This window comes from Pinisolibacter sp. DMC100, from assembly GCF_056313705.1.
The window spans coordinates 1-55943 of record NZ_JBQUZT010000008.1 but is presented as its reverse complement, the minus strand read 5'-3'; the positions used below and the strand labels follow the sequence as shown (position 1 = coordinate 55943).

52 protein-coding genes and 1 pseudogene (1 of these 53 running past the window's edge) are annotated in these 55943 nt (G+C 65.3%); 20 read left to right on the top strand and 33 right to left on the bottom strand.

Annotation, left to right across the window (positions count from 1 at the left end; all coding sequences use genetic code 11):
* Positions 1–717, top strand: the final stretch of a protein-coding gene (locus ACT541_RS18890; protein WP_476138649.1) for a sensor histidine kinase. It extends 1143 nt beyond the left edge of the window; the window shows 717 of its 1860 coding nt (coding positions 1144–1860); its start codon lies off the left edge, out of view; it ends in the stop codon at positions 715–717.
* Positions 718–807: 90 nt separating this feature from the next.
* Here ACT541_RS18890 and ACT541_RS18885 read toward each other — a convergent pair whose 3' ends face one another.
* The gene (locus ACT541_RS18885) at positions 808–1230 is read right to left on the bottom strand and encodes a hypothetical protein (RefSeq protein WP_476138695.1); all 423 of its coding nucleotides are present in this window, start codon (positions 1228–1230) and stop codon (positions 808–810) included.
* Here ACT541_RS18885 and ACT541_RS18880 point away from each other — a divergent pair.
* Positions 1150–1362: a helix-turn-helix domain-containing protein gene (locus tag ACT541_RS18880; RefSeq protein ID WP_333824573.1), complete on the top strand. Its 213-nt coding sequence runs from the start codon at positions 1150–1152 to the stop codon at positions 1360–1362. The two genes, ACT541_RS18885 and ACT541_RS18880, sit on opposite strands and share 81 nt — an antisense overlap.
* 313 nt (positions 1363–1675) lie before the next feature.
* Positions 1676–2017, top strand: coding sequence for a transcriptional repressor TraM (locus ACT541_RS18875; RefSeq protein WP_476138648.1), 342 nt, complete (start codon positions 1676–1678; stop codon positions 2015–2017).
* A gap of 10 nt (positions 2018–2027) precedes the next feature.
* Here the strand turns inward: ACT541_RS18875 and ACT541_RS18870 are convergent, their stop codons facing one another.
* The 13 genes from ACT541_RS18870 to traI form a co-directional block, all read right to left on the bottom strand.
* Positions 2028–2732: an autoinducer binding domain-containing protein gene (locus ACT541_RS18870; RefSeq protein WP_476138647.1), complete on the bottom strand. Its 705-nt coding sequence runs from the start codon at positions 2730–2732 to the stop codon at positions 2028–2030.
* Between the two features lie 308 nt (positions 2733–3040).
* Positions 3041–4330, bottom strand: coding sequence for an IncP-type conjugal transfer protein TrbI (trbI, locus tag ACT541_RS18865; RefSeq protein WP_476138646.1), 1290 nt, complete (start codon positions 4328–4330; stop codon positions 3041–3043).
* A gap of 11 nt (positions 4331–4341) precedes the next feature.
* On the bottom strand, positions 4342–4794 hold the full coding sequence (locus ACT541_RS18860) for a conjugal transfer protein TrbH (protein ID WP_476138645.1): 453 nt from the start codon (positions 4792–4794) through the stop codon (positions 4342–4344).
* Positions 4795–4796: 2 nt separating this feature from the next.
* Positions 4797–5615 carry a P-type conjugative transfer protein TrbG gene (trbG, locus tag ACT541_RS18855; RefSeq protein WP_476138644.1) on the bottom strand — a complete coding sequence of 273 codons (819 nt, stop codon included), beginning with the start codon at positions 5613–5615 and terminating at the stop codon, positions 4797–4799.
* A 23-nt stretch (positions 5616–5638) separates the two neighbouring features.
* A complete protein-coding gene (locus tag ACT541_RS18850) occupies positions 5639–6301 on the bottom strand; it encodes a conjugal transfer protein TrbF (protein WP_476138643.1) in 663 nt (220 codons plus the stop codon).
* A gap of 20 nt (positions 6302–6321) precedes the next feature.
* Positions 6322–7482, bottom strand: a complete 1161-nt coding sequence (trbL, locus tag ACT541_RS18845; protein ID WP_476138642.1) for a P-type conjugative transfer protein TrbL — start codon at positions 7480–7482, stop codon at positions 6322–6324.
* A gap of 14 nt (positions 7483–7496) precedes the next feature.
* Positions 7497–7658: a DUF2749 domain-containing protein gene (locus tag ACT541_RS18840; RefSeq protein WP_476138690.1), complete on the bottom strand. Its 162-nt coding sequence runs from the start codon at positions 7656–7658 to the stop codon at positions 7497–7499.
* 5 nt (positions 7659–7663) lie between these two features.
* Entirely contained in the window at positions 7664–8470 is an 807-nt protein-coding gene (trbJ, locus tag ACT541_RS18835; RefSeq protein WP_476138641.1) for a P-type conjugative transfer protein TrbJ, read from the bottom strand.
* Positions 8442–10892: a conjugal transfer protein TrbE gene (locus ACT541_RS18830; protein ID WP_476138640.1), complete on the bottom strand. Its 2451-nt coding sequence runs from the start codon at positions 10890–10892 to the stop codon at positions 8442–8444. The genes trbJ and ACT541_RS18830 overlap by 29 nt, the downstream gene beginning before the upstream one ends.
* 8 nt (positions 10893–10900) lie before the next feature.
* Positions 10901–11200 (bottom strand): conjugal transfer protein TrbD, encoded by a 300-nt coding sequence (locus ACT541_RS18825; protein ID WP_476138639.1) that lies wholly within the window; start codon positions 11198–11200, stop codon positions 10901–10903.
* Entirely contained in the window at positions 11200–11550 is a 351-nt protein-coding gene (locus ACT541_RS18820) for a TrbC/VirB2 family protein (RefSeq protein WP_476138638.1), read from the bottom strand. Before ACT541_RS18820 ends, ACT541_RS18825 begins: the two co-directional genes overlap by 1 nt.
* On the bottom strand, positions 11540–12508 hold the full coding sequence (gene trbB / locus ACT541_RS18815; protein WP_476138637.1) for a P-type conjugative transfer ATPase TrbB: 969 nt from the start codon (positions 12506–12508) through the stop codon (positions 11540–11542). The genes ACT541_RS18820 and trbB overlap by 11 nt, the downstream gene beginning before the upstream one ends.
* 15 nt (positions 12509–12523) lie before the next feature.
* Positions 12524–13147, bottom strand: coding sequence for an acyl-homoserine-lactone synthase (gene traI / locus ACT541_RS18810; RefSeq protein WP_476138636.1), 624 nt, complete (start codon positions 13145–13147; stop codon positions 12524–12526).
* Between the two features lie 390 nt (positions 13148–13537).
* Between traI and repA the strand changes: the two genes are divergently transcribed.
* The 3 genes from repA (at position 13538) to repC (ending at position 17333) form a co-directional block, all read left to right on the top strand.
* Positions 13538–14746, top strand: a complete 1209-nt coding sequence (repA, locus tag ACT541_RS18805; RefSeq protein WP_476138689.1) for a plasmid partitioning protein RepA — start codon at positions 13538–13540, stop codon at positions 14744–14746.
* Between the two features lie 139 nt (positions 14747–14885).
* The gene (gene repB, locus ACT541_RS18800) at positions 14886–15887 is read left to right on the top strand and encodes a plasmid partitioning protein RepB (protein ID WP_476138635.1); all 1002 of its coding nucleotides are present in this window, start codon (positions 14886–14888) and stop codon (positions 15885–15887) included.
* A gap of 216 nt (positions 15888–16103) precedes the next feature.
* Positions 16104–17333, top strand: coding sequence for a plasmid replication protein RepC (repC, locus tag ACT541_RS18795; protein WP_476138634.1), 1230 nt, complete (start codon positions 16104–16106; stop codon positions 17331–17333).
* A gap of 234 nt (positions 17334–17567) precedes the next feature.
* On the opposite strand, the pseudogene ACT541_RS18790 reads toward repC, so the two are convergent.
* From ACT541_RS18790 to ACT541_RS18780, 3 genes and pseudogenes are all read right to left on the bottom strand, one after another.
* Positions 17568–17960, bottom strand: a pseudogene (locus tag ACT541_RS18790) (plasmid pRiA4b ORF-3 family protein); the annotation flags it as partial.
* Between the two features lie 99 nt (positions 17961–18059).
* Positions 18060–19079, bottom strand: a complete 1020-nt coding sequence (locus ACT541_RS18785; RefSeq protein ID WP_476138688.1) for a Fic family protein — start codon at positions 19077–19079, stop codon at positions 18060–18062.
* 338 nt (positions 19080–19417) lie between these two features.
* Positions 19418–19906, bottom strand: coding sequence for an Lrp/AsnC family transcriptional regulator (locus ACT541_RS18780; protein WP_476138633.1), 489 nt, complete (start codon positions 19904–19906; stop codon positions 19418–19420).
* A gap of 217 nt (positions 19907–20123) precedes the next feature.
* Here ACT541_RS18780 and ACT541_RS18775 point away from each other — a divergent pair, with 217 nt between their 5' ends.
* Together ACT541_RS18775 and ACT541_RS18770 are read left to right on the top strand one after the other, a co-directional pair.
* Complete coding sequence (locus ACT541_RS18775) at positions 20124–20975, top strand: DMT family transporter (RefSeq protein WP_476138632.1); 852 nt, start codon at positions 20124–20126, stop codon at positions 20973–20975.
* Positions 20976–21079: 104 nt separating this feature from the next.
* Positions 21080–22270 (top strand): MFS transporter, encoded by a 1191-nt coding sequence (locus ACT541_RS18770; RefSeq protein ID WP_476138631.1) that lies wholly within the window; start codon positions 21080–21082, stop codon positions 22268–22270.
* A gap of 262 nt (positions 22271–22532) precedes the next feature.
* Here the strand turns inward: ACT541_RS18770 and ACT541_RS18765 are convergent, their stop codons facing one another.
* Genes ACT541_RS18765 through ACT541_RS18755 form a run of 3 tightly spaced genes read right to left on the bottom strand, consistent with a single transcriptional unit; the run spans position 22533 to position 29124 of the window.
* Positions 22533–24767 carry a DEAD/DEAH box helicase gene (locus ACT541_RS18765; protein WP_476138630.1) on the bottom strand — a complete coding sequence of 745 codons (2235 nt, stop codon included), beginning with the start codon at positions 24765–24767 and terminating at the stop codon, positions 22533–22535.
* A 5-nt stretch (positions 24768–24772) separates the two neighbouring features.
* On the bottom strand, positions 24773–26092 hold the full coding sequence (locus ACT541_RS18760) for an ATP-binding protein (RefSeq protein ID WP_476138629.1): 1320 nt from the start codon (positions 26090–26092) through the stop codon (positions 24773–24775).
* Positions 26089–29124, bottom strand: a complete 3036-nt coding sequence (locus tag ACT541_RS18755; protein ID WP_476138687.1) for a TerB N-terminal domain-containing protein — start codon at positions 29122–29124, stop codon at positions 26089–26091. The genes ACT541_RS18760 and ACT541_RS18755 overlap by 4 nt, the downstream gene beginning before the upstream one ends.
* A 738-nt stretch (positions 29125–29862) precedes the next feature.
* Between ACT541_RS18755 and ACT541_RS18750 the strand changes: the two genes are divergently transcribed.
* The 6 genes from ACT541_RS18750 to ACT541_RS18725 all read left to right on the top strand — a co-directional run bounded on the left by ACT541_RS18750 (position 29863) and on the right by ACT541_RS18725 (position 41149).
* Positions 29863–30066, top strand: coding sequence for a MerR family transcriptional regulator (locus ACT541_RS18750; RefSeq protein ID WP_476138628.1), 204 nt, complete (start codon positions 29863–29865; stop codon positions 30064–30066).
* On the top strand, positions 30063–31343 hold the full coding sequence (locus ACT541_RS18745) for a DNA cytosine methyltransferase (RefSeq protein ID WP_476138627.1): 1281 nt from the start codon (positions 30063–30065) through the stop codon (positions 31341–31343). The genes ACT541_RS18750 and ACT541_RS18745 overlap by 4 nt, the downstream gene beginning before the upstream one ends.
* Positions 31336–34299, top strand: coding sequence for an ATP-binding protein (locus tag ACT541_RS18740; RefSeq protein WP_476138626.1), 2964 nt, complete (start codon positions 31336–31338; stop codon positions 34297–34299). Before ACT541_RS18745 ends, ACT541_RS18740 begins: the two co-directional genes overlap by 8 nt.
* The gene (locus ACT541_RS18735) at positions 34280–36163 is read left to right on the top strand and encodes a response regulator receiver domain (RefSeq protein WP_476138625.1); all 1884 of its coding nucleotides are present in this window, start codon (positions 34280–34282) and stop codon (positions 36161–36163) included. The genes ACT541_RS18740 and ACT541_RS18735 overlap by 20 nt, the downstream gene beginning before the upstream one ends.
* Positions 36164–36363: 200 nt before the next feature.
* Positions 36364–37509, top strand: coding sequence for a hypothetical protein (locus tag ACT541_RS18730; RefSeq protein ID WP_476138624.1), 1146 nt, complete (start codon positions 36364–36366; stop codon positions 37507–37509).
* Positions 37502–41149, top strand: a complete 3648-nt coding sequence (locus tag ACT541_RS18725) for an ORC-CDC6 family AAA ATPase (RefSeq protein WP_476138623.1) — start codon at positions 37502–37504, stop codon at positions 41147–41149. Before ACT541_RS18730 ends, ACT541_RS18725 begins: the two co-directional genes overlap by 8 nt.
* Positions 41150–41314: 165 nt before the next feature.
* On the opposite strand, the gene ACT541_RS18720 is transcribed toward ACT541_RS18725, so the two are convergent.
* From ACT541_RS18720 to ACT541_RS18710, 3 genes are read right to left on the bottom strand one after another with little or no spacing between them, the layout of a single operon-like run.
* Positions 41315–41596: a helix-turn-helix domain-containing protein gene (locus ACT541_RS18720; RefSeq protein ID WP_476138622.1), complete on the bottom strand. Its 282-nt coding sequence runs from the start codon at positions 41594–41596 to the stop codon at positions 41315–41317.
* Entirely contained in the window at positions 41593–41934 is a 342-nt protein-coding gene (locus ACT541_RS18715) for a type II toxin-antitoxin system RelE/ParE family toxin (protein WP_333822941.1), read from the bottom strand. Before ACT541_RS18715 ends, ACT541_RS18720 begins: the two co-directional genes overlap by 4 nt.
* A 42-nt stretch (positions 41935–41976) precedes the next feature.
* Positions 41977–43086: an RHE_PE00001 family protein gene (locus ACT541_RS18710; protein WP_476138621.1), complete on the bottom strand. Its 1110-nt coding sequence runs from the start codon at positions 43084–43086 to the stop codon at positions 41977–41979.
* 177 nt (positions 43087–43263) lie between these two features.
* Between ACT541_RS18710 and ACT541_RS18705 the strand changes: the two genes are divergently transcribed.
* From ACT541_RS18705 to ACT541_RS18690, 4 genes are read left to right on the top strand one after another with little or no spacing between them, the layout of a single operon-like run.
* Positions 43264–43557 carry a type II toxin-antitoxin system Phd/YefM family antitoxin gene (locus ACT541_RS18705; protein WP_476138620.1) on the top strand — a complete coding sequence of 98 codons (294 nt, stop codon included), beginning with the start codon at positions 43264–43266 and terminating at the stop codon, positions 43555–43557.
* Complete coding sequence (locus ACT541_RS18700) at positions 43554–43931, top strand: type II toxin-antitoxin system VapC family toxin (RefSeq protein ID WP_476138619.1); 378 nt, start codon at positions 43554–43556, stop codon at positions 43929–43931. Before ACT541_RS18705 ends, ACT541_RS18700 begins: the two co-directional genes overlap by 4 nt.
* 8 nt (positions 43932–43939) lie before the next feature.
* The gene (locus tag ACT541_RS18695; RefSeq protein WP_476138618.1) at positions 43940–44215 is read left to right on the top strand and encodes a prevent-host-death family protein; all 276 of its coding nucleotides are present in this window, start codon (positions 43940–43942) and stop codon (positions 44213–44215) included.
* A 38-nt stretch (positions 44216–44253) separates the two neighbouring features.
* Positions 44254–45417 carry a site-specific integrase gene (locus ACT541_RS18690; protein ID WP_476138617.1) on the top strand — a complete coding sequence of 388 codons (1164 nt, stop codon included), beginning with the start codon at positions 44254–44256 and terminating at the stop codon, positions 45415–45417.
* A gap of 24 nt (positions 45418–45441) precedes the next feature.
* Here the strand turns inward: ACT541_RS18690 and ACT541_RS18685 are convergent, their stop codons facing one another.
* From ACT541_RS18685 to ACT541_RS18675, 3 genes are read right to left on the bottom strand one after another with little or no spacing between them, the layout of a single operon-like run.
* Positions 45442–45996, bottom strand: a complete 555-nt coding sequence (locus ACT541_RS18685) for a class I SAM-dependent methyltransferase (RefSeq protein WP_476138616.1) — start codon at positions 45994–45996, stop codon at positions 45442–45444.
* 31 nt (positions 45997–46027) lie between these two features.
* Positions 46028–46381 (bottom strand): DsrE/DsrF/TusD sulfur relay family protein, encoded by a 354-nt coding sequence (locus tag ACT541_RS18680; protein WP_476138615.1) that lies wholly within the window; start codon positions 46379–46381, stop codon positions 46028–46030.
* Between the two features lie 59 nt (positions 46382–46440).
* A complete protein-coding gene (locus ACT541_RS18675) occupies positions 46441–46638 on the bottom strand; it encodes a hypothetical protein (RefSeq protein WP_476138693.1) in 198 nt (65 codons plus the stop codon).
* Here ACT541_RS18675 and ACT541_RS18670 point away from each other — a divergent pair.
* Positions 46546–47172, top strand: a complete 627-nt coding sequence (locus ACT541_RS18670) for an ArsR/SmtB family transcription factor (protein ID WP_476138686.1) — start codon at positions 46546–46548, stop codon at positions 47170–47172. The two genes, ACT541_RS18675 and ACT541_RS18670, sit on opposite strands and share 93 nt — an antisense overlap.
* Positions 47173–47270: 98 nt before the next feature.
* On the opposite strand, the gene ACT541_RS18665 is transcribed toward ACT541_RS18670, so the two are convergent.
* Positions 47271–48053 carry a TSUP family transporter gene (locus ACT541_RS18665; protein WP_476138614.1) on the bottom strand — a complete coding sequence of 261 codons (783 nt, stop codon included), beginning with the start codon at positions 48051–48053 and terminating at the stop codon, positions 47271–47273.
* Between the two features lie 97 nt (positions 48054–48150).
* Between ACT541_RS18665 and ACT541_RS18660 the strand changes: the two genes are divergently transcribed.
* A complete protein-coding gene (locus ACT541_RS18660) occupies positions 48151–48456 on the top strand; it encodes a PadR family transcriptional regulator (RefSeq protein ID WP_476138613.1) in 306 nt (101 codons plus the stop codon).
* 148 nt (positions 48457–48604) lie between these two features.
* Here ACT541_RS18660 and ACT541_RS18655 read toward each other — a convergent pair whose 3' ends face one another.
* The 6 genes from ACT541_RS18655 to ACT541_RS18630 all read right to left on the bottom strand — a co-directional run.
* Positions 48605–49669 (bottom strand): ethylbenzene dehydrogenase-related protein, encoded by a 1065-nt coding sequence (locus ACT541_RS18655; protein ID WP_476138612.1) that lies wholly within the window; start codon positions 49667–49669, stop codon positions 48605–48607.
* 35 nt (positions 49670–49704) lie between these two features.
* Positions 49705–50319 carry a cytochrome b/b6 domain-containing protein gene (locus ACT541_RS18650; RefSeq protein ID WP_476138611.1) on the bottom strand — a complete coding sequence of 205 codons (615 nt, stop codon included), beginning with the start codon at positions 50317–50319 and terminating at the stop codon, positions 49705–49707.
* The gene (locus tag ACT541_RS18645; RefSeq protein WP_476138610.1) at positions 50316–51311 is read right to left on the bottom strand and encodes a cytochrome c3 family protein; all 996 of its coding nucleotides are present in this window, start codon (positions 51309–51311) and stop codon (positions 50316–50318) included. The genes ACT541_RS18650 and ACT541_RS18645 overlap by 4 nt, the downstream gene beginning before the upstream one ends.
* Before the next feature lie 149 nt (positions 51312–51460).
* Positions 51461–52840: a sigma-54-dependent transcriptional regulator gene (locus ACT541_RS18640; protein WP_476138609.1), complete on the bottom strand. Its 1380-nt coding sequence runs from the start codon at positions 52838–52840 to the stop codon at positions 51461–51463.
* Positions 52841–52854: 14 nt separating this feature from the next.
* Positions 52855–54636 (bottom strand): ATP-binding protein, encoded by a 1782-nt coding sequence (locus ACT541_RS18635; RefSeq protein ID WP_476138608.1) that lies wholly within the window; start codon positions 54634–54636, stop codon positions 52855–52857.
* 108 nt (positions 54637–54744) lie between these two features.
* The coding region (locus ACT541_RS18630) for a multicopper oxidase family protein (protein ID WP_476138607.1) at positions 54745–55943 on the bottom strand (1199 nt) is incomplete at its 5' end.

Here is a 55943-nt window from a genome sequence, read left to right as displayed (position 1 = left end):
CAGATGCTCGCGGCGCTGCGCGAGGCGGCGCGGGGCGAGGAGATGGCGAGCATGGGGCGGATGGCGAGCCAGGTCGCCCACGATCTGCGCAACGCCCTCTCACCAGTCAAGATGAACATCCAGATCCTCGCCCGCCGCCACGCGGCGCCCGACGATCCGGAAGCCCGTCACCTCGCCATCGCCGCCGAGCAGATCCAGTACATCGAGAGCATCCTCTCCGACATGCTGGCCTTCGCCCGCGGCGAGGCGCTGCGCGTCGAACCGATCGACCTCGCCGGCGTGATCTCCAGCGCCGTGCTCTCCGAGATCGAGGCGCTGGAGACCAGGAACATCCTGCTCACCACCCGCGGCGCCGAGGACGTCCGGCCGCTCGAGGGCGACCGAGTCAAGCTCACTCAGGTCTTCCAGAACCTGATCGAGAACGCCGTCCAGGCCTCGCCGGAAGGTGGCCGTATCGACGTCGTCGCCCGCGACGAGGACGCCGCGACGCTGATCATCGAGGTGATCGACCACGGCGAGGGCATACCCGACGACGTCCGCGCCCGCGTCTTCGAACCCTATTTCACCACCCGCACCCGCGGCACCGGCCTCGGCCTCGCCATCGTCTCGCGCATCGTCAAGCAGCACGGAGGCGACGTCGCGATCGTCAAGACGCCGGGTGGTGGGACGACAGTGCGGGTCGAGTTGCCGTTGGCGCGGGAGGGGTGGGGGATGTGAGAAAGCTCTCACATAGGTCGGGATAGAGTCCACCACCTAACGACTAACGAATCGCGTAAGTATTATTACGGAACCTTTTAAGATTATCCGTCATCGTGGTTGGCCTCTGGAGAGAACCCCCGGCCGACAGAGCTCCTCGCAGATCGCTTCCCACGCACCTCGATCTTCGGGATCGTCGCCGATTCCCATGGCTGCGGCGAGGAAATCGAGGGGTTCCCAGTCACGCGAGCGTCGGGCGGCGGTGATCGCGGCTTCCGCCGCCGATGCGCCTCGCCGCCACTTGTCGAGCTCTTCGTTGTCCATCGACGGCTGGCCCATTCGCTCGATCTTCTGGGGGAAGCGAATCTCACTTTCGCGACAAAGTAGCATCTCCGGATTCGAATAGGAACGATCATTCCTGGAATGATCGTTCCTATCTGATTTCTTGGAGACATGAATCTCAACGAGATCGTGGCCGCAAATCTGCGTCGTATTCGCCACGAACGGCAACTGACGCAAGAAGAACTGGCGCATCGCGCCGGTCTCAGCTCGCGATATGTGGGATCGATCGAGCGCTCGGACGTGTCCGTGAGCATCACAATTCTGGGTCGATTGGCCGGGGCGCTCGAAATCGACCCGAAGGATCTCCTGAACCCATTGTCTTGAGTGCTCTCGACTTCTTCTCGCGCGAGCGGTTGCTCGCTCGCCTGCCGTCTGGCGGATTCCCTCTCTCCCCTCTATGATGACGAGCAAGGCAGTACGCGCTGCCCCGGGGCGTGGAAACCCCTGCAAACCGGTTGGTGCCGGCCGTTTCGGCACCGAGATCCTCTGGCTTGAAGCCGGGGGCCTGTGACGTATGTCCAGGTGCCTCGGTACTAAAGGTCATAGGGCCGCGTTTGCACGGTTTCCAACCCCCGGCTAGGGGTCGAAGGATGACGTCTGCGGGGGCGCACCGCGGACCAAACCGTGGTCGAACCTCATGGTTTCATGTTACGACGGCGCCGAAGAGGGACGATCCAACGATCCCCGGGTGGATGGCGTGACGGACCAATCGAAGGACGATCTCAAGCGTCGGACGATCGAGGCGGTGCGCCTGCACCGCGAGCTTCTTCGCACCGCCGAGCATCACCATCGTCTTTGGCGAAAGGCTGCCGAGGCGAATCCCGACATGGACGAACTGGGGGATCTGCGCGAGGCCTATCGCAAGGCGCTCTTCGAGGCACAGGCCCAGCAGATGGCGCTCTCGATGCTCATCGATGAGTTGGGGTGGATCCCGACACTTCCAAAGGACGACGCCCCAGGCGAAGAGGTCGTCCGCTGACCGGCTCTTCTCAGATCAGGCCGTTCTCGAGCGCGATCCGGACCGCGTGTTTGATGTCGCGGGCGCCGAGCTTGTCCCGCGCCTGTTCGAGGTAACCGCGGACGGTGCGCTCGCCGATGCCGATCAGTGCGGCCGTGTCCTTCATGGTCTTGCCGAAGGAGGCCCACGTCAGACAGAGAGTTTCGCGAGGGCTCAGGTCGAAGGTGAAGGCCATGAGGTCGGCCCCACCGAACTGATCGAGTTTGAGGTGGAGATAGGCGACGGCGGTGTGGGCGCGACCGAGCTCGACGAGGCGGACCTTCTCCGGACGGAGCCGATCGGATGCGAAGGCGAGGATCGATGTTCCGCCGAAGCCGACCTTGATCGGAATGGAGAGCCCGAACCGCAGTCCGAACGCGGCCGCCTCGTGGAAGAACGACCAATCTCGCGATCCGCGGCGAATCGCGGGGTCGTCATAAGCCCAGCGCGTGATCTGCATCGAGCGTCGCGCCGTGGTGACGACGGGATCGCGCGCCGAATAGCCGTTGGTGAGATAATGAGACTGCCAAGCCTCGGGATAGTCGGAGAAAGCGGTCGCGCTCCGGCCGCGCAGTTCCAAGAAGGCGAAGTAGTCGAAACCGACCCGATCGGTGAACGTCCGGAGGGCGGCTCGAAGCGACCTCTCATTGTGGGCGGCTTCGAGCTTGTCGAGGAGGTCGTCGAGATGAACCTCCATTGTTTCGTCCTCCGAGCTTCAACCAGAAATACTCTATGGTCTCCACTCCGTCATGTGAATGCGGCGAGACGACGACACCGTGTCTCGATCGGGAATAGGGCGGACGACTCCTGAATGACGATGCAAACTATTTAGGCAAGTTGTCTGGAGGGGTGGCGAATGCTCGCCGTTGCTTCGAATGGGCACGCTTCAGCGCGTGTAGGCTCGACGATCCGTGGCGAGTGGATTCGCCGGCATCGGCTCAGGCCGTTACACTGCCGTCACGGATCGCTTCGAACCGTCACGGAGGCGCGACGTTCGCGTCACGCTCACCCCCGATAGCTCCCCGGAAACACCACGTCCTGATCGACCAGGACGTTGAACTTGTAACCCGGCCGGATCTCGATGGTCGGCTGGACGTCGAGGTTCTTGGAGATGGTGCGCTCGGCGACACGGCCGAAGGTCTCGGCGAAGTTGCGTCGGGCGGCGTCCGATGCGGTCTCTTGGGTTGAGAGAGTCGAGCTCTGCGGGATGGCCATGTCCATGCCGGTGCCGATGACGGCGAGGAGGATGGCCGAGCCGAAGGTGCGGAGATAGTGATTGTCGACCTGATCGGAGAACCCTCCATAGCCCTCGGCATCGGTGCCGGCCATGCCGCCGATCTGGAGCGTCGAGCCGTTGGGGAAGACGATGTCGGTCCACACCACGAGGACGCGGTTCTGACCGAAGGAGACCTTGGAATCGTAGCGACCGAGGAGCTTCGCGCCTTGCGGGATGAGCAGGCGTGAGCCGGTGGCGCTGTCGAAGACGTTCTGGCCGACCTGGGCGATGATGCGGCCGGGAAGATCGGAGTTGATTCCGGAGACGAGCGTCGCGGGGATCACCGAGCCGCGCTTCAGTTCGAACGGCGAGGTCTGGCCGACGACGCGGGAGGCGAGATAGCCGAGGGATTTGAGGTCCTGGTTGAAGAACTCTTCCTTGGCTTTCTGTCCATTGGGATCGGCCGTCTGCCCGGTGATGCCGGCCTTCAGCGCGGCGGCGTAGAGATCGGCGGCGGGGCCGGCCTTGGCCAGTGATGCCTCCGCCTGTCTTCCCCCCTGCCCGCTCGCCGCGCCTTGCAGCTTCTTCAGATCGAGGGTGAGCGGCGAATCGTGGGCGGTGCTCGCCGCCTGAACCCGCGCCATGCGCTCGCGCTGGGCTTCGCGGAAGAGCTGCTCCTGTCCTTCGCGTTCCAACCGCGTGCGCCAAGCACTGTCGGGCTCGACCGGCGTGTGCTCTGAGGTGTCCCCTAGCGGTTTCACCACGAAGGGATTGGTCGGCTTGTCCGGCGCCGCTTTGACGATGGGCGTCGGCTGGAAGGGTTGGGCGTCGGCAGGTTCGCCGATGATGCCGTCGGCGACGCCGCGCTTCATCTGGTCGGCGAAGCTCGAGGCCGAACCGCCACGCCCGCCGATTTCCGGGCCGGTGGGACCACGCCCATAGAAGCCGCGGCTCGACAGGCCCCAGAAGACGACCCCGAGAAACACGACGACGAGGATCAGACCGACGATGATCGGCAGCCGGTTGAGCCGGCGGATCTTCGGCGGTTGGTGACCTGAAAGATCGAGAGACTGCACCATGGCCCCCTCCCCTACCCGCGCTGCATGATCGATACGGGGCTCGACGGCACGGCCCCGGCCGGGGTCTCGCGATAGGTCCGTGTCAGATCGAGGGTCTTGGTCGAGAGCCGCACCATGATCTCGCCACCGCCGGAGGTGACCACGTAGGCGAGAGGGATCGAAGCCCCCTCCCCTGCCGAGCCTTCTCGCGTGACCGCATAGCCCTTGGCCCGCAGGGCAGCCTCCAAGGCGGATGCGAAGGGCGCGTCGGCGGACGAGAGCAGGATGGTCCCGGTGCCGGGGCCGATGTGGTCGACGAGTTTGCCCGCGAGATCACGGGCGATCGTGTCGGCGGTCACGTTCGAGAGCTCCGTCGGCGCCGAACTGGCGATCAGACCCTCGGTACCGAAGGTCTGGCAGGCCGCGGTCGGCAGGACGAAGCAGGCCACGACGATGAGGCGAGCAAGGGTTTTGCGGTCTCGCATGATCACCCTCCCCTCGCGATGGTGATCTTCTCTTGGCTCCATCCGACCCCTGAGACGAGGATGGCCCGGTCGATCGCATAGTCGACGACCATCAGGTCGCCCTTCATTCGGTAGTTCACGATGCGGTTGTCGCCGCCGGAGACGACGAAGAGGACCGGAGCGTCTGTCCCCGAGAGGGTCGAGGGGAACTGGATGTAGGTCTTCGTCCCGTCGGAATAGACCCGCGTCGGCCGCCACGAGGCGCTGCCGCTCATCGAGAAGCCGAAGTTCAACTGCTCGGCCGGGACGCCGGCGCCGGGAAGCGTCGAGGCTTCCATGCGGGCGTTGACCGCCGCCATGCGCGCGCCGACGTCCTCCGGATAGTCGAAGCCGACCCGCGCCATGTACTGGGTCGCGTGCGACTTCAGCTGGAGGTGATAGGTCCGCCGCGAGGTGGTCACCACCATCGAGGTGACGAGGTCGGGTTCGGCCGGCTTCACCACGAGGTGGACGGATTGCGCGGACGCGTCACCGGAGGTCGCCGGTTCGACCTTCCACCGCACGGTGTCGCCGACGAGGGCGTCGCGAACCACCTCGCCGGCCTGGAGTTCGATGTCGCAGACCTGGAGTGGCGAACAGACGATCGAGGGCTGCACCTCGCCGTAGAGGAAGATCACCTTGCCGTCGGGCCCGCGGGTGACGAGGCCGGGCCTCTCACGCCACTTGGCGGAAAGACCCGCGCCACGGGTCTCGTTGGCGCTCATCGACTGCGCCGAGGCCGTATTGTTGCCGGCGATGAGGATCAGGAGGGCGGCGAGGGCGCGCGTTCGGGGGTCGGTCATGACGAAGTCTCCAAGCCGGCCAGTCACAGCTGCGCCGTCCATTCGAAATCCTTGAGGTAGAGGCCGATCGGATTGAGGCGGATGACGCCCTCGTCCTGCGGCGGCGTCAGGGTGACGGTGGCGATGCCGCGGAAGCGCCGGCTCGCCGTCTCCTTGCCCTTGCGGTCGCGCTCATATTCGGTCCAGTCGATCTGATAGGTCTGACTGGAGAGCGCGACGATGTTGGAGACTTCGATGGCGACGGTGGCGGTCTTGGCCTTGTCGAAGGGGGAATTGCCCCGATACCAGGCGTTGACCTTCTCGGTCGCCGGATCGGCGGTGCGCAGCAGCGCATAGGTGCGGTCGATGTATTGCTTCTGAACCACGGCGTCGGGGGTGACCGAGCGCAGATTGCTGACGAAGGCACCGAGCGTGGCGCGGACGACGCGCGGGTCGGCATATTCGATCTGCTGCGGCGTGCCGGCGGTGACCGCCGTGCCGAGCTTGTCGACCTCGACAATGTAGGGGACGAGCTTGACCTGCGTGCTCTGGTAGAGCGCATAACCGAAGCCGATCGCGGCAATCGCGAGCGCCGTGATCCCGACGAGGCGCCAGCTCCGGGCGGCCTGGATGTAGTCACCGTAGCGTTCGTTCCATTCCTGGCGTGCGGCGAGATAGGGATTCTCGGGTGGGATGGCGGCGGTCATCGGCTTCGCGTCTCCTCGTCTCAGGATTTTGTCGGTCGGGGTGAGGCACCGCTCTGGCGAGCCTGATCGAGCTTGGCATTGGCGAGACCGAGGGTGGATGTGCCGTAGGATCCGGGTGCCCCGATCGCCTGATCGCGGGCGGCGGAGGCGAGCGCCCCACCGGTCGACCCGAACCCCTGCCGCATGCCGGCGAGCACGGAGGCGCCGACCGAGGCGCCGCCGGCGCGGGCCGCGGAATAGCCGGAGGCCGCGGCCCGCCCTCCCCCATGGACGAGCGCGGCGCTGCCGGCGGCGAAGGACGCGGCTTGGCCGCCGTGGCGGATCGCCTCGATGCCGCCGGTGACCGAGGTGCCCTGAACCACGCCTTGGATGATGTTCGGCACGTAGATCGAGACGACGAAGACGACGACCGAGATCCCGGCGATCGCCAGCGTCGAGACGAATTGATCGGATCCGGTCGAGGCGTTGGCGAGCCCCAAGAGAACGTCGGAGCCGATGCGGGCGATCATCACCAGCGCCATCAGCTTCATGCCGACGGAGAAGGCATAGGTCAGATAGCGGATCGCGAAATCCTTGGTGTAGGAGGAACCACCGAGGCCGAGCATGATCATGCCGGCGAGGAGCCCGACATACATCTCGACCATCACCGCGACGAAGATGGCGGCGACCAGCGAGAAGCAGACGACGACCACGACCATGGCGAAGACGGCGGCGATCGCCAACGAGTTGTCCTCGAACAGGCCGAACTTGGCCTTGTCGGACATGGTCGCCGCGACCTTCAGGCCGGCGTTGAAGACGTTCGCAGGAGACGCCGATCCACTACCGGCGCCGATCTGGTAGAGACTGTCGACGACCGCCTTGGCGAAGCTCGGCCCCTGTTCGAGCACGAAGGCGAAGAGACCGATGAACAGGATCCGCCGGACGAGGGCGGCGAACCAACCGTCGAGCGAGGCGGCCTCGATCGCCAGGAAGATCGCGGCGACCCCGACCTCGATCCCGGCGAGGATCCAGAAGAGGGAGCGCGCCGCCTGCATCACGGTCGTCTCCCAACCGCGCGCCGCCGTCACCACCTGGTTTTCCAGGGTGGTGAGAACACTGCCCTCCTGCGCGAGAGCCGGAACGGTCGCCAGGAGGCAGGCGCCCACGGCGATGACAGCGATCGGTGTCGTCGAGTTTCGCATCCCCTGTCCTCCCCTCACCAGCGCGGTTTCATCTGTTGGCCGCCGGTGGTGTCGTAGGTCTTGGGCGCGCCGAGGAAGTCCTCGGCCGTCACCCGTTTTCCTCGCGCGTTGAGCGCGAGGCCGGCGGCGGTGCCGAGAATGGCGACGACGATGAGAGCGAAGAGGAGGAAGCGCATCGGGGTCACCAGCGGGGCTCCATGGTCTGGCCGCCGCTCGTCGAGGGGGCGGTGGAATCGAAGAAGCTCTCGCGGCGGGCCTGAGCGAGATCGCGGCTCGCCTGTTCCGACTGGTACCAAGTGCCCATCATCGTCATTTGCTGGGAGACGAGACCGCGCAGCTTCTGCATCTGGGCGACCTGCTGGGCGGCGATGTCGTGGCCGACCTGCAGCGCCCGCATCTGCCCGTCGGCGCTCTCCGACATCGAGCGCAGCTGCGACATGGTCGCCTCTTCGGTCGAGAACTGCTCGGCGGTGAGACCTGCCGCTTTCAAGGTGCCGCCGATCGTGTCGCGATTGGTCGCCGACCAGCTCTGCCAGGTCGCGGAGAAGTTCTGTCCCGTCGGCCGGCTCGCCTTGAAGTCGGAATAGGATTTGAAGCGGGCAGAGAGGACGTCGTCGATGTTGCCCATGGAGAAGGAGATCCCCTGGGCCTTGGTCACGACACTCTGCAAGCGGTTGAGGTCGCTCTGAACCTGCCCCCAGACATGGGCTGGCAGCTGCGCCGTGTTCTGCAGCATGTTCTGGTAGATGCGCAGCTGGTTCTGGATCTGCTCGGCGAGTTGGGTGATCTGCGTCACCTGATTGTCGATCTGGGTCGCCGAATGGCCGACCAGACTGACCAACTCGCCGTTGTTGAGAAGCTGCGTCCATTCGGTCGCGCCACCGGTCAGGCCGCCGCCGCCGGCGGCGGCCGGGTATGGCGAGAGCAGGATCACGGCCACGGTGAAGAACGCGGCGGTGTCACGCCGATGGGAGCAAGGTTTCGGCATGAGCCACCCCTCTCTGTTGGAGCCAATGGCGGGGCCAATCGGTCCCGAACTCGGCGTGAAGGGATCGGATCGTCGCGAGGTCCGCCTTGCCCGACGCTCCGACGAAGGCGCGGGTCAGGGGCCCCAGCGCCATGTCGAACAGACGTCGACCGATTGGTGAGACGGCGTAGTACTCACGTTTCGGCACGGCATTCGCGACGATCTCGATCTGGCGCTCGTTGAACCCGATGCGCTCGTAGAACTCTCGTGTGCCCGGCTCGCGCGCTGCCCCGTTGGGCAGGCAGATCTTGGTCGGGCAGCTCTCTTTCAGGACGTCGATGATCCCGGAACGCTCGGCATCCGAGATCGATTGGGTGGCGAGGATCACCGCGCAATTGGCCTTGCGCAGCACCTTCAACCATTCCCGGATCTTGTCGCGGAAGGCGGGATGGCCGAGCATCAGCCAGGCCTCGTCGAGGATGATCAGGCTCGGCGCACCGGTGAGCCGCTTCTCGATGCGGCGGAAGAGATTGAGGAGGACGGGCACCAGGTTGCGCTCGCCCATGGTCATCAGCTCTTCGATCTCGAAGGTCTGGAAGGCGCCGAGCGCCAGACCGTCGGTCTCGGCGTCGAGAAGCTGACCCATCGAACCATCGACGGTGTAGGCGTGGAGCGCATCCTTGATCTCGCGCATCTGCACGCCCGAGACGAAGTCGGAGAGCGAGCGGCCGCGCGCCGCCGCCATCAGCTCGATCTGCCGCGAGACGGCGTTGCGATGGTCCGGGGTGACGGTCACGCCCTGGAGAACGATCAGGGTCTCGATCCATTCGGACGCCCAGGCGCGATCGGCCTCGCTCGAGAGTTCCGACAGGGGACAGAAGGCGAGAGCCCCCTCCCCTGCCCCAGCGCCGATGTCGTAGTGGTCACCGCCGACGGCGAGCGTCAGCGGCAACATCGACCCGCCCTTGTCGAAGGCGAAGACCTGCGCGCTGTCGTAACGACGGAACTGCGCGGCGATGAGCGCCAGCAGCGTCGATTTGCCCGATCCGGTCGGTCCGAACACCAGGGTGTGGCCGACGTCGTCGACATGGAGGTTGAGGCGGAACGGCGTCGAGCCCGACGCCACCTGCATCAAGGGTGGCGACCCTTCGGGATAGAAGGGGCAGGGCGCGATCTCGGCTCCCGACCAGACCGAGTTCAGCGGGATCAGATCGGCGAGATTGCGGGTGCTGATCAGCGGTTCGCGGACATTCGAATACCAATTGCCGGGCAGACTGCCGAGGAAGGCCTCGGTCGCATTGAGCGTCTCGATCCGGGCGCCGAAGCCTTCCGACTGGACCAATCGGCGCACGGCCTCGGCCTTGTCGCGCAGCCGCGCCTCGTCTTCGTCGAAGAGCACGATCACCGCGGTGTAGTAGCCGAAGGCCACGAGACCCGAGGCGGCCTCGGCGATGGCGTCCTCGGTCTCGGCGACCATCGAAGCCGCGTCCTGATCGAGGGATCGGCTCGCCGTCTGGAAGAGCTGGTCGAGGAAGGGCCGGACCTTCTGCTGCCACTTCTTTCGCGTCCGCTCCAGGCGCTCGCGCGCCTCGTGCTCATCGAGGAACATGAAGCGGCTCGACCAGCGATAGGTGAGCGGCATCAGGTCGAGGGCGTTGAGAATGCCGGGGGCGCTCTCCGCCGGTAGACCGTCGATCGCGACGATCGCCAGACGGCGATGATCGACGAGGGGCCCGAGCCCGTGGTGGAACTCGGCGACCGCCAGCCAGTCGAGATACATCGGGACCGCGGGTAGGCGGACGGGGTGGTTCTCGCCGGTAATGGCGAAGCGCACGAACTGGAAGAGCTCGTCCCAGCGCGCGACGCGAAAGCCGCCCGCCTCGCTCACCTCACGGGTGACCATCCGGCGGATCGACAGGACGCCGGCGAGATACTGCTCGATCTCGCGGATGCTGGTGCGGAAGAAGTCGAGTGTGGTGTCGACGAAGCTCGCGGTGCGGCTCTCGTCGTCGGCATAGACGAAGCGCGCCAGCCCCGCCTTGCGCGGCGAAGCCGATCGCCAGGTCAGGATCATGGCGTGACGGCTCTCGAAATGACCGCTCTCGCGTTCGAAACGTGTCCGTCGTTCGTCGTCGATCGCCCGGCTGACGGGATCGGGAAACCGGCAGGCCTCCCGAGCCGGGTAGGCCGTTGTCGGCACCCGCACCGCCTCGACCTGAATCATCCAGCCGGAACCGAGCCGCGCCAGGATGGCATTGATCCGGCGGGAGACCTCGTTGCGCTCGAAGTCGGTCGAGCTCTCGCTGTCGGGGCCGGCGAAGTACCAGCCAGCCATCAACGAGCCGTCCTTGAGCAGGATGATGCCGTTCTCGACCAGGGCCGCATAGGGCACCAGGTCGGAGAAGGACGGGCCGGAATGGCGGAAGGAGCGGAGCGCGACCATGGCCGACCTCACGCGCGACGCCAGGGGGTGGAGGTCGGTCGGTAGATCGGCCGATAGCGGATGTAACGGGCATAGACCGAGCGCATCTGCGGATCGGCCTTGGCCATCATCCGCAGGATCCCGAGGACGATCGTCCAGAGGCAGAAGCCGACGAGCGCCGAGGTCCAGGTCAGCACCACGAAGATCAGGATCGCCGCGGCGAGCCCAGTGACCAGCACCAGTTCGCGATCGGCGCCGAGCAGCAGGTTGGGACGCGACAGCGCGCGATGGATGCGCGTGCGCTCGAGCGAGGATGTCGGCTCGGCCATCACGCCCCCTCCCCTGCCCGCTCTTCGCCGACGCCGATCGAGGCGCCGGTCGAGCCGAAAAGGGCGACGATCTGGGAGGCGCCGAGCAGGATGCCGGCGACGAGGACCACGTACATCAGCCGCCGCGCGAAATCGTTGAGCTCGCCGCCGAAGATCAGCATGCCGCCCGCGACTGCGACGGCTGCCAACGCGATGAAGCCGGCGACCGGACCGGTGATCGATTGCTGGATCTGCTGCAGCGGGCTCTCCCACGGCAGACTGCCGCCGCTCGAGGCGAGTGCCGGGCCAGCGGTGCAGGCGACCGCCATGACCGAGAGGAGGACGAGCATACGGGTTTGATCAGGCGACATGGCGTCTTGCCTCGGGTGTGAGAGGGTGGGTCAGGTAGCGGCCGTCGACGAAGCCTTCGACCTCGAGGATTTCGCGCAGGCGTCGACCGGTCGCGGTCCGCTCGATCGACACGACGAGGTCGACGGCCTCGCCGATCACCTCGTGCATCGGTTGGCGGCTCGCCTCGGCCGTCAGTTGTTCGAGCCGCCGCAGGGCGGAGGCCGCGGTGTTGGCGTGAACCGTGGTGATCCCGCCGGGATGGCCGGTGTTCCAGGCCTTGAGCAGGGTCAGGGCGGCGCCGTCGCGCACCTCGCCGACGATGATGCGGTCGGGCCGAAGCCGCATCGTCGACTTCAGAAGCCGAGCCATGTCGACGGTGTCGGAGGTGTGGAGGGCGACGGCGTTCTCGGCCGCGCAGCGGATCTCGGCGGTGTCCTCGAGGATCACCAGGCGATGTTCCGGCGAGACCCGGATCATCTCGGCGATCACCGCGTTGGCGAGCGTCGTCTTGCCCGATCCGGTGCCGCCGGAGACGACGATGTTGCGGCGAGAGGCAACAGCGATGCGCAAAGCATCCGCTTGCCCTTCGCTCATCACGCCTGAGGCGACATAGGCATCGAGGGCGATCAGCTGCGACGCCCGCTTGCGGATGGTGAAGGTCGGGGCGGCGACGACCGGCGGCAACAGCCCTTCGAAGCGGTGTCCACCGATCGGCAGTTCGCCCGAGACGATCGGGCGTTCGTCGTCGACCTCAGAGCGCAGCGCATGGGCGACGCTGCCGATGACGATCTCGGCGGTTCCGGCGAACATGGTCCCGGCCTCGCGGATCCCCTCCCCCAACCGCTCGACGAAGATGCGGCCATCCGGATTGAGCATGATCTCGACGACCGATGGGTCGTCGAGCGTTGCACACAGCTCCCGCCCGAGGGCGTCTTCGAGCTTGCGAACCAGTCGGGGATGGGAGCGCGCCTGAGCCATGTCGGAGCCACCGTCTCAAGCCGCGACGGCGCGGGCGCCGAATTCGGAGACGTAGCCCGGCGGGCACACCTTCTCGAAACTCGTCCGATCGGCGGGAAGCGTTCCGGCAACGCTGATGGTCTCGCCGATGAGGAGAACCTCGCCCAACCGCCGCATCGGCCAATGCGCCCGCTGCAGGATCCGTTCGAAACGGACGTCGGTCGCCATGACGATCTCGCGGTAGCCGTTGGCCATCGACCACTGGATGACTGCGGCGAACAGCGTCAGGGTCGCCTGGTGGAGCGTCCGCGACGAGATCGTCGAGTTGGCGGTCGTGTCGACGCAGAAGCGGGAGGCCTCGATCATGCCGCGATGGGTGCGGAGCGTCCTGCCGCCGAGCAACTGCGGGAAGGTTCGCACCAACATGGTCGGGCCGGTCGCCGGCAAGAGCCGGGCGCAACCGACGACGGTGTCGGCTGGTGTGACGGCCAGGACGTAGGTCGGGCAGAGCCGATCGTACTCGTCGTGCTCCCTCCCCTCTTCGATGCGGACCTCCCAACCGAGACGCCCCCCGAAGACCCGCGCCCTCAACCGGTGCATCTGGTCGATCAGGTCGCGCGCATGATCGGTATCGGCGCTGGAGATCGCTACGGCTCGCATGGCTCGGCCCTCGGCTCGTTGGAACGAGACAGAAGGGAGCACGGATGATGCGGCGCGTCAGACCGGCGAATTTGACGGGGTACCGTCGGACAGATGTCGGCAAAGAGGAAATCGTAGAATTGTCCGTGATCCAGGCAGCGCGCCGTTATTCCCCGTCATTTTTGCCGGGGAGCGCGACCAGTCATTCGTGTTCAAGCTTGCCGTCGACCCCGGAACCCGACCCTCGATTCGAGGGTTGCTGAGGATTGATCTGAGATGGGCCCGTTGGCAGGTAAGAATGCGTTAACCAATAAGTTCTTGCCAGAATCGCGCATTTCCGTATCGTCACGACAAAGAGGCCGAAACGGCAATTTTTTCGTGACGAGAGATGTGAACGTGAACACGCCCCGAATGCCCTCTGCGGAAGACGCGGCCACCGTAGACGTGATGATCGGCGAGCACGCGCGCCTGCTCAGTTCTCAGCTACAGGCGATGAGCGAAGCGCTCTTCCCCCCGACGTCTCAGAAGACGCTTCGGCGCTTCACATCCGGCGAGGCTGCTCGCCTGATGGGTATTTCCGACTCGACGCTTCGAAAGATGACACTCGCTGGCGAAGGGCCGCAACCGGATCTCACCCATTCTGGGAGGCGTCTCTACACGCTCTCCCAGATCAACGAGATTCGCGCGCTGCTCGCTGCATCGGCCCGCGGACGCGACGCCAGAGAGTTCGTACCACACCGCTCCGGTCAAGAGCATCTCCAGGTCATCGCAGTCACGAACTTCAAGGGTGGGTCGGGAAAGACCACCACCTCTGCCCATCTCGCACAGTACCTCGCACTACAGGGGTATCGAGTTCTCGCGGTCGATCTCGATCCGCAAGCCAGCCTGTCGGCCCTGCTCGGGGTGCTTCCGGAGACCGATGTGGGGGCGAACCAGACTCTCTACGCCGCCATTCGGTATGACGAGGAACGGAGGCCGCTTCACGAGGTCGTTCGCAAGACCTATTTCGACGGTCTCGATCTGGTTCCCGGCAATCTCGAGCTGATGGAGTTCGAGCATATGTCGCCGCGGGCGCTTGCCCGCGGAGCGCACGGGGACGGTTCCGTCTTTTATCTCCGGATCGCGGAAGCGCTCGGCGATGTGGCCGAACGATACGACGTGGTTGTGATCGATTGTCCTCCGCAGCTCGGATACCTCACGCTGAGCGGCTTGTGTGCCGCGACCTCGATGACGATCACCATCCATCCGCAAATGCTCGATCTCGCGTCCATGAGCCAATTCCTGCTCATGACTCATGATCTGCTTTCGGTTGTGAGGGAGGCCGGCGGTCGCCTGCAGTACGATTTCATTCGCTATCTGGTGACGAGGTACGAGGCGCAAGACGGGCCGCAGACCAAGGTCGTCGCGTTCTTGCGGAACCTCTTCGGTGACCACGTACTCACAAACCCGATGGTGAAGAGCACGGCGATTTCCGACGCAGGCCTCACCAAGCAGACGCTCTACGAGATCGGTCGCGAGAACATGACGCGGTCGACCTACGACCGCGCGATGGAAGCGCTCGACGGAGTGAATGGGGAAATCGAGAGCTTGATCAAGCAGGCTTGGGGGCGCGTCGGATGAGGCCGCTCACCATCGATATCCGACACTCAAAAGGTGTCCACGGCGACCGGAGGTCGACTCAGTTGGGAGCTCCCAACGGCGTTGCTCGTCGATCGTCGCATAAACCCTGCTTTCGAGCCGTGCCGGAGGGCTCTTTGCCATGAGTCGCAAAGACACCGTCAATTCGCTCTTCATGACGAAGTTGGGAGCTCCCAACCCTTCCCCGGTTCAAGAGAGGGAGCGGGTTCGGAGCGGCGCCATCACTGCGATGGGAAGCTCGCTGCAACAATTGGCCGATGATGCCCGCACCGCATCCCGCCTGCAGGAACAGCTGTCGTCTGGATACGCCGTGGTCGAATTGGACACGACGTCGATCGACGGCTCGATCGTGCGGGATCGGCTCACGCTGGAGGTGGATCCGAGTTTCGACGAACTGGTCGCGAGCATCGAGGCCAGCGGGCAGCAGGTGCCTATCCTCGTTCGACCACACCCGGCAGTGTCTGGCCGCTATCAGGTCGCCTACGGGCATAGACGTCTGCGCGCCGTGGCCAAGCTCGGCCGGCCGGTACGGGCCATCGTTCAGAAGATGACGGACGATGAACTCGTCGTGGCTCAGGGCAAGGAGAACCTCGACCGTAAGGATCTGTCCTTCATCGAGAAGGCGCTCTTCGCTAGGCGTCTCGAGGACATGGGGTTTGAACGATCGGTGATCGTCGCGGCGCTGTCGACCGATAAGGCGGATCTCAGTCGCTACATCTCTGTCGTGAGAATGATCCCCGATGATCTTCTGGTCGACATCGGCCCTGCGGGCAAGGCCGGACGAGCACGCTGGATCGCGGTGGCGGAAAAGCTCAAGCTCGCCGCTGCCGATGGGCGTCTGAGTGAACTTCGCTCCTCCGAGCGCTTCTTGGCGAGTGACTCCGATGGCCGCTTCGCATTGGTCTTCGAGTGTCTCGCTTCGAATGAACGGCGTCCTGGATCGGACGTTATCGAATGGTCGACCTCTTCCGGCCTGAAGGCTGCCCGAGTCGAATACGGGCGAGGGAAGACGACGCTCACCATCGATGAACGCGCCACCCCCAATTTTGGAGCCTTCGTGGCCTCTCGGCTCGATGAGCTCCATCGGCAGTTTCTGGAAGAAGGAGGCCAAACCCCGAGCTAGGGTCCAATCTCGGAAGCCAGCCGCTCTCAAACCACACCACGAAGAGGTAGCCCGCAAAGAAGAAAGGCCCCCGAAACGACGTTCCGGAAGCCCATCTCTCTAGTTTGGCGACTGAGAGAATCACACTTCCGCGAATCGCTGTCAAGGTTTTAGAACCCGTCGGCTTGTCGTTGACGGCGAGCAGATTTTCTTTGCCCGAATGAAGGCAAAGGCATCATGCAGCCCTATCAGTCCAGAACGCCCTTCGGAGGGCGATCGCTGACGCTCGCCCATGTGGCCGCGCAGTCCAAGGCGGAGGCGCGAGCCCCCGAGAAGGTCGTCCACAAGTGGGAGGTCTTCCGTTCGATCTGTACTGCCAAAGCCAGGCTCGGGGTCTCCGAGCGGGCGCTGGCGGTGCTCGACGCGCTCCTGAGCTTCCATCCGGAGACGACGCTGTCCGGCGACAAGCTCGTGGTGTGGCCGTCGAACCGGCAGTTGGCACTCCGGGCCCACGGCATGGCGCCGGCGACCCTGCGCCGTCACATCGCTGGTCTGGTCGACGCCGGTCTCGTGGTGCGCCGCGACAGCCCCAACGGCAAGCGCTACGCTCGCAAAGGGGAGGGGGGCGAGATCGATCAGGCCTTCGGCTTCGATCTGACGCCGCTGGTTGCCCGCGCCGAGGAGATCGAGAGCCTCGCCGAGGACGTTCGCGCCGCCGATCGGGCGCTGCGGCTGGCGCGCGAGCGCATCACCATCTGCCGCCGCGATATCGCCAAGATGATTGCCACTGGCCTCGAGGAGGGCGTCGCGACGCGCCGAGAGGGCAGGGGGCCGGCAGACTGGAGCGAGGTCCATGCTCATTTCCGCTCGATCGTCGACGCCATTCCGCGCAATGCCGGGCTCGTGCAGCTAGAGGGAATCGCCGAGGACTTGTCGACGCTCGCCGACGACGTGTTCATGCTGTTGGAAATGCATGGAAAAGACGAAAATCCGAGCGTCGATGAGTCTCAAATTGAGCGTCACATACAGAATTCAAACCCACACCCCTCTACTGAACTTGAACCTCGCTTCCGAGCAGTGAGGGCGGCGAGGGCAGAGATCGAACCACGAGCGCCCAAACTCGCGGATGGCGTCTTCCCTTTGGGGATGGTGCTCCAGGCCTGTCCCGACATCATCGACTATGCCCGAGACGGCATTTCCAACTGGCGCGACTTCCTCGCCACTGCGGCCGTGGTGAGGCCGATGCTCGGCATTTCGCCGAGTGCCTGGGAGGAGGCGAGGGGAATCCTCGGCGAGGTTCAGGCAGCGGTCGTCGTCGCCGCGATCCTGCAACGTCACGCGATGATCGCCTCGGCCGGCGGCTACCTTCGCAGCCTGACGCGCAAGGCGGAGGAGGGCGGCTTCAGCCTCGGCCCGATGTTGATGGCGCTGATCGGCAGCAGGAAGCGAGAGAAGGCGAGGGCGTGAGAAGGAGGTGTCGAACGGTTCGGTTTGGAGTTTCAGATCGCCGGTCGGGCAGAACCGCCACGGTTCACCCGGATCAGGAAATTGGCGGGCGGCTTCCGCTTTGCGGTTCTTCGCGTGGGACGCTTTGCCGATCTCTCGGCGTCGAACGAGCTTGGCCAGCCGAGCGGCGATCTCCGTGTGATCGATTTCTTCCGGGTCGAAGGGGCGACCATACCAGCGGGACACCTCGGCATGGCGCTCGTGGGTCGGATCTCCCATGGCGGAGAGAAACTCCTCGAAACCGGGAATCCCTCCGACATCTTCAGGAGGCCCTCGCCGAGCGCCGCCGACGAGATGCGGGTAACTCATTCCTTCGACGAAAGGCAGAACCTCCTCGATCGTGAGGTGAAATCGCCAATCGTCCCCGAAGTCGTAGGTGTAGGTGAGCTCGCTCACCCCTCGGTCGATCAGGGCTCCGATCCTGATGTTCTTGGCGTCCCGCAAGTCGGCACCCCACTCTCGGTCGGGGATGCCGTAGCGGCGGTCGCCGATCTCGAACACGAAGAGATGACGATTGTCGAAGGGGACGACAGCCTGGATCGCGTCGTGCAGGCCCCGCAGGCTGGCGGTCGAGGGAACCTCGATCACTCGCCAGATCTTCGGCGTGACGTCGAGAAGTTCGATCCGAATGCGGGCGACGCTGTCGGCACGGGACACCGGTGTTCTCCATCGCCGGGTGAAGATCGGTCACAAACCAGGATAGAGCTTGGGAAACCAGCGCTCTACCACGTCGATGGGAAATCCGAGCCGGACGGCCGCTCGGGGACCATTCGAGACCAGAAGTCCGCGTGCCAGAAGTTGGGTCAGAACTGTGCGGGACTGACGTTCCTCGTAGCCGGTGATCGAGCCGGCGCGCCCTCTGGGAAACTCGCCCATGACGACGGCTTCGCGGAGCAGCGACCACGAGCCACGGTGCAGCGTCTTGGCGCGGATTTCCTCCTCGCACCAGATTTCCATCCGTCGCAGAAGACCGTCGAGATCCAACAGGCCTTCCATGAAGGCGACCTGGTCGAGGCTGATCTCGAGGAAGAAGGCGCAGAATGCCTCGAGGCCCGCGAGGGTCAGATTGCCTCGCCCATCGAGATCCCCTCGGCGGGGCTCGTCGGCTCCCATGAGCTTGGCCTTGTAGCGATCGACCTGTCGCGCCAGCCCGCGGGAAATCGACCAGAGCTCGGATCCGACGCCGAGCTCTCGAAAGAGCGCATGAGACAGAAGCCGGGTGACACGCCCATTGCCGTCCAGGAACGGATGAACCCAGAGCAACCGGTGATGCGAGGCGGCGACCGCAGTGATCCGTTGGATCTTCGACAGGCGACCCGGGGCGTAGGCATCGACGAGCCTCGCCAGAAAGGGCGCGATCTCGTCACCGCCTGGAGGGATGTGCCGCCCGACCTGAACATGGACCTGCCGGAACTCACCCGGGACGACGGCCAAGCGTTCTCCCGTGTCGGGATTGTCCACCCACAGGAGATCATCGGGAAGGCGGCTACAGAACTCCCGATGAAGCCAGAGGATGAAGTCCGTCGACAGGGTAGGGGAGGGAGCTTCTCCTCGGTCAATGAGCCGCTGCACCTCGATGTGGGCGATCGCTTCGCGTTGAAGATCCCGTCGACCGGGATCTGTCGAATAGTCGCCGCTCAACGCCCGGTCGATATCGACGGGATGGGTGTTGTGTCCTTCGATCAGGTTCGAATAGTAGCAATTCATCGAGCGGACGAGGTCGCCGACGCTGGTGAGTAGAAGCGGGTGGAGTCGACCGGCGAGCCCGTTCGATTTGGCAACGAGCTCAGTCGCGAGGTCGGCCAACACGTGCTTGGTGTCCTCGGGAACGAGGGGTTCGAAGAGATAGGTCGAGATCATTTTCCGCCGCTTTCGTTGCCGGAAAATCATGTTTGAAACAGGATGCTTATGTCAACTGTGAGCGCAACGATTGCCGGTATGTTTGCCGATCTGATCGAGTTGAGAAGAAGTGTTAGGACGCGGCGGTTCGTGGCGCATGGGTGGTCGTCTGCGACGCTCTGGTCGAACCGACTGCCCGGCGTTGATCAACCGTCACCGACCGGCAGTTCGGTGGTGGTCTTGTTGATCGACAGGACGATTTCGCTGGTGTAGGCGCGGATGCCCGGGGCGGTCGCCAGGATCTTGCGGGCGAAGTCCTGATAGTCTGCGACGTCGCGGCTGCGCACCAGCAGGACGTAGTCGATGTCGCCCGTCACGGTGAAACACTGCGTCACCCGGGGCAGATCCCTCATCTGCGCCTCGAAACTCGCCATCGCTTCCTCGGTCGGCCGGTCGAGCTTGACCCGCACCACGGTCAAGAGCGGCACCCCGAGCGCCGCCGGGGCGAGCAACGCCACAGTGCGTTCGATGATTCCCGTCGCGCGTAGGCGCCGCACCCGCTTCAGACAGGCGGGTGGCGACAGCCCGATCTCGTCGGCGAGCGTCTGATTGGCGATCGAGCCGTCGCGCTGGAGACGCGCGACGATGCGTCGATCGATGGCGTCGAGCGCCGGGGAGGCTTCGACGGAGGACATGCGATTTGAGAAGTCGGACGGCATTTTTGGGCCTCTCGATTTCTCTTCATGGAGGTCGATGTCACAATCGATCCGCATATGATCACCGAAAAAGAAATCGAGGCAAGGGGCGCTTCGCCTATCCTTCTCGGAGAGGATCGAGCAGGAGAGGCGGCCGATGGCGGCGGGAAGCGGGCATGAATCGTTCGGTGGCGTCACCCCGTCGAGTGCGGCATGGATGCTGGCGCTCGCCGTGATCTGGGGCTTGTCGATCCCGATCACCAAATACGGCCTGGAGACGTTGCCGCCCCTGACGCTCACCGCCCTGCGTTTCGCCATTGCGGTGCCGTTGCTCCTCGCCTTCGGAGCCCGCCGGCGGCTACCCCGGCGCGCCTGGCCGCGCGTCGCGGCGCTCGGCGGGCTCGGCATCGGCGTCGGTCAGGTGGCGCAGACCCTCGGTATCGAGGGCACGACCGCCTCGGTCGGCACGATCGTCTCGGCGACGATCCCGCTGTTCGTCGTGGTCTTCGCCGCCGTTCGGCTGAAGCAGGCGGTGACCATTCGTCAGCGCATCGGGCTCGTCGCCGCCTTCGTCGGCATCGCGCTGGTGGCGACGGGGCAGGGCGGCGACACCGCGCCGTCGGGCGGATCGACGTTGGTCGGCGCGGTCTGGCTGCTGATTTCGGCGCTCGCCATCGCCTTCTACTACGTGTGGAGCGTGGAATTGACCCGCGACTTCGGAACCGCCGCGGTGGCGGCATGGAGCACGGTCTTCGGCTTCGTCTCGCTCCTGCCGTGGACGGCGTGGGAGATCGCGCATGTGCCGATCCGCCTCACGACGGAGGGTCTCGTGGTAGCCGCTTATCTCGGGATGGCGGTGACGGTCGCCGGGCTCTTTCTGTGGCTGCACCTGTTGCGCACCGTGCCGGCGCGGACGGCGGCCGCCGTGCAGTATCTCCAGCCCGTCGTCGGCATCGCCGCTGCCGCCGCGATGTTCGGCGATGCGCTCGGTTGGCTCTTCGCCGCCGGTGTCGGGCTCATTCTGGCCGGCCTCGCTCTCGCCGTCGCCGGTCCGCGCGGGAGCCGCTGACGTCTCGATGACGGTTCCCTTCCTGCCCGTGCCCTGCTACCTCCGGCGGTCCGAGCGCTCGTCCGAGCGATCGATGCCCAGCGTCCCGCCGTGACGAGGAAACGATGCCCGCAATTCGGATCGAGAAAGGCACCGGTGACGTCGCGCGGTTGGCGATCGCCCAGGCGCTCGCCGGGGCCAATGCCGCCGTCTTCTATGCGACGGGGGCGATCGTCGGCGACGTCCTCGCCCCGTCCAAGGCACTGACCACCCTGCCGATCTCGATCTTCGTCGTCGGCATGGCGGTCGCCACGCTGCCGGCCGGGGCGCTCGCCCGACGCCACGGCCGCCGCGCCGCCTTCCTCGTCGGCACCGGGGCCGGTGTGCTCGCCGGGCTCCTCGCCATGGTGGCGGTGATCGAAGGGATGTTCTGGCTCTATTGCCTCTCCGCCTTCCTCGGCGGGGCCTATGGCGCGGTCGTGTTGTCGTTCCGCTTCGCCGCCGCCGATTGCGTGACCCCGGAGCGGCGCCCGCGCGCCATGTCGCTGGTCATGGCCGGCGGCGTCTTCGCCGGGGTGATCGGCCCGCAGCTCGTCAATCACACCATGGATCTGTGGCCGCCCTACCTCTTCGCCGCCACCCATCTCGGCCAGGCCGCGGTCGCCGCGCTCTCCGCGTTGGTTCTCGCCGGCGTCCACGTGCCGATGCCGAGCCGCGCCGAGATCGCCGGCGGCAGGCCGCTCGGCGAGATCGCTCGCCAGCCGCGCTTCGTCGTCGCCGTGGTGTGCGGCGTCGTCTCCTACATGGTGATGAATTTCCTGATGACCGCCGCACCGCTCGCGATGCGGCTCTGTGGTCTGCCGCAGGAGACGGCGAACCTCGGCATCCAGTGGCACATCGTCGCCATGTACGCGCCGGGCTTCGTCACCGGGCATCTGATCACCCGCTTCGGCGCCGTGCCGATCGTCGCCCTCGGCCTCGTTCTCATCGCGATCTCCGCCGCCACCGGCCTGACCGGCATCGAGGTGGCGCATTTCTGGGGGATGCTGATCCTGCTCGGCATCGGCTGGAACTTCGGCTTCGTCGGCGCCTCCGCCCTGGTGCTCGAGTGCCATCGCCCCGAGGAGCGGACGCGGGTGCAGTCGCTCAACGACTTCCTGGTGTTCGGCACGATGACGCTCGGCTCGCTGTCCTCCGGCGGCCTGTTGGCGGCGTCGGGCTGGACCATGGTCCTCGCCACCTCCTTCGTGCCCTTGGGGCTTGTGGCGGTGGCGTTGGTCGTTCTGGGGCGGTCGCCACGGGCGAGCGCGGGGTGACGCCGTACATTCGCTGTTCACGCCGCCGGATCTGCCGACGCTGACCGAACTGGCACCGGAGCGGACCTTCTACGTCAACGCCTCTCCGAGACGCTCAATCCCGGCCTGCGGCTCGGTCTCGGCGCCCAGAGTAGGACGGATCTCGAGCGGACGCTGATGGCGCTCGCAGGGCTCGCGGCAGGAGAGGGGGAATGCGGCGGGGTGTAATCGTGACGAACGCGGCAACGGTCATCGGACGAGGGTAGGGACGGCGCTGGACGAACTATCCCTCGCCGGATCCCAACACACGCGCGGCCGTCGTTGGGATCGAGCCGATCTCCAGCCGTTCGGTGAGGACGACGAGTTTCATGAGGTCGTCGGTCAGGAAGCCGTCGAATTTCGCGCGTTCGGGCTTGGTGACGTGCTCGGCGATGGTTCTGGCATCCGGCGGCGGCTCGTGCGACAGGACCTCCAGCTTGGCGCGCATACCATCGGTGCCGCAATTTTCGATGGCGACGGCGTGACGCTCGGTTCCGACGACGAAGCCCCGTGCGGTCAAGGCGAGCGCGAAGGTCTCGAGCTTGCGCGTCCCGACCCAGGGGAAGAGAAGCACGCCCGATCCGTCGGCGACGATCGAGGTTTCGGCGAGGCGGAGATCCACCCAGGCCGACCGCGCCTCGGCGAGAAGGCGCGAGGCTTCGGCATCGAGATAGGCGGGAACCTCGCTCGAAGCGAGCACGGCGCGCATCGTCGCGACGAGGCGATCGTGCACCCCGCCCCAATCGCCGGAGAACGATGGCGGCAGGGCGCGGCGGGTCGGCTCCACCGCGATCACCCGCGCTTCGTCGTCGATCGTCACGATTCGCCACCGGCGTCCCGAGAAGATCATCGTCTGCCCGGGCGCGACGGTGACGTCCATCGGCTTGGTGCCGAGCGTGCGCCCGGCGTGGACGATCCGATACTCCACCGGCGTGGCGAAGACCGCATAGAAGTCATGGGCCTCGGCGATGGCCTCGCCCTGCTCGCCGATCATCAGGAGCCCGTCGGGCGACTGCTCGATCAAGCGGGCCTGCGGGCGCGCCATGGCGTGCAGGAGATCGGCGAAGACCGATTTGCTCACCGTCCAGAACGGACCACGGTCGCACAGGAGCTTCCAGGCGGTGGCCGGGCGAATGCCGCCGGTCTGGCAGACGGTGGCGAGGATCTGATGGATCAGGGTCGACAGATGCAGACCCGTCGGGTTCGGCGGCTCGCACCAACCTTCCTCCAGGCAGACGATCATCGCGATCGCCTGAACGAGGTCGAGGTGCAGCCGGTCGACGGCGTTGGCGCCCGGGCCGACGGCGAACTCCGGCGAGAAGATCCGCAAGACGGCGGGTCGACCGGCGCGCCGCCCTGAGCGGCCGAGGCGTTGGCGCAACGAGGCGACCGAGACGCCCGGGCCGATCTGCGCGACGGCATCGACGTCGCCGATGTCGATGCCCAGTTCGAGCGTCGTGGTGGCGACGGCGGTCGTCGGGCGCGGGTCGTCGCGCAGTCGGATCTCGAGATCCTCGCGCGCGGCCTTGGCGAGATTGCCGTGATGGGGGAAGAACTCGTTGGGAAGGGCGTTCTCCTCGCACATCGCTCGGAGCGTGTCGGCGTAGATCTCGACGCGGTCGCGCGAGCCGGCGAAGAGCAGATTGGTCTTGCCGCGCAGCAGACGGAAGAGATCGTAGGCGAGCCTCGGCGGAACCAGGGGCGGCGGCTCGGGGGGAGGGGCGTCCTCATCCTCGACTTCCAGTGCCGCCGTCGTACGTGCGTCGGTCCTGGTCACTTCGTAGCCCCGAATCTGCAGGCGCAGCCCGTTGCCGGGATCGTCGCCGTGGACGAGGGTGACGTGATCGCCACCGCGCGGCCGCAGTGCCTCGGCCGCCAACCCCATGTCGCCGAGGGTCGCAGACAGGCCGATCCGGTCGATCCGCTCGCGACCTGCCGCGACTTCGATCCGCGTCAGGATCGACTGCAACTGCATGCCGCGTTCGGAGCCGATGAAGGCGTGCAACTCGTCGATCACGATCGCCTCGAGATCGCGAAAGAGGCGCGGTGCGTCGCGGCCACGGCGCACGAGGGTGGCTTCCAGCGACTCCGGCGTGATTAGGACGATGCCGGTCGGTCGATCGCGCACGCGCTTCTTCACCTCGGCCGAGACGTCGCCGTGCCAGCGATGGAGCGGCACCGCGCAGGCCTCGCAGAGGGACTCCAGTCGACGATACTGGTCGTTGATCAGAGCCTTGAGCGGCGCCACGTAGAGTGCGGCGAACCCCTGGGTCTCGGGGCCGCCGGTCGCGACGATGCGGGTCAGCAGCGGCAGAAAAGCCGCTTCGGTCTTGCCGGCCGCCGTGCGCGCCGAGATCACCACGTCGCCACCGGCCAGGATCGCCGGAATCGCCTTGTCCTGGACGTCGCGCAGGCGGGTCCAGTTCTGCTGCCAGATCCAGCGGCGGACGGGTTCGGCGAGACGATCGAGCGCCGCCATGAGCGTCACAGCCTGAGGGCGGTCAGCGCGTCGTCGTCATCGCCGTCGTCGCCGACGATGGCGAGATCTTCGACCATCCCGGGGTCGGCGGCGATCGACACGACGCCTAGACGGTCGCGCCAGTCGGTCCCCGGGTTCTGCTCCAGAATGGCGAGGAGATCGACGAAGGCCTTCACCGTGTTGCGCGGGGTGCGGAAATAGGCCTCGCCGATGCGTTTCTCACAGTGCTCCATGAAGGCGTGCAGGGCTTCGTCGGGGAGGAGGTGGCGGGCCGGATCGCCGGCCGCGAAGACGTCGCGCAGGCGCTCGAGCAGATGGAACAGTTCCTCGGGCGTCAGATTGGCGAGGCGGACGACCGGGCCGGAATAGTCGGCGAGACCATCGACGGCGAAGCCGTTGGTCGCCAGCCGCGACTGCAACGCTTCGTAAGAGTAGAGGCCGCGGCGGGTGTCGTAGAGAAATTCCGGCGTGCCGCCGAGGACGAAGCCGAGCCCCTCGGTCGTTCCCTGGAGCACGTCGTTGAGGATGCGCAGGATCTGCTCGTAGTTCTGTTTCCGCGCCTGCACGCTCTGCAGCTTGTAGAGGTTGACGAGCTCGTCGAGACAGACCAGCAGGCCGCCGAAGCCGGCGAGCCGCGTGAAGCGGGCGATCAGGCGCAGTCCGTCGTAGAAGGAGGCGTCGTCGATGATGGTGCGGACTCCGAGATCGGCGCGCGCCTCGGTCTTGGTGGTGTATTCGCCGCGCAGCCAGCGCAGGGCGGCGGCCTGGAGGTCATCGTTGCCTTCCTCGTAGGCGCGGGCATAGGCGGCGACCACGGTGGCGAAGTCGTAACCCGACACCATGTCGCGGATGTCGGCGAGCGCCTCGCGAATGGCCGCCTCGATGGTCTTGCCGGACGCGGCCGCCTTTTCGGTCGTCTTCTGGATGAAGCTCTCGAGGATGTTCTTCAGGGCCCCGCCTTCCGGCGCCGTTCGAGTCGCGATGCTCTTGGCGAGCTCGGCATAGAGACTGCGGGCCTGGCCGCCGGTGGCGTGGATGCGGCGATCCGGCCCGAGATCGGCTTGGGCGACGACGAGCTTCTTCTGCAGGGCGATCTGCCGCACGAGGAACAGGAAGAAGGTCTTGCCGGCCCCGTATTCGCCGATGACGAAGCGGATCCCGGCGCCGCCCTCGGCGATGCGGTCGACGTCGCGGACCAGAGCCTCGATCTCGCGCTGGCGGCCGACCTGCACGTGCTGCAGGCCGATGCGCGGAACGACGCCGGCCCTGAGGGCATTGATGATGGTGTCGCGATCACGTGGGCGAATGGTCGGCTTCGGGGTCATGCGGGGCTACTCGAACGGGTTTCGGGAAGAAGGTGGGCGTTGGCGACGATCGGGTCGTCGCCTTCGATGAGGACGTCTTCGAAGCGGTCGAGCGCCCAGTCGTTGAGGACCTCGATCACCGCGCCCGGCATCAGGCCGGCATTGCGGACCAATTGTTCGAAATCGCGTCGCGGCCACTCCGGGCGTTCGACGATTTCGGCGAGCAGGGCCCGATGGCGACCGTCGAGCCCGTCGTCGCCCTCGTCGTCGGTGCCGGCGACGTCTGGCGGCGGCGCGGCGATCTCCTCCACATCGGGCTCGTCCTCGGCGAAGATCTGCGAGAGGACCGATGCCGTCCCCGCCGTCTCGCGACGGATGGCGGAGAGCCGAGCGAGGTCGATGCCGCCGGGCGATGCCGGCGCCGTGGCGCGAGAGAGGGGGACCGCCGGAGTTTGCGGGTCCGGCGTCGCCTTCGGCGAAGCCACGGGCATCGACACGACGTTGCCGTGCAGCTGGGCGTAGAGCGAGGCACCGTCGAGGTCGAGTTGTCGGAAGAGCTTTTCGAGCAGCGCGACCTCGCGGGGCTCGACGATGCCGTCACTCCCGGCGATGGCGATCAGCGATCGGCCCAACTGTTCGCGAGCACTCGCCGGTGCCGCCTTCAGCCGCGCCTTCAGATCGGCGAGCCCATGCGGCGCGGCGATCTGAACCTTCATCTCGGCGATCAGACGCCGCCGCTCGTCGGGCTCGAGCCCCTCGGTGTGCGCGATCATAGCCAGGAGGCCCGCCTGCTCCGACGGATCGAAGCTGCCGTCGGCCAGTGCGATCATCATCGCCAGGGCGAGCGAGAGCTGAGCCATCCGAAAGGCGTCGCCGGGGGGAGCCGGGGTGCCGTCGTCTCGTTCGAGCGCGAAGACGACCGCCGGATCATCGGCCTTCACCGGCCGCAGGACGGCGAGCGGATCGAAGGTGACGCCGAAGCCGAGGCTGGTGAGGAGAGCCGCCCAATCGCGCAGGCGCGCCTTGGCGATCGATCCGCCGGTGTCGAGGCCGAGACGCGCGGCCAGATCGCGCGCGGTGACGGGGTCGCCGGTCTGCGCGAGGTCCCGCAAGACGGCGAGAGGATTGCCCGGGAGGGCCTCGGCGCGGGTTTGGCGCAGGAGCGCCGGCAGTCTGGCGACGGCGGCCAGGGTCGGCACGAGACCGGGGGATTTCCCGAGTTCGCGGCTGTAGGCGTCGAGCGCGGTCGTGCAGTCCTCGAGAAGGCGACGGGCGGTGCCGATCGGTTCGGCGAGACCGGAGATGTCGGGAAGACCGTGCTCGGCGGTCACGAGATCGATCTCGAACGAACCACTGGCAGCGCGATAGCTCGCCTTCAGCCGGCGAATGCGTGAGGCTCCGCCGACCCGGACGCCTTTGGGAAAGGTCTTCGCGACGGCGTCGGCGAAGAGCGCTCGCAATTCGGCAGGGGCTCGCTTGGCGGGTGTGCGGACGTTGGTCTCTGGATGGGTCTTGGTGAAGGCCAGCAGCAGGTCCGGTTCGATCGGCTGTCCGTCTGCGACCCGTCGACCGAGGGCGACGAGGATTTCCAAGGGAACCTCGAAACCGGAAGCGTCGGGATCCCAGCAGAGGTCCGCAGTGACGCCCTCGGCCTTGATCGCCTCGGATCTCAGCAACGTCGTCGCATACCGACGGAACGAGTGATTGGTGCCGTGGATGTCGAGCAGACGTTTCACCTCACGGCGAACGGGCAGACGATCGGATGCCGGGCAATCGATCATCAGGCGTCGTTCGAGACCGTAGAAATACAGGAAGACGAAGCCGATTTCGGTGGTCGGGTCCGATCTGTCGCTCGCCAGCCAGTCGACGTAGACCTTCCGCGCCGAGGGGGAGAGGTCCGAATAGGAGGGCCAGTAGGGGAGGTAGAGCTCGCTCGGATCGACTCGCGTCGCGATCGGCAGAGCGGGGTCGACGAGGCAGTTCTCGTTGGTGAAGCGGTCGCCCCGGCGCGGCAACGTGCCGCCGAGCCAGATCGACCCCCGCGTAACCGATCGGGAACCGATGGTCACCGGCGTTCCCTCGGGGATCCAGATCGCGGGAGACCCTTTCGGGGAGGGGGTGCGGAGGACCTCGAAGACGGAACGTCGGTGCGCTTCCAATTCGGTGGCGAGGCCGGATGTCGGTCGTTGCTCTTGCCGCCGCATCGGCTCGTCGGTAGAGGCCGTGATCGTCGCCACGACGATCTTCTCCCCCTCGGCGCGCCCGCCGGAATACCATTCTCGTCGCCGCCGGGCCTCGTCGAGCGTCCGGCCGTATTCGTCGAGCCTCTGCGCGAGAGGATCAGCCGGCGCTCCGACGGAGACCGCCGGCTGGGCGACCTCCGTAGCGACGACCGGTCGGCGATCCGGCTCCGCCGAAGCCGTCGCAGCCGAGCCGACCACGGCACGGGTCGTCCGCCGCAGCCACCAGACGACCCCGGCGAAGGCGAGCGCGCCGATGAAGGCGAGACCACCCCACGGGGTCGATTGGGACGGGCTCGGCGGGATCGGTGCCGGCCGCACCTCGGGTGGCGCGATCATGGCCGCCGGAGGAGAGACGTGAGTCGTCGGTGGGGCCGGCTTCTCGAAGACGAGGCCGAACGATGCCGCCATCGTCGCCCACTCCGGACAGGATCGGGAGCGATGGGCATCGTCGAGAAAGGGACGCCCGGTGACCTCTCGATCGGCGGCGATCTCGATGATCGTCCGCAGCTCGTCGTATCGATCCGCGAACCGGCCCTTTACACGCTCGACCACTTTGGTCGTGTCGACGTCAGCGATACTGCAGCGCCCGATCCCGGTCAGGGACAGCCGCAGGAGGGTGACCAGGTCGCCGTTGGTCCGGTCGAGGAGGGGCTCGGTCCGCTGATCGGCCGCCACCTTCATCTCGGCGTCGAGGCCGAAGCGTTCGGGCATCAGCAGGCGCAGCGTGGTTCGATCGACGATTCCGGTCGCTGGAAGGCCGGCGGCCCGCTGAAAGGCCTGCAGCGCTCTGTCGGAACGTTTGCCCCACACGCCGTCGACGGCGCCGACGTCGTGCCCCCGCAGCGAGAGGGCGCGCTGGACCTCGATCGACGAGGCGATGCGCGATTTCTCCTCGGCGGCCAACACAGCCGAAGTGAGCAAGCAGGCGAAGATGAGGAATACGGTTCGAAAACGACCGAGACAAATCACTGCAAAGCACCCACCTACATCTCTCGGATGTACATGAGCAGCCGGCGAAGAGGAGTGCAAGAGCGCTCATCGGCATTCGGAAGATGTGGCCGGAATCGCCAACGTCACCATGGTCCGCATCGACCGATCATTCGTGAAGGCTCGGGCGCCCTCGAATGCGGCCGTGACGAGAAATGCTGCTTGCCACCTGACTGCGCCGTCTCCTTCGCCGGAGCCGAGTGGTGCGTGGGCGACGGTGTGTCCCTTCGTCGGGGATGTGAACCATAGACCTATATAGAAACGCCGGGTCTCTTTCCGATTTGAGGCGCTTAGTCGATCATATGGAAGTCCCGAACGGGCGTGTCTGACCGAGTAGACGAATGCGCCAGAAGCCGCCCGCAGTGGGTAACGCGATGTAGGTCGTCCTTCTGTCCTTCGTCAGCTCCCGGCTCGTGCTGAGGATCTAGGTCTTGCTGAACAATCCTCGACGAGGCTCGACTTTGACAGCGAGTGGCCCCCTGATGTCGATTCTAGCGGTTGAGACGGTCTTGTTCCCGCAATCATTGTTGACTATACTTAATCGCAGTTGAGGGTTCCACAATGCGAGTTGATCATATGCACGCTGCCGAAGCTGCGGCAGCTGCGGGTATATCGAAGCCTACCCTCCTCCGGTGGATCAAACTGGGTAAGATCGCGGATGCCGCGCGGCGTGATCGGAATGGCTGGCGGATCTTCGATCAACACGAAGTCGCTCGTATAAGAGCGATCGCTGTTTCCACCCACCCCGCTGGGGGGCAGGAATGACCAGCCTGGCCAAAAGAGACGTCATCAAGCGGCGCCCGGACTTTCTCGCCGTGGACTTCTTCTGCGGCGCAGGAGGGACCACGCGCGGACTGATTGACGCAGGCGGCTATGTTATCGCCGGCGTGGACAAGGACACTCGCTGCCGGGAGACCTATGTCGAGAACAATTCGAATGCGACTATCGACTACGCGCCCCCGAGGTTTCTGAGGCGGGACATCTTTCCCTCCACCGACGCCTATCCGGACGGCGAACACGCCGAGTTGGAGGGTGACCTTGAGCGGTTGATCGGGCACTACCGCAGTCGCGTACCGGGCACGCCGCTCCTCTTCGCCATCTGCGCGCCCTGCCAACCCTTCACGAAGCTCGCTCGCAAGGAGCTGAGCGAGGCCCGCAAAGCCGGTCGCGAGCGCGACAGCAATCTCCTGACTGAGGCAGCCAAGTTCGTAGAGCGCTTCCAGCCGGAGATGGTGTTGTCGGAAAACGTTCAGGGTATTGGTGACCCGAAGTACGGCGGCGTTTGGGATGACTTCAAGGCGCGGTTGAGACGGCTCGGCTACGTGACAGGAAGCAAGGTCGTCTGCACGTCCAACTTTGGTGTTCCTCAGTATCGACGGCGCTCTATCCTGGTCGCTGTACGGCGCGAGCTGGCGAACCCTGAGTCCCTCACCGCGGGTGACCCAGGTGAGCTAGTCGTGCCCGAGGCGGCCCCAGACAACGTCGTCAAGACGGTCCAGGCGGCAATCGGCCACCTCCCAGCGCTGGCGGCAGGCGCGACGGATCCGAAGATCCCGAACCACAAGACGCGATCGTTGAGCGACCTGAATCTGAAGCGCCTTTCTGCGGCGCTGCCGGGCGCGTCGAATATCTATATGGAGGACACTCCGGATGGCGACCTGTCGCTCGCCTGTCATCGCAAAGTGAATGCGAAACTCCACACGCGGTGCTTTACCGACGTCTACACACGAATGAGCCCCGATCGGCCGTCGCCGACAATCACCACCAAATGCCACAGCATCTCGAACGGGCGGTTCGGTCATTTCGACGTCAAACAGCTGCGGGGGATCTCTCTGCGCGAGGCCGCGGTACTCCAGTCGTTTCCCGTCGACTACGTCTTCTATCCCACAGACATGATCGAGCCGATCGCGCGCATGATTGGAAACGCTGTGCCTCCAAGGCTCGCGGAATTCTTCTCCCGCTACCTCGCCGCCTCCATCGCGCGGCCTGACGTCCAGGACGCCGCGCCGCCCGCAGGCGCGTCGACTGCTCCACATGGGTAAGGACCCCGCCCCCCAAGTCGCGGCCGCACCGTCGGCTTCGAATGTCTCATTCAAGACGCGGGCGCGGACGATCGACCACCTTGGTCGCGGCCAGATCGCCGACGCGCCGACGGCGGTGAGCGAGCTTTGGAAGAACGCTTGGGACGCCTACGCGACCAACGTCTCCCTCAACATCTTCGACGGCGCCATGGTCGTGGCAGCGGTCTTTGACGACGGGGTCGGGATGTCGGCGTCCGACTTCGTCGACCGATGGCTGGTGATTGGGACTGAGTCCAAGGTCGACGGCCCGCCCCCGCCTCCACCAGCCGATTTCGTAGGCCCTGCCCGCCAGCGGCAGGGCGAGAAGGGTATCGGGCGGTTGTCCGCCGCCTTCCTGGCGCCGGCGACACTGGTCTTGTCCCAGCAGCAGGGCGGTCGCACCTCGGCCGTCCTCGTCGACTGGCGACTGTTCGAGAACCCATTTCTTGCGCTCGATCAAATCGTCATTCCCGTCCGCACGTTCTCGGACCGCGCGGACGTGCTCGCGGAGCTGCCACAGATGATCGAGGTCGTCTTGAGCAACCTCGGTCCTGTCGGAGAGGGTGGTGCCCGCATCCTGACCGAGGAATGGCAGCGGTATGCCGACGAGGAAAAGGCGGAGGGCAAGAACTCAACAGCTCAGCGGATCATCGAGTTTTGGAAGGAGATGCCGCTTCAACGACGGCACCTCGACGAGTGGCCTGTTACCGCTGAAATCTCGGCCAAGGGCACCGCCCTCTACCTGCTCGGCGCCCACCACGAGCTTTCCGTGTGGTTGGAGGCTTCGCACGAGGATGAGGAGGCAAAAGCCGTCAAGGAACGCCTGACCGACATCCTGACGGGCTTCACCGATACTCTGACCTCCCACCCTGTCGAATTCGGCTATGAGGTCCTCACCTTCCGAGGGCAGACGCCGCGACGCGTCCTGTCGTCCACAGACGGGTTCGATTTGGATGATTTCCACCAGCTAGAGCACACGGTCGAGGGGCAGTTCGACGCCAACGGCGTGTTTCGAGGCGCCGTCCGCGCCTTCGGTGAAGACCTGGGCGAGCGGATCATTCAGCCGAAGCGACCGCTCCCCAGGGCGCGGACGGATCGGCCCGGGCCCTTCGAGTTCTCTATTGGAACGTTTGAACAAGTTGCTGCCAACTCGAGCCACAATGCCCGGCGCCACAAGGACCTGGCGGATCAGGTCGACAAATACGGCGGCGTACGGGTCTATCGCGACGGGCTGCGAGTCATGCCATATGGCTCAGCGGATGCGGATTTCTTCTCACTCGAGGAGACCCGCCAGAAGCATGCTGGCCGGTACTTCTGGGCTCATCGGCGAAGCTTCGGCCGCCTAGCCTTCACCAGATCCGACAACCCGAGCCTCCGCGACAAGGCCGGCCGTGAGGGTCTGGTCGAAAACCGCGCCAGTCGCGAGCTTCGGCTTCTGGTCCAGGACCTGCTAATCAAACTCGCGCGGGACTACTTCGGTACCGATGCGCCGGAGCGGGCCGAACGCATCGCCGAGGCCCAAAAGCGTAACCAGAAGGGCAAGAAGGCGGCAGATCAAGCTCGCAAGGCCCGGAAGTCGGCTTTCCGGGAGTACCTGGCTGCCGCCAGTGCTCGAATGCCTTCGATCAGCCAACGGATCCACGGTGTGGCCGACAAGCTCAACGACGTGGCTATCCGCTCCGACCACGAGGCGCTTGCATTCTTTAGGGGCGAACTAGAGCTCACTCGCGCGGAGATCGCTGAAGTGACGCCGCTCGACGTCCCGAGCAATCTCGGCGATGCCGAGCAGACCTACCGCACACTGCGCGATGACATCGACGAGGCAACCAACCTCGTCCGGCAGTCGGAGGAAGCCCTCCGAGCAATGGAGGCAGCCCAAGGCGCTGCATCGCCGAATGAGGTCGCCCACGCTGCGCAGCTGCGTCATCGCAAAGCGATCGATGCGTTGCTCGACGGCTATCAGAGGGAGGTGCGCGAAGGCTTCCGTGCCCTGATGGAGCAATGGACGTCCAACTTGGCGGACGACCACACCCGCTACGAACGGGCGACCACTCCAATCGTTCGCGGCGTCACAAAGGCGACGAATCTCGCCGACGTCCTGGCCTTGCTGGAGACGAACCGTCTCCAGCTGGAGACGGAATTCTCCGAGCGCTATCGCCCGATCATCCGCAACGTCGGCAGTATCGTCAAAGGCGTCGACGTGGAGACCGCTCTGGCCGCGGTCGACGAGGATCGCGAGGATCTCGATAGGAGAGTCCGAGATCTGAACGCCGTCGCCCAGCTCGGAATCACGGTGGAGATTATCGGTCACGAGCTAGAGTCGCTCGATGGCGAGGTCAGTCGAAACCTGGAGATGCTTCCAGCCGAAGTGAAAGGTAGCAAGGCGTACCGACAGGCGCTCGAGGCGCACAGGGCCCTGACGGAGAAGCTGCGGTTCCTGTCGCCCCTACAGCTTGCCGGGGCACGGATCCGCGAATCCATGACGGGTCGGATGATCGGTGAATACGTACGCGAATTCTTCGGTTCGACCTTCGAAGACAATAAGGTCCAGTTCGAGACGACGTCGACGTTCGACGCGATCCGCTTCACCGAGATGCGATCTCGGATCCTTCCGGTTTTTATCAACCTAGTGAACAACGCCGTCTACTGGGTGGCCCGGTCACCGGTGCGGGTCGTGCGGCTCGACTTCATCGAAGGCAAGGTAGTGGTCGCGGATACGGGCCCCGGCGTCGATCGCGACGACGTCTGGCGTCTGTTCCAGCTCTTTTTCACGAAACGTTCGTCCGGTCGAGGGGTCGGGCTGTATCTGAGCCGAGTGAACCTCGAGGCCGGGCGTCACTCGATACGCTACGCCGAGGACTCCGATCCCCACGTCTTGTCGGGCGCCAACTTCATTATCGAACTTCGGGGGGTGAGCGATGGAAACGGCGCAATTTGACGCCGACTACGCCGACGCAGTGGTGCGGAGCTTTCGCGACGATGCGATCCGAACCGCCATGCTCATCGACGACCAGTTTCCGACCTATCTCCAGATGCGCAGCGCGACTGTGGAGGATGAATTCAGGGAGGTCAGACGGGCGGTCAACCTGTACGGCTTCTTCCACCAACGCGGGCTTATATGCGACATCGAGAATTGGCGAAAGCCAGATGAAACCGACCTGGATCTGATCGACAAGGTGCGGAAGAGCGATTTGGTCGTGCTCGACTACCAGTTGGGTACGGATGGTCCCAAAGCTGCCCTGGAGATCCTTCGACACCTCGCCGTATCGGCTCACTTCAATCTGGTAGTCCTCTACACGAACGATGCACTGAGCAAAGTCGCCCTATCGGCAGCGGCGGCCATGCGGGGTGTTGCGCCTCCCAACCCGAAGCTGGTTCCTACGGCGGCAGTACTCGGCGAGGCGGGAGCGATCCTGGCCAGGGAGGAGTTCCGCGAGATCGATGCGGGCGGTCTCGTGGCATATCTCGCTCACGGCGAGACGCCCTGGCAGGACGATCTCAAGGCCGCCATGCTGGACGCCGAAATCCACTTGAAGAACCTACGCGCCCTGACGGACCATGTCGCGCGCAACTGGATCAAGCTTGTCTCGGAGGGCCACACGCCCTCTGAGGGGCCGGTTCTCGAACTTCGCTGCAACATAGCCGACGCCAGCACGATGTGGATCCACTGTGGAAGTTGCTTCGTCGCGGTCGTCGATAAGCAGAAGGTGGGAGACGACCAGGACGAAGGAACCTACGTCTGGAACCGGGTGGGCTCGGCCCTGCGCTCATGGCGCCCAAATTTCTATCGCCTTGTTCTGTCAGAGATCCAAAACGCCCTTGAGCTTGAGGCTGTCACCGACCACGAGGCCTGGCTGGATGACAACCTCTGCCTCGGTCTCGGGCTCTATCTGCTTGAATCCAACGATGCGGCTGCCGGCAAAATGGCGGCGGGCGCAGTAGCAGGCTCTGCCCAGAGCCTCATCGACCGGTTCGTCGACCTCATCCGCCGCCGTCTGGCTACGCACGTGAAGATCACCGAGACGGCGACGAGTATGCTCTCGGCGCGGTTGTCCACTGCACTCGGTGCTCCGCGTCCAGACGAGACCAGCCGGCACGTGCGTGCCAGGGAACTGGCACACGTCGCCGCCGACGCAACATGCGAATGGCAGGAAAAGGTGCTGCCCGCCGTCAATGCCTTCATGATCTCCGACGAATTCCGTGGCGGGCACATCACGACCGGCTCGGTCCTGCGATCGAGGGCGAGCGACTACTGGCTCTGCGTCTCGCCTGCCTGCGACCTCGAACCGAGGGAAACCGGACCAGTGCTTCTACAGCTGATCCGACTGAGCAAAGGATCGTCTACAAACAAGTATTCGACAGGCGAGCACATCGTGATTAACACGGAGAATGGGCCCGCCGTTCTGACGGCACTGAATACGCTCAATCGCCAGCCTTCGTTGAAAGTGGTTCTACTTCCAAACGGCACGGGCGTGGTTCGCGAAGGTGCGGCCGCGCCAGTGCTGACCGGATGGTTCGCTTCCTCTATGATTCCAGCCGCTCCGGTAGCGGACGGAGCCGTGCACACAACGGCGGCGGAACCAACGATCGAAGCAACAGTGGAGACGATCTCTGAGACCACACGAGCAAACGCGACTACCGAGCCAGTGGCCGAGGCCGGAGAGCCAGAAGCGGTCGTTGCTAATGGTGGAGGCATCGCGTTCACGGTAGTCGCACAGCTCCGCGGGACGTTCGCCACCCGTTTTCTACTGGCGGCCGGTCAACACTTGTCGCGTGTAGGCGTCGATTTCATTGACCTGTAGCGCGCTCACTTTTGCGCACTATTCTTGGCCATACCCACGCAGGTCGCAATATGCCCCACAAAGTTTGACCGAGACGTGGACGATAGGCGAGATAAGCAAGCAGTCTAGAAAGGTTGTACGTCCGGCATAAAGCTCGCTATGATGCATGGTCGCTGACGGGGATTCGCGGCAGTTTCAATACCTATTCGCCAAGGTCGTAGATGAAGATTGACTTCGCGCAGTGGGTCCAGGACGCATCATGTCCCGATGTGTCCGACGAATGGATCGCTGACCTTGCCAGCACGATGGCGGCGTCGGGCCGGCATCTCGCGCTTCGGGAAGAAACGGCTGATGTGCCGTCTACCGGTGGTCCGACCTCATTGTCCACCTTGCTTTGTCCGCTGTTCCTCCGCGCCGCAGGGTTCCTGGTTCCTAAGCTGGGCATTCTCGGACGCCCAGCAGGCGGGCTGGACGTCCTTGCGCAGGTTCGTGGTTACAGCACATCTTTGGAACCGGACCGGATTGAAAGAGTGCTGGCCGCTTGTGGCTACGCGCACTTCGACGCTGGGGGTGAATTCGCGCCCTTGGATCGAGAGTTCTTCCACTATCGCCAAATCAATGCGGCCCAAGCGTTGTGGCCTTTGGTAATCGCGAGTCTGCTCGCGAAGAAATTGGCCGCCTCTGTACGCGTCGTCGGTCTTGATGTGCGGGTGGCGCCGCACGGAAACTTCGGAGCCGACGAGACCAATGCCCGACGGCATGCACAGCGATTCATCTCGGTCAGCCGTTGCCTGAGCATCCAGTCATCATGTTTCCTAACCGACGCAACGGTTCCTTTTCAGCCTTACGTTGGGCGAAGCGAAGCCCTTTGGGCCCTGTCGACGATTTTTGAGGGCAAGGATTCGGCCTGGCTAACGCAGCATGTAGAGGAGTGCCGATTCATCGCTGCCGAAACCACTGGATACCGCCATCCTATTCCGCGGGCCGCTTTGGCACACCACTTCTTCGAAAATCTAGAAGCGCAGGGTGCTGATCCCGATGCTTTCGATAACGTGGTGAGAAGCACCGCTGCAGCACACTTTCCAGCAGTCATCGCGAAGACGCCAGGCCGAGTGCGTTATGACCTAGGTCTTCTCAGAACGACCATCACGGCATTCCAAGGCGAACCTCACGAGGAAACGGCATATCCGGATCTCGCGGGCATAAGACTGCTTGCCCAGCCCGGCGCCTTCGTCGAGGCTGGGGAGCCGGTGGCAAGTGTGCGTTGTCCCGCTGAGATGCGCAACACCTTCGTTGCGCGTTTAGGCAACTGTATTCACATAATACCTCCAAAAGGCGAGCAGACAGTGGAGTGCATCAATGCCTGAATTGGCCAAGTTCTGCTGTTTTGCCTGCCCAGCGGGCGACTTTACAGAAAAGGCACTCGAGCAGTGCTGTCCAACCTGTAACCGGCCTTTCGGTTTCCCCCTGAGCGCACCGCCTCAAACCATCGGTTCGTATCGGATCATAAAGCCCTTAGGTCGCGGATTTTATGCCTGCACCTACGTTGCAGAAAAGACCGGCGCACTGAAAACTAAGCATGTCCTCAAGGTCAGCCCGACATCCCTCTACACCTTCTTCAAGAAGGACTTCAACGCCGAGAGCGAGCGTCATGCGCAAGTGGCTGACGGCGCAGAGTATGTGGTTGGCATCACCGACGTCTTCGATGCGGACGTCGTCTTCGGAGATTTTTCCGCACCCTGCCACGTCGCTGTGCTCGACTACGTTGAGGGGGTGCCGCTTTCCGACCTATTTACAAAGGGAGAGAAGCTACTGGCGGGCACGGCGGCCCAGATTGCCGCAGACCTCTTCCGGCTCAAGGCCGAACTGGAGAATCGGCTGGTCAATCACAACGACCTCCACGCCTCAAACATCATCGTCGAGCGGCTAACGCCAGGGAGGTACCGCCAGGGCGCGATGGACCCATCCGTGCGGGTCGTGGCAATCGACCTGGGTTCCGTTGCGCCTGATCGTAGATCTGGGAACGGTTATCTGGGAGATCTGCATTGGATCGCCCAGCACGTTCAGGCACTGGTGGAAGTTCTGCTCCGAGAACTTGACACCATCAGTGATCTCGATAGCCGCGTGGCAAACGCACTTCAAATGATTGCCCAGAGCATCGCTCCAGCGCTTGAGAACCAACGAACTCCAGATGCCGACGATTTTGTTCATCTGATCGAGGAGCAGTACTTCAAGACGTCTGAGCCCTGGCGACCTTGGCGCAATCCGCTTGTATTGAAGACTTTTAACGCCTCGTACAACGCTCAGACGCTGGACGCTTGGCATGTGCCGCAGCTTTTAGTCGATCCGGAAGGCGCATGGCTCGCGCGGATCAGTGCGCCTGGCCCGCTGGTGATGACCGGGATGCGCGGCTGCGGCAAGACTCTGCTGCTTCGCGCTGTGCAGTTCCATGCGCGTGCAGCGCGGCATGCAGATGAGACAGACGCGGACGTGATGACTCGCCTGTCAGCAGACAACTATGTAGGGCTTTTCGTATCGGCGCAGCGCCTCCTTAACGTGGGCCAGAGTACGGAGTCACAGACTAGGGACCTCTTTCCACGCCTCTTTGTCGCTTATGCGCTCGAGGCCGCTCGAGCCTTGGCGCACTTGCTTGACATTTCCCCGGAAAAGGTCAGACACGACGCTCAGGCGGTGCTCCTCTCAGCCGTCCTGGCCGCTCTCGATCCGAGCCCCGCTGGCGCGGAACTGGCGACCGTCGAGCAGCTTGGGCGGCACCTCAGCGGCATGCTGGTAAAACTCAGCCGCAGCGACAGTAAGATCCAATTGGCCACGCATCCGGCCAACGCGTTCGCCAATCTTGCCGAAGCCGTGCGAGGCACGTCGGCGCTATGGGCTTCGGCTCAGGTGTTGTTCCTGCTCGACGACGTCTCCACCCGCTACATGGCGCCGGATCGTGTCGAGGATGTGCTTTCCGCGTTGATCTTTCAGAACCCGAACTGCGCCTTCAAGATGACCTCCGAAGCGCAGACCATTTTCCTCAGCCTCAAGTCTCCCGGCACCGTCAATCCGGCCGCGCACTGGCGAGATTTTGCCACCTTCGACCTTGGTGAGGAGGTCAATCAGCGACTGAAGCTACGCGACGGCAAACCGTTCGTGGAAATGATACTACAGCAAAGGGCCAAGTTCTATCCGGGCCATCCCCGCGGTCGTCCATCTGAGGTTCTGGGAGAGGGTTCGCGTGAACAGATCGCGGAAACCATCGCACGCTCAAAGCCGGATTCCAGAGATCGTAAGCGAGTATATAGAGGGCTGACGGCGCTGACGGCTGTGTGCGTCGGGGATATCGGAAGTGTTATTACCATCTATGAGAACATGCTCACGCGCTCTGGGGGACGAATCCCAGTTCCGGATGACGTTCAGAATGACGTCTTCCAAGATTATTGTTCCCGCCACCTCTACCTTCTCGACCGGCGGGAGGGACACCTGAAGGCGGTCGCCCAGTCTTTTGCGGAGGCCGCCCACGAGCTGCTGATCCAGTCCGGACGGCAGGGCGGACGGCGGCGCCTCAGGCAGTACGCGAGCATTTATGTTCGCATTACCACTGGCGACCGAGACGAGCAGATGGCGCGGCTGCGTGAGCTGGTGGACGCTGGCGTGTTCGTGTTCACTGGCGGCGCGGCTCGCACCAAGACGCGCGACTCGAACCCAACTCAACAATTCAAGCTCACCTTCAGGAAGATTTACGGCCTTGTGAATTTCATCGGTTTGGCGGAGCGCGACCGATTCGAGCTTTCTGGAAAAGACCTTGAGGAATGGCTTTCGAAGCCCGCGGATGGCAAGGCGATCCTGATGAGGAATCTACGACCGGATTCCGAACACAGCGATTACGCCGAAGAAGTCAAAGTCCCTATTGCTGCCCTCCCGCGGTCTATCGCGCGCCAGGGTGCGTTGGACCTTGCACTACCCACGCCGACACTTCCCGAAGAAAAGGATTTGACGACGACCGAGCGGTTGCTCAAGGACGTACATCTGCCCCTGCCGGCGATTGAAGAGCTAGATCTAACGCAGCTTGAAGGAAGCAGTATTGACACGGTAGTGATGCTCGCCCTGGGGTTTGAAGAACGCACCAAAGCCTCGGCAGCCCGACTGCTCGCAGCCGTCCGGCCACGGCACGTTGTTGCTCTGCGCTATCCCGAGCCCGGGCACACGAATGATATACTGCAGCTAGCCGAAGAGTCGGGGGCCGATGTTAGCATTATCGACTACGCAGACCTCTTCAACTGCGGCTCGATTTCGTTCGGCAAGCGATCCGTCATAGATATCACTGGCCTTGCCAAACCAGCGATTTTCCAGTTGGTCCGGGAAGCGTTGATCAGGTCGAAAGGCGTCGACGTCGCTTATACTGCTGCCGAGCACTACTTCCCGCTGGAGGCCGACTTGGATGAGGTCGTAAATGCATTTACCTCCGACAACTATCACCAGCTTCTGCTATCCCTCAAAGGCGTCCTGACCGGCGAAGGCGGACCCTATCGCTGTACTCCGCAGTTGCCAGATGATTCCGATGGCACACGCCTGCGAGGGCTCCTTGCGTTCGCATCCCCCAAGCACGAACGGCTGATTCAACTTGTGGAGGAGCGCGACTATGACCTCATAGAGGTGATGGTAAGTGATAAGCAGAATTCCCGCACCAAAATCGCGCAGATTGCCGCCGAGGTTGCTGTACGCGGGCAAGATAGCGGTAATATCCGGACCTGCAACACTAGTGATCCTGCCGCCGTTCTCCAGGCACTGGCAGAGCGTTACGAGGCTTGGTCTATCCGGGACGGGCTGAATTTCGAGATAGGCCTAACTGGAAACAAGATTCAGACCGTGGCAGCGGCTGCGTTCTGTGCGTCGTATAGAGTGAATCAGGCTTGGTACGTGTCGCCGACAGCTTTCGATCGCCAACGCTTTACAACTGGCGTTGGAGATACACGTATATTTCGAATCCACTCTGCCCGTCTATGATACTGACTTCTGATAAGACAGGCCGTCGTCCACAGATTGAAAGCGGCGATGAGGACGAAGTTGAGTTGGCTGGAGCCTGCCTGTCGTATCAGGTGGCGAAGTGCGGAGCGTTCACTCGACGCACCGCGGCCGTACGCCGGTCGAGGCTAAGAGGAGGCGGGCAAGTCAGGCTGCCTTGGCTATGCGCATTTCGACATGCATGCCGGCCGCCGCCAACATGTTGACGAGCGTGTCGAGGGCGAAGCGATCGATCTTGCCCCGCACGAGATCGGAGATCCGCGGCTGTGTCACGCCGAACAACTTCGCGGCTTCCGACTGACTGAGGCCGCTCTCGTCCAGATGGCGGCGCAGTTCCATCATCAGAGCCGAGCGCAACTTCATGTTCTCGGCTTCTTGGGGCGTATCGGCGATCGCATCCCAGACGCTTTCGAAACGCTTGCCGGTCATCGGTCGATCTCCTTCGAGAGTTCTCGATATCGCGCAGTGGCGAGAGCGATGTCGGTACGAGACGTCTTCTGTGTCTTCTTCTGGAAGCAGTGAAGGACCCAGACGGCATCGGCGAACTTGGCGACGTAGACGACCCGCCAGGCGCCAGAGGCATCGCGAATCCTGATTTCGCGAACGCCCGGTCCGATCGACGTCATCGGCTTCCAGTCGTCCGGATCGAGCCCGTGTTGGACGCGGTCGAGCTGATGGCCGGCTTCTCGCCGGGCTTCGAGCGGAAACTCGCGCAGATCGTCGAGGGAGGATCCGAGGAACTCGACGGGCTTCGGGTCTTTGCTCATGGCATCTTATACAAAAATTTGTATGACTCGGCAAGGCCGTTCTCACCCAATCGCCCACGCCCGGAACCGCGCCCGCCCGGTGATTTCACGCAAGCCCAGCTCTGCCACCATCTCGGCGGCGGCGCGCGGGGTGACGCCAAGGGCACCGGCGATGGTCTCGGTGGTGACCAGCGGCGCGGCGATCACCAACTCGACCAGTTGCGGCAGGCGGGAACTCGAACGGCGCGGACCGATGCGCCGCAGCAGGGCGTCGCGCGCCGTCAGGCGGCGGTCGTGCTCCTCGAGCGCACGGGCGGCGCCGAGCGCCATCCCGTCGAGCACCGCCTGCAGACGGACGAGCGGATCGCGGTGGCGGCGGCATTCGGGCGACACGGTCCTGAGCCCCGACGACACGTCGACCAGATGCGACCGCAACTTGCCTCGGGCCCGAAGCAGATCGGCAACAAGCAGCCGGCCGAGACCGTCTTCCTCAGGCAGCGGATCGGCGATCTCCCAGGCGACGAGGGTGCGGGCGGCGGCGAGCGTCGCCGGCCAGTCACGGGTTGCTTCGATCTCGGCAACCCAACGGGCGAGGCGTTCGTCGCGATCGGGGCGCGCTGACTGAACCCATCCCGTCGATGCGTCGGAGGAGGGGAGGGCGGCGCGGGCGAGCAGCCGATCGGTGCGGGCGAGGAGGGCATCGACCTCGCCCAGGGTCGTGGCCCACGCGTCGTCGCTCTCGCTTTCCACTTCTTCCACTTCGTCGGCGAGCTGAGGGGAGGCTGCCCCGGTGGCCTTCGGCGCGCCGCGGCCGACGAGGGCGAGCAGACCGGCGACGTCGAGAGTTGCTCCGGGAGGGAGAGACGCTAAGCGGCGGGCGCGGCGCAGGTGGGCGTGTGCCCGGGTCAGTTCGGGGGAGGGCGCGCGAGCGTCGAGGCCGGCGTCGTGGAGAACCAGATCCTCGAGCTGGACGAGCGTGCCGTCGAGGAGGAGGCTCGACACGGCTTCGGTGAAGCGATTCCGTTCGCTCCAGCCGTCGCGGATCGGGCTTCGCGCGATGCGCTCGTCGAGACGGGCGAGTGCGTCTTCGGCCGCGGCGAGCGACGGCGCAAGACGGGCCCAGGGGAAGGCGTCGAGGCGGGTGGGGAGCGATCGCATCATGTTGACCAACATGGTGAACGATCGGTAAACGGAAGTGAAGAGCGGTTTCACTTCCGGCACTCGGACATGCGGTGGCGGGTGAATATGACCATCGATAAGTACCTCTTATCGATGATAAGATGTACAAGTTTGTTGTAAGGTCTGCGGCGAGGCGCTACCCTCCCCAGATCTCATCCAGCGGAGGCTCCGATGCCGCAGAGCACCTACAAGATCGGCGAGGCGCGTCGGAACTTCGCCGAGGTGCTCGAACGCGCCCATCACGGCGAGGAGATCGTCATCCTGCGCGGCAACGAGGTCTATGCCCGCATCGGCCCAGCGACGCCCGAGGGCAAGCGTCCCTTCGGGCTCCTGCACGCACGCCGCCTGCCCGACGACCTCTTCGACCATCCCGATCCCGACCAAGCTGCGATCGACGCCGGCGACGGCAACGACGATCTCGGCATCTGGCACGGCGTTCCCGCGCGCGACGGCTCACCCGCATGAAGCTGCTTCTCGACACCCACGCGCTCTACTGGTGGATCATCGGCAGCGAACGCCTCTCGTCGAAGGCGCGGTCGCTGATCGCCGACAAGGCCAACGTCGTCCTGGTCAGCGCCGTCTCGTTCTACGAGATCGACAATAAGGTGCGGCTCGGCAAGCTCGATCTGCGCCCTCAGGAACTGCGGGCCGCGGTCGCCGAGAGCGGCCTGCAGGCGCTTCCCATCACCGATCTCCATGCCGAGCTCGCCGCGTCTTTCGACTGGGATCACCGCGACCCGTGGGATCGCATCCTGGCGGCGCAGGCTCGGCTCGAGCACTGCGCCTTCCTCTCCGTGGATGGCGCGTTCGATGCGATCCTGCACGAACGGATGTGGTGAGGGGAGCGATGCGCCTTCTCGTCGACGTCGAAGAGGCCGCCGAACGGCTCGAAGAATTGATCGAGCTCGCACGTCGTGGCGACGAGGTTCTCCTATGCCGGGGCGACCGACCGATGGTAGTGCTCTCCGCGCCGGTGGCCGGCGACGCCCGATCGACGCCGGCGGCGGGCGAGGCCGGCATCGACGCGGTGTGGGACCTCGCGAAGGAAGGGAGGCAGGTGGCGCCGCCCGGCCCCACCTCCGAGCATGGCGACTTCTATGACGAGAGCGGATCGCCGCGCTGACTGGCGCGGGCGATGCCCCGAATGGAGCGGACGAAGCCATGGCCACTGATCTGCCGAGCCCGACGTCCGATCCGGAAGCGAAACGCGCCCACGCGCTCGATGCGCTCGCCGCCATTCTTCCTGCCGATCGCCGTGACCGGCTCGCCACCATCCTTTCCGACGAGGACGTCGCCACGCTGCGCCATCTGGCCAAGCGCGGCATCGGCGACAACACGCTTCGCGCTCTCGCCTCCGATCTCGCCTATCTCGAGGCGTGGTGCCGGGCGGCGGTCGGGGCGTCCTTGCCGTGGCCCGCGCCGGAAAGCTTGGTGCTGAAGTTTGTCGCCCATCATCTGTGGGACCCGACCGAGCGCGCCGCCGATCTCGATCACGGCATGCCGGAGGAGGTGGCGTGCCGGCTGCGCGTCGACGGCGTCCTGCGGGCTGCCGGTCCACATGCACCGCAGACGGTGCAGCGACGGCTCGCCAGCTGGTCGACGCTGCATCGTTGGAAGGGGCTCGACGGGCCGTTCGGGTCGCCCTCGCTCAAGACAGCGATGCGGCTGGCGATGCGCGCCGCCGATCGCTCCCGCCGGCGCAAGAGTGCGACCGCCGTCACGCGAGACGTGCTCGACGGGATGCTCGCGACCTGCGGGACGACGTCGCTCGTCGACCTGCGTGATCGGGCGATCCTGCTCGTCGGCTTCGCCTCGGGCGGCCGTCGGCGCTCGGAACTCGCAGACCTCCGTGTCGAGCGGCTTCGCGACGAGGAGCCAGTCTTGGCCGATCCGAGAGATCCCGCTTCCGAGCCTCTCCCCTGCATGACGATCCGGCTCGGCCGCACCAAGACGAGTTCGTCCGACGACGATCGCTTTGCGGTGATCGCCGGCCGGCCGGTCGAGGCACTGAAGGCGTGGCTCGTGGCGGCGCAGATCGAGGCCGGGCCGGTGTTCCGCGGCATCGATCGCTGGGGCAATCTCGACGGCAAGGCGCTCTCGGCCCAGACGATCAATGCCATCGTCAAGAAGCGGGCAGGGCTCGCCGGGATCGATGCGGGGAAGGTATCGGCACACGGGCTGCGGTCCGGGTATCTGACGGAAGCCGCGCGGCAGGGGGTGTCGCTGCCGGAAGCGATGGCGCAGTCGCAGCATCGCTCGGTGCAACAGGCGGCACGGTACTACGACGAGGCTGGGCGACGGACAGGAAGGGCGGTTCTCCTGTGATGCCTTGGGAGAAGGGGTGGAACGTCAACGTTCGGCGACGAGCCCAAAATGAAACGGGCAGCAGTCGGAAAGGTCCACCGGCCGGATCGCAGTGAATCCGACCTCCACCATCCACGCTCGGCATCGCTCCGGTGTCGGGCGGATGTCGAGGGATGGTCCGCGTGGCGTCGCGATGTCGCTGCGCCAGTGCATCACCGAGAGCCTACCGTCCGGCCGAAGCACCCGGCGGGCTTCCGAAAGCAGGTCGATCGGGCGCTCGATATGCAACAGGTTGTAGATCATCGCGTGCGACTGCGACCCGTCGGCCAGACCGGTGCCGGCGGTCACGAAGTCTCGTCTCGCGGCCCGGACGTTCGCCAGACCGGCGTCCGTCGCCTTCTCGCGGACCAGGGTGACGAGGTCGTCCTCGATGTCGAGGGCCGTCACCGATCCCGTCGTCCGTCGCGCCGCGGGAAGCGTGAAGGTCCCGTAGCCGCAGCCGAATTCGACGGCGTCACCGAGGATCGCGTCCGCGGCGATCAAGCGTCTGATCGCCGCGTCGGCATCGAAGAAGGTCGCCCAACGGTCTTCATCGGGCATTCCGCTCTCGCGCCCCTTCATCTGCACCCCTTCAGAAGACGATGACCTTGTCGGCGGAGATCGTCGCCTGCGCCAGCGCGTCCATGGTGCTGCGCTCGGCGCCGTCCACCATCCCTTCGGCGGGTAGCCCGCGCGCGTCCATGCAGGTTCCGCAGAGGAGAACCCTGCCGCCGGCCGCGACGACGCGTTTCAGCATGCGCTCGACGTTGTAGTATCCGTCTGGGGTCTTCTGCCCGGCTCGTGCCGACAGCACGGCATCGGCCATCAGAAAGACGGTGACGCTGCCTTGCGCGTCGTGTTTACCGATGGCCTGGGCGAGCCGCAGGCCGTTGTAGACGCGCTCGGTTCCGTACGGGGGGTCATTGAGAATGAACAGGGTGTTCATCGACGTGTCTCCTCGGTCGCGGGTCGAGGAGACACCGGTTCGGAATAAAATTCAATATATCAATTGAAAGTTTGATAGTCATGGCCGAGCCGTCCCCCAAGCGTCGTGTTCTCGCCGGCCTCGCCGGTGTCGCCCGCGCGCTCGGCAACGAGCATCGCCTCGAGATCCTCGAGCATCTCGCGCAAGGGGAGCGGTCGGTCGATGCCCTCGCTGCCGTGGTCGGGTTGCCGGTGGCGAACGCGTCGCAGCATCTCCAACAGCTGCGTCGCGGGGGGCTGGTCGTCGCCCGACGTGAAGGGCGTCAGATCGTCTATCGGCTCGCCGAAGGGCCGGTGGTCGCGGCGATCACGGCCCTGCGCGAGATCGCCGAGGCCAACGTCGCGGAGGTTCGTACCGTCGTTTCCGACTATTACTCGAATATGGACGCGCTCGAGCCCGTCACCAATGACGAGCTGCTACGACGGCTCGAGAGTGGGACGGCGACGCTGCTCGACGTTCGGCCCGAGGACGAATTCGCGGCCGGTCACATCCCGGGTGCGCTGAACATCCCGCTGGCGGCGCTCGAGACCCGCATCGCCGAGATCGGACGGGATCGAGACGTCGTGGCCTATTGCCGGGGCCCCTATTGCATCCTGTCGTTCGAGGCCGTGCGACTGCTCCGCGAGAAGGGCTATCGAATTCGCCGTCTGAAGGACGGGTATCCGGAATGGCGCGCCGAGGGGCGAAAGACCGAAACGCGCACCATGGCGTCGGGCCGACGGCCGGCCGGGGCGAGTTCGGACCTCGGATGAACCGCGGTGAACCGATCGCGGGGGCGCTCGCCATGACGAGCGCTGCCGTACAGGTCTGGAACGCGGAGGTTCGACAGGTCCGCCTTTCTTGCCGGCGATCAAACGAGCCCGGTCATCAGCCCGAGGCCGACGAGGAGCATCATCCCCGCGACGGTCCATCGCACGGCGGCGACCGTCACCTTGGCTAGCAGGCGCTTGCCGACGATCGTGCCGGCGAAGGCGCCGGCGGTGGCGACCGCCACCGGCACGAGGACCGGCGAGGTCGTGGTGAAGACGTCGCGGAGGAAGGTTGCGCCGTAGACGACGAGCCGCGCGGTGTCGACCAGCACCGCCACGACCACGCCGGTGGCGACGAAGGCCTCCTTGCCGAGGCCGACGCGAATCAGGAAAGCCGAGCGCAGCGCACCCTGATTGCCGGAGAGACCACCGAAGAAGCCGGAGAGCAGCCCGCCCGGCACCAGCCAGTGCGGCGAGAAGGCGAGGCGCTGGAAGCGCTCCGAGAGATCGAGCAGGGCGAAGCCGACGATCGCCGCGCCGAGGACGAGGCCGATCGGGGCGATGCGATGGCTGCGACCGCCGAGGTCGTAGCGGGCGAGATCGGGCAGGCCGTCGAAGAGGGCGAGTGTCGCCGCGCCGAGGAGGGCCGCGACCGCCGCCGGCACGCCGAAGCGCAGGACGACGCGAAAGTCGGCGTCGCGCGCCAGTAGGGCGACCTTCAGGAGGTTGTTGGCCAGATGGACCGTCGCCGTGGCGGCGACCGCCAGGGGCAGCGGTAGGAACAGGGCGAAGATCGGCATCAGCACCGTCCCCAGCCCGAAGCCGGAGAAGAGGGTGAGACCGGCGGCGACGAAGGCGACGGTTCCGAGGAGAACGAGTTCCATGCGATCATCCCTCCCGTCGACCCCCGAGGGTCGATCATCGCTAAACGAAATACGATATCGTAATTCGATATCGATGGCAATGGAAGGGTCGTCGACCATGCGGCATCAGGACCTGCTCGCCGGTTTCGTGCGCCTGCACGTGCTCGCCCATGCGGTGCGCGGCGAGGTGTGGGGGGCTTGGATGATCGAGGAACTGGCCCACCACGGTTACCAGCTCAGCCCCGGCACCCTCTATCCGATGCTCCACGCCATGGAGAAACGCGGCTATCTCACCTGCCGAGTGGAACGGCTCGGCAAGACGGGGCGCAAGCTCTATCGCGCCACGCCGCTCGGCGAAGAGGGGCTCGAGGAGGCGCGGCGCCGGCTCGGTGAACTCTGGGGGGAGGTCGGATCGCGGGCGTGACGAGCCGGAGCGCCGAGGTTCGACGCCCTGTGGGTCGCGTCGCGGCCCGTCGAACGAAGAACGGGCCGATCGAGTCTGTCGCTACGATCGGCCCGAGGTGGGAGGCGTGACCGGCGAGCCTTCGTCGCTCGCCGGTCGGGGCGTTCGATCACTTGTCGAAGATCAGATGCAGGGGTTCGCGCACCTGGGCGTGGCGGACCTGGGCGTTGTCGAAGAAGGCGACGCCGAAGCCGTAGACCTTGGCGAGGTCGTCGAACTGAACGTCGAACTTCGAGGCAGTGGTCAGCGGGCGCTCGATCAGGATGGTCCACTTGCCGGCCTTCCACTTGGCCGAGGTCTTGATCACCCCGCGGTCGCCGGTGAAGGGTTCGACGACGATCGAGGCGACCTCGTCGCCGGCGACGAACTTCGAATCGTCGAAGGGCGCCTTGTCGGCTTCACGCAGCCAGTAGGTGCCACCCTTGTTGGCGGCGAGACCGCTCTTGTTCATGAACTCAGGCTTGCCGTCGACGAGCTTGATGTCGGCATAACCGCCACCGGTCTTGGCGTCGGACTTGCGGCCGGCCTCCGGCGACTTGGCCGCGTCGAAGCGGGTGCTGTCGAGATACTGGTTGTCGATCTGGCCGAGGAAGCCACCACGGACGTACTTCAGGTGCCAGATGTCGCCGAGCTCTCCCTCGTCCTCGGTGTATTTGTTGCCGTAGGGCTTGCCCGGCTCGCCGGCATGGCAGGAGGCCTGACAGCCGAACTTCTCGTCGAAGCCGAAGATCGAGTGGCCGATGTTCCAGATCAGAGCAACCTTGTCTTCGTAGACGAGGTTGTTGTCGCCGCCCTTGTCGTTCGGATCGGAGATCTTCTTCCACGAGCCGTCGGCCTGCTTGACGAACGGGCTGCGGCGCACGGAGTAGGACGGATCGTCGTAGGTGAGGCGAAGGAACACCGACTTGGCGTCGTAGGCGGCCTGGACGGTGCCGGTGGTCTCGCCGAGGTTGTCCTTGAAGTTGACGCCCTTGGTCGCCTTGATCGGCGTCGCGGGCGCCTTCTCCCAGACGCCGGTCACGACGTCGGCGTCGAGCGCCGGTGCGGCGGCGGCCTTGATCGCATGGACCGGCACGGGCTTCAGCGGAACCTTCTTTTCTTCTTCGGCGAGGGCCGCGCCGGCAAGGAGCGCGAGCGGCAATACGAGGGCGGCGGTGCGGAGCAGGGTCTTCATGATCGAGGTCCTTCTCTTCGGGTGCGCGGCGGGGATCACTCCTCGTGCCAGCCCGTGATCATCATCTTGAACAGCGAAGTGGGTCGGACACCGGTGGTGCCGAGGTAGATGTGCGCCAGCATGAACAGGATCACGGCGACGCCGGCGAGGTAGTGGAGCATCGCCACCGGCAGGAGGCCGTCGAGACCGAGGATCCGGGTCGGAGCGAGGTCCGGGAATAGGAAGACGACACCGGTCAGCACCACGGTCGGCACGACCAGATACATGATCACCCAGTAGACGACCGCCTGGAGGGCGTTGAAGTTGGCCTCGACCGTCGGCGGATAGGGATGGGGCTCACCGCGGAAGATGCCGTAGGCATAGAAGCGGGCCTGCTTCCAGCAGCGAGCGAGGACGCCCGGCGGCTTCGGCACGTATTGCCACCAGTTGCCGGTGACGATGTTGGCGATCACGAAGAAGCCGTAGGCGACGAGCAGCGCCACGCCGGCGACGTCGTGGATCTTCGCCGCAAGGCTGAAGGGCACGAGGTAGAGGCCGGGATCGGCGAAGTGCAGGCTTGCCCCGGTCACCGCCAGCACGATCATCAGGAGCGCGTTGGTCCAGTGCCACAGGCGCAGCCAGGGCGGCAGCAGATAGATGCGATGGCTCATGACGCCCTCCTGCGACGGATGATGCTCATGACGATGCGGACGGCGCCGTGGCCGAGCAGGCCGAGGGCGGTGAGGGCGAAGACGGCGATGACGGCGCGGTCGATCAGCGGATGGCGGGTGGCGCCGACCACATAGGCTGAGCCGAGCACCGAAGCGTTGGCGAAGCCGAGGTCGGTGCCGACGTTGGCGGCGGCGTGGCGGTAGAGGCGGGTGGCGAGTGCGGAATCCTGCGAATGGCAGGTGACGCAGGCCTTCTCCGACTTGTCCTTGCCGAGGATCTCGTGAGAGGTGGCGAGGCTCTTCACCGGCGAGATCGGCGTGTGGCACTCGATGCAGCGCACCGCCGACCAGTGCAGGCGTGCATTGGGCAGCCAGTCGTGGGTGGCGTAGAGGTCGGGCCGGACCTTCTTGGTCGGCAGCGCCTGGGAGAAGGAGCCGTAGCGCAGATCCGAATTGTGGCAGTCGACGCACATGGCGTTGTCCTGGGCCACGATCTTGCGCGGATCGCCGACCTTCGCCGCGACCTTGTAGACGTGCGGGTCGTGGCACGTCTGGCAGGTGAACCTGCCTTCGAGGTTCTTGGCGTGGACGCTGTCCTTGAACTGTGTCTCGACCCGGAGTGCCTTGGTGGCGTGGCACTCGCCGCACTCGCTGATCGACTTCTTCGCCTCGGCGGCATGCGGGAAGGCGACGTAGCCCTGGCCGTGGCAGACCTTGCACTCCATGCCGGCGTGGTTGGAGCCGTCGAACTGCTTGGGGTCGTGGACGAACTTCGCCAGCGCCGCGAGGTCCATGTCGGCGCGCGGCGGGTTCTTCAGCCCGGCCTCGGTATGGCAGGCGTAACACTCGGCGTTCGACTTGGCGATCTTCTCGATCAGGGCGGGATCGGTCGGCGCGGCGCCCTTGACGTCGGCGGCCCCTGCCATCCCCGGCGCGGCCACGACCATCGCGAAAGCGAAGGCGGCGAAGAGCGATTTCGAGGCGGACCTCATGCGGCGTTCCCCCTTCCGGTCGGAGGGAGAACCGCAAGACCCGGGCCACTCTCGAAGAATTCCAGAAGTCGTGGTTTCCGGCCGGTTTCTCGATGTCGTCCGCTCGGTGTCCGGGGTCGCCGACTGTCACGTTTTCGCGACAGGTGTCGTCAATCGATGACGATGCCCCAGCGCTTCATCCGGACGTAGAGGTTCTGCCGCGGGATGCCGGAGAGCCGCGCCGCCTCCGAGACGTTGCCGCCGGCCGCGACGAAGAGGCGGCGCAGGTAGTCCTGCTCGAAGTCCTCGCGGGCGTCGCGATAGGCGGCGACGTCGCGCCCGCCGTACTCGCTGCCGCCCGGCGCGGCGGCGGCCGGCGCGACCGCCGGCTCGATCACCGCGGCAACCTGGGAGACGTCGATCGGGCCGCCGGGATGCAGCGCCACCAGCCGCTCGATCGCATGTTTCAACTGCCGCACGTTGCCCGGCCAGGACTGGGCCTCGAGTAACCGCAGCGCCTCCGGCGACCACGGGCCGACCGTGCGGCCGAACTTCGCCTGGAAATGCTCGAGGAAATGGGTGGCGAGCAGCACCACGTCACCGGCCCGCTCCCGGAGCGGCGGCAGGCGCAGCGCGACGACGTTGATGCGATAGAAGAGATCCTCGCGGAAGGAACCGGCCGCCACCAGCCCGGCGAGCGGCCGGTTGGTCGCGGCGATCAGCCGGAAATCGCTCGACCGCCGCTCGGTCGAGCCGATGCGGGAGAAACAGCCGTCCTGGAGGACACGCAGCAGCGCCGATTGCAGCTTGGGGCTCATGTCGGCGATCTCGTCTAGGAAGAGCGAGCCGCCGCCGGCCTTCTCGATGGTGCCGGGGGTGGTCTTGGCCGCTCCGGTGAAGGCGCCCTTCTCGTAGCCGAACAGCAGGCCTTCGAGCAGGCTTTCGGGCAGCGCGCCGCAGTTGACGTCGAGATAGGGAGCCCGGGCGCGGCGGCTCTCGGCATGGATCAAGCGGGCGACGACGTCCTTGCCGGTGCCGCTCTCGCCCTCGAGCAGGACCGTGGTGTCGAGCGTCGCCACCTGGCGGATCTGATCGACGAGGCGCGACATCGCAGGCGAGGCGGCGATCAACTTCGGCCCCGCGACCTCCGCCCGCAGCCGATCGATCTCGCGATAGGCGCGGTCCATCTCCAGGGCCTTGTCGATCACCCGTTCGAGGTCCTCGAGATCCTCGAACGGCTTGGTGCGGTAGTCGAAGAGGCCCTCGCGCACCGCCCGCATCGCGTCCTGGACGTCGGCATGACCGGTGATCATGATCGACACCAGCCGCGGTCGCTGCGCACGGAACTCGCGCAAGAGGCCGAGACCGTCGGCGTCGGGCAGGCGCTGGTCCATCAGCACCAGATTGAAGTCCTCGGCCGCGAAGGCGGCGCGCGCCTCCGCGCCCGTCTCCGCGAAGCGGAGGACGGCGCAGCGATCCCGCAGCAACCCATCGAGTAGGGTGCGGGTGAAGTGGTCGTCGTCGACGACGAGGATCTTGGGCGATGTCATGCGGCGCGATCCCGTCAGGCACTGGTCGAGGCGGTGGAGACCGTCTCCGGGATCCACACAGCAAGAGACGCACCACCTTCCGGCCGATTGCCGGCCGTCACCTCGCCCTCGTGCAGGAGAACGATGTGTTGCACCACCGCGAGACCGAGGCCGGTGCCCTCCTTGCGCGTCGTGAAAAACGGTGTGAACAGCCGGCGCATGGCGTCCTCGGAGATTCCCGGGCCGTCGTCCTCCACCGTGACGCGCCAGCCGCGCCGGCCATCGCCGTGAGAGGCCGGCGCCAGAGCGATCCGGATGTGCCCGCGCTCGCCGGTGGCCTGTGCGGCATTGGTGAGCAGGTTGAAGATCGCGTGGCCGAGCAGATTGGGATCGACCATCGCGATCGCCGGCGCCTCCGGCATGGCGCGCTCGACCGAGACCTTGCGACCGATGCTCTGGTTGAACAGCGCCAGCGCCTCGTCGACGACGGTCCTGAGATCGGTCGGCCGACTGTCGAAACAGGAGACCTTGGTGAAGGCGAGCATCCGCTTGACGAAGGCCGAGCAGTTCTGCCCGGCCTTGCGGATCTCGCCGAGCAGCTCCCGCACCCGGTCAGGCTTGTCCGCCGAGCGCTCGGCGAGCTGGGCCATGTTGACGACCCCGACCAGCGGGTTGTTGAGCTGGTGGGCGATCTCGCCGACCATCGTGCCCATGGCGGAGAGCTTCTCCAGTTGGACGATGCGTTGATGTTCCTCCGAGATCGTCAGCAACCGATGCTCCAACTCGTGCTGGCGCCGGTAGGCGGCTTCGACGCCGGAGAGCGCCCGATTGAAGGAGAAAAAGACGCCGGCTCCGGCAGCGAGGCTCGCGAGCGTGGCGAGGATCATCCAGTTGGTGAAGGTCGCCTGAGCCCGGCTGCGATCGGCGAAGATCGCCAGAACACCGACGACGCGGCCCGAGGCGTCGACGAGCGGCGCCGTCGCCATCGACAGCGGCCCGTCGCCGGTCTGAACCGTCCGGATCGACCCGTCGCGCAGGAGGTCGGGGAAGAGCGCCCGTTCGGTTGGAAACGCTTCCGCGGAGGATTGCGAGACCAGGACGTGGTCGCCGATTTCGATGAGGCGGGCCGGCTGGCCCGGCATGCGCCGCCCCTGCCGCCAAGCCGCCGGTTCGGTCGTGTCGCGTCGGATCAACGCGTGGAGATGGACGCCGAGCGACAGGCCGGTGTCGGCGAGCAGCGGGCCGATCTCTTCGCCCAGTTCGATGAGACCGATGGTCGTTCCGTCGTGCCGCCAAGGCGTGACCGAGCGTAGGGTCAATGTCCCGAAGGGGCCGAGTTCGATGCCGGCGCTCGGTCGACCGGTCTCGGCCGCCGTCCGAGTGGTGAAGCGATCGATGACGTCGCCGTGGCTCTCCGGCTCGTGCAGGCGCAGGACGTTCACCCGGTCGAGGCCGGTGAAATAGAGATGGGTGATCCGGTGATCGCGGTTCAGCGTCTCGAAGAAGGGACCGGTCAGGGCACGCAGCCTCGCCCGGTCCGCTACCTGAAAGGCATGCGCGATCTCGTCGGAAGTGCCGAGTGCGGCGACCGTCGCCCGCATCAGGCCGGTCGCGGTGGTTATCTTCTGGGCGAGCAGGGTCTCGACCGAGCGCACCGCGGCGGAGAAGTCGTCGTCGCGGGTGCGACGCTCGATCACCCAGACGGTCGCGACGAAGGCGACGACGACGAAAGCGATCAGCCCGGCGAGCCGCGCCAGGATGTCACGGCGGACCGGCGGATGAGCCGTCCGTTCGAGAGGTTTCGGCGCTGCCGTCATGGCGCGAATGTCCTCGTTCGATCGGCTCGCGAGTTGCTCGGCGCCGCTTGCGACCTGCTTATCACGCGCGTTCGAAATCACTGCACTTCGCGCGACCCCGTATCGACGTCACCGCACCCGGAGCTCGGTCATCATGCCGGTCGCCATGTGATAGAGGTGGTGACAATGCAGGAACCACTCTCCCGGCTTGTCGAGATCGACGGCGACCACCACCGGCGTATGCGGCGGGACGATCACCGTGTCCCGCATCGGTCCGGAGAGGCGGCCGTCGCGGGTGCCGACCACCTGGAAGTGATGCCCGTGCAGATGCATCGGGTGCATCATCGCGGTGGGGTTCATGAACATGATCTCGATGCGCTCGCCGACCTTCGCCTCGAGCGGCATGTGTTCGCCGTGGACGGCGCCGTTGAGCGTCCAGCGATAGCCGGGCGCCTCGCCCAGCATCAGATGGAACATGCGATCGGCCGGACGTGGCGCGAGCGGGCGGGCGGCCGCCAGACGTAGGTCGAGCGAGAGATCGGTGTGGGCGGCGGCGGTCGCGGCGACATCGGCGAGACGCGTCACCGTGGCGCCCGCGGTCGCCAGGACGATGCCGGTCAGCGCGCGGTCGGCCTCGACCTGCGCCAGGATCGGGAAGGCTCCGCCCTCGCGCGGAACGGTGACGACGAGATCGATGCGCTGCCCTTGCGCGAGCGGGAAGCGGGTGCCGGCGAGCGGCCGGCAGGGGGATCCGTCGACCGCGACGCATTCGGCGGCGAGGCCACCGGTGTCGACGAAATAGGCCGTCGCCGTGGCGCCGTTGACGAGGCGCAGCCGCACCCGGCCGCCGCGCTCGACCCGCACCACCTGCGGATCGTCGAGGGTGCGGTCGTTGGCGAGATGGGCGTCGTAGCGGACATCGTTGGCATGCGGGGCGGCGCCCATCATGCCCATCATCGCGCCCGGGCCCATCCCCGGCATCGCGCCCGGGCTCATACCCTGCATCATGCCCGGACCCATGCCCTGCATCATGCCCGGTCCCATCCCCGGCATCCCGCCGGGGCCGTGCATGGCGTGGCCGTTCATCGAACCCATCGCCATGCCGGGCATCGCGCCGGATTGCGGGGCCGGTGCCGGGGCGGGTGCCGCGCGGTGGCCCGCATGTGGGTCCTGCACCGGGGCCGCCGCCGCGCCATGGGCGCCGTGAGCGCTGCCGGCGCCGCCGAGCTCGGCGAGGATCTCCTCCGGTGTGCGGAAGGCGAAGTCGTGCAACATGACGACGACGTTCTGCACGTCGCCGGCGTCCTTCTCGATCGTCACCATCGGCG

What these genes read in the sequence shown, in the direction of transcription:
- ACT541_RS18880 (WP_333824573.1), top strand. Translation starts at nt 1,150, where the DNA reads ATGAATCTCAACGAGATCGTGGCCGCAAATCTGCGTCGTATTCGCCAC.
- ACT541_RS18885 (WP_476138695.1), bottom strand. Translation starts at nt 1,230, where the DNA reads ATGCGCCAGTTCTTCTTGCGTCAGTTGCCGTTCGTGGCGAATACGACG.
- ACT541_RS18875 (WP_476138648.1), top strand. Translation starts at nt 1,676, where the DNA reads ATGGTTTCATGTTACGACGGCGCCGAAGAGGGACGATCCAACGATCCC.
- ACT541_RS18870 (WP_476138647.1), bottom strand. Translation starts at nt 2,732, where the DNA reads ATGGAGGTTCATCTCGACGACCTCCTCGACAAGCTCGAAGCCGCCCAC.
- trbI (WP_476138646.1), bottom strand. Translation starts at nt 4,330, where the DNA reads ATGGTGCAGTCTCTCGATCTTTCAGGTCACCAACCGCCGAAGATCCGC.
- ACT541_RS18860 (WP_476138645.1), bottom strand. Translation starts at nt 4,794, where the DNA reads ATGCGAGACCGCAAAACCCTTGCTCGCCTCATCGTCGTGGCCTGCTTC.
- trbG (WP_476138644.1), bottom strand. Translation starts at nt 5,615, where the DNA reads ATGACCGACCCCCGAACGCGCGCCCTCGCCGCCCTCCTGATCCTCATC.
- ACT541_RS18850 (WP_476138643.1), bottom strand. Translation starts at nt 6,301, where the DNA reads ATGACCGCCGCCATCCCACCCGAGAATCCCTATCTCGCCGCACGCCAG.
- trbL (WP_476138642.1), bottom strand. Translation starts at nt 7,482, where the DNA reads ATGCGAAACTCGACGACACCGATCGCTGTCATCGCCGTGGGCGCCTGC.
- ACT541_RS18840 (WP_476138690.1), bottom strand. Translation starts at nt 7,658, where the DNA reads ATGCGCTTCCTCCTCTTCGCTCTCATCGTCGTCGCCATTCTCGGCACC.
- trbJ (WP_476138641.1), bottom strand. Translation starts at nt 8,470, where the DNA reads ATGCCGAAACCTTGCTCCCATCGGCGTGACACCGCCGCGTTCTTCACC.
- ACT541_RS18830 (WP_476138640.1), bottom strand. Translation starts at nt 10,892, where the DNA reads ATGGTCGCGCTCCGCTCCTTCCGCCATTCCGGCCCGTCCTTCTCCGAC.
- ACT541_RS18825 (WP_476138639.1), bottom strand. Translation starts at nt 11,200, where the DNA reads ATGGCCGAGCCGACATCCTCGCTCGAGCGCACGCGCATCCATCGCGCG.
- ACT541_RS18820 (WP_476138638.1), bottom strand. Translation starts at nt 11,550, where the DNA reads ATGTCGCCTGATCAAACCCGTATGCTCGTCCTCCTCTCGGTCATGGCG.
- trbB (WP_476138637.1), bottom strand. Translation starts at nt 12,508, where the DNA reads ATGGCTCAGGCGCGCTCCCATCCCCGACTGGTTCGCAAGCTCGAAGAC.
- traI (WP_476138636.1), bottom strand. Translation starts at nt 13,147, where the DNA reads ATGCGAGCCGTAGCGATCTCCAGCGCCGATACCGATCATGCGCGCGAC.
- repA (WP_476138689.1), top strand. Translation starts at nt 13,538, where the DNA reads ATGCCCTCTGCGGAAGACGCGGCCACCGTAGACGTGATGATCGGCGAG.
- repB (WP_476138635.1), top strand. Translation starts at nt 14,886, where the DNA reads ATGAGTCGCAAAGACACCGTCAATTCGCTCTTCATGACGAAGTTGGGA.
- repC (WP_476138634.1), top strand. Translation starts at nt 16,104, where the DNA reads ATGCAGCCCTATCAGTCCAGAACGCCCTTCGGAGGGCGATCGCTGACG.
- ACT541_RS18785 (WP_476138688.1), bottom strand. Translation starts at nt 19,079, where the DNA reads ATGAATTGCTACTATTCGAACCTGATCGAAGGACACAACACCCATCCC.
- ACT541_RS18780 (WP_476138633.1), bottom strand. Translation starts at nt 19,906, where the DNA reads ATGTCCTCCGTCGAAGCCTCCCCGGCGCTCGACGCCATCGATCGACGC.
- ACT541_RS18775 (WP_476138632.1), top strand. Translation starts at nt 20,124, where the DNA reads ATGCTGGCGCTCGCCGTGATCTGGGGCTTGTCGATCCCGATCACCAAA.
- ACT541_RS18770 (WP_476138631.1), top strand. Translation starts at nt 21,080, where the DNA reads ATGCCCGCAATTCGGATCGAGAAAGGCACCGGTGACGTCGCGCGGTTG.
- ACT541_RS18765 (WP_476138630.1), bottom strand. Translation starts at nt 24,767, where the DNA reads ATGGCGGCGCTCGATCGTCTCGCCGAACCCGTCCGCCGCTGGATCTGG.
- ACT541_RS18760 (WP_476138629.1), bottom strand. Translation starts at nt 26,092, where the DNA reads ATGACCCCGAAGCCGACCATTCGCCCACGTGATCGCGACACCATCATC.
- ACT541_RS18750 (WP_476138628.1), top strand. Translation starts at nt 29,863, where the DNA reads ATGCGAGTTGATCATATGCACGCTGCCGAAGCTGCGGCAGCTGCGGGT.
- ACT541_RS18745 (WP_476138627.1), top strand. Translation starts at nt 30,063, where the DNA reads ATGACCAGCCTGGCCAAAAGAGACGTCATCAAGCGGCGCCCGGACTTT.
- ACT541_RS18740 (WP_476138626.1), top strand. Translation starts at nt 31,336, where the DNA reads ATGGGTAAGGACCCCGCCCCCCAAGTCGCGGCCGCACCGTCGGCTTCG.
- ACT541_RS18735 (WP_476138625.1), top strand. Translation starts at nt 34,280, where the DNA reads ATGGAAACGGCGCAATTTGACGCCGACTACGCCGACGCAGTGGTGCGG.
- ACT541_RS18730 (WP_476138624.1), top strand. Translation starts at nt 36,364, where the DNA reads ATGAAGATTGACTTCGCGCAGTGGGTCCAGGACGCATCATGTCCCGAT.
- ACT541_RS18725 (WP_476138623.1), top strand. Translation starts at nt 37,502, where the DNA reads ATGCCTGAATTGGCCAAGTTCTGCTGTTTTGCCTGCCCAGCGGGCGAC.
- ACT541_RS18720 (WP_476138622.1), bottom strand. Translation starts at nt 41,596, where the DNA reads ATGACCGGCAAGCGTTTCGAAAGCGTCTGGGATGCGATCGCCGATACG.
- ACT541_RS18715 (WP_333822941.1), bottom strand. Translation starts at nt 41,934, where the DNA reads ATGAGCAAAGACCCGAAGCCCGTCGAGTTCCTCGGATCCTCCCTCGAC.
- ACT541_RS18710 (WP_476138621.1), bottom strand. Translation starts at nt 43,086, where the DNA reads ATGTTGGTCAACATGATGCGATCGCTCCCCACCCGCCTCGACGCCTTC.
- ACT541_RS18705 (WP_476138620.1), top strand. Translation starts at nt 43,264, where the DNA reads ATGCCGCAGAGCACCTACAAGATCGGCGAGGCGCGTCGGAACTTCGCC.
- ACT541_RS18700 (WP_476138619.1), top strand. Translation starts at nt 43,554, where the DNA reads ATGAAGCTGCTTCTCGACACCCACGCGCTCTACTGGTGGATCATCGGC.
- ACT541_RS18695 (WP_476138618.1), top strand. Translation starts at nt 43,940, where the DNA reads ATGCGCCTTCTCGTCGACGTCGAAGAGGCCGCCGAACGGCTCGAAGAA.
- ACT541_RS18690 (WP_476138617.1), top strand. Translation starts at nt 44,254, where the DNA reads ATGGCCACTGATCTGCCGAGCCCGACGTCCGATCCGGAAGCGAAACGC.
- ACT541_RS18685 (WP_476138616.1), bottom strand. Translation starts at nt 45,996, where the DNA reads ATGCCCGATGAAGACCGTTGGGCGACCTTCTTCGATGCCGACGCGGCG.
- ACT541_RS18680 (WP_476138615.1), bottom strand. Translation starts at nt 46,381, where the DNA reads ATGAACACCCTGTTCATTCTCAATGACCCCCCGTACGGAACCGAGCGC.
- ACT541_RS18665 (WP_476138614.1), bottom strand. Translation starts at nt 48,053, where the DNA reads ATGGAACTCGTTCTCCTCGGAACCGTCGCCTTCGTCGCCGCCGGTCTC.
- ACT541_RS18660 (WP_476138613.1), top strand. Translation starts at nt 48,151, where the DNA reads ATGCGGCATCAGGACCTGCTCGCCGGTTTCGTGCGCCTGCACGTGCTC.
- ACT541_RS18655 (WP_476138612.1), bottom strand. Translation starts at nt 49,669, where the DNA reads ATGAAGACCCTGCTCCGCACCGCCGCCCTCGTATTGCCGCTCGCGCTC.
- ACT541_RS18650 (WP_476138611.1), bottom strand. Translation starts at nt 50,319, where the DNA reads ATGAGCCATCGCATCTATCTGCTGCCGCCCTGGCTGCGCCTGTGGCAC.
- ACT541_RS18645 (WP_476138610.1), bottom strand. Translation starts at nt 51,311, where the DNA reads ATGAGGTCCGCCTCGAAATCGCTCTTCGCCGCCTTCGCTTTCGCGATG.
- ACT541_RS18640 (WP_476138609.1), bottom strand. Translation starts at nt 52,840, where the DNA reads ATGACATCGCCCAAGATCCTCGTCGTCGACGACGACCACTTCACCCGC.
- ACT541_RS18635 (WP_476138608.1), bottom strand. Translation starts at nt 54,636, where the DNA reads ATGACGGCAGCGCCGAAACCTCTCGAACGGACGGCTCATCCGCCGGTC.